Annotated in this window: 33 protein-coding genes and 1 pseudogene; 13 read left to right on the top strand and 21 right to left on the bottom strand. The window is 68.8% G+C overall.

All coding sequences use genetic code 11. The annotated features are described in order from the left end of the window. Window positions 1–529: pseudogene (locus tag A33M_RS06725) on the top strand (hypothetical protein); the annotation flags it as partial. Then, complete coding sequence (fliP, locus tag A33M_RS06720; RefSeq protein ID WP_008384998.1) at window positions 526–1,296, top strand: flagellar type III secretion system pore protein FliP; 771 nt, start codon at window positions 526–528, stop codon at window positions 1,294–1,296. The pseudogene A33M_RS06725 and the gene fliP, both read left to right, overlap by 4 nt. Window positions 1,297–1,426: 130 nt before the next feature. On the opposite strand, the gene A33M_RS06715 is transcribed toward fliP, so the two are convergent. The 9 genes from A33M_RS06715 to A33M_RS06675 all read right to left on the bottom strand — a co-directional run bounded on the left by A33M_RS06715 (window position 1,427) and on the right by A33M_RS06675 (window position 11,484). Continuing rightward, window positions 1,427–2,791 carry an L-serine ammonia-lyase gene (locus tag A33M_RS06715; RefSeq protein WP_008384997.1) on the bottom strand — a complete coding sequence of 455 codons (1,365 nt, stop codon included), beginning with the start codon at window positions 2,789–2,791 and terminating at the stop codon, window positions 1,427–1,429. A 47-nt stretch (window positions 2,792–2,838) separates the two neighbouring features. After that, window positions 2,839–3,786, bottom strand: a complete 948-nt coding sequence (locus tag A33M_RS06710) for an LLM class flavin-dependent oxidoreductase (protein WP_040619606.1) — start codon at window positions 3,784–3,786, stop codon at window positions 2,839–2,841. A gap of 30 nt (window positions 3,787–3,816) precedes the next feature. Then, a complete protein-coding gene (locus A33M_RS06705; protein WP_008384993.1) occupies window positions 3,817–4,620 on the bottom strand; it encodes a 3-oxoadipate--succinyl-CoA transferase subunit B in 804 nt (267 codons plus the stop codon). Continuing rightward, on the bottom strand, window positions 4,610–5,569 hold the full coding sequence (locus A33M_RS06700) for a CoA transferase subunit A (protein WP_008384991.1): 960 nt from the start codon (window positions 5,567–5,569) through the stop codon (window positions 4,610–4,612). The genes A33M_RS06705 and A33M_RS06700 overlap by 11 nt, the downstream gene beginning before the upstream one ends. Next, a complete protein-coding gene (locus tag A33M_RS06695) occupies window positions 5,566–7,056 on the bottom strand; it encodes a pyridoxal-phosphate dependent enzyme (RefSeq protein WP_008384989.1) in 1,491 nt (496 codons plus the stop codon). The genes A33M_RS06700 and A33M_RS06695 overlap by 4 nt, the downstream gene beginning before the upstream one ends. Window positions 7,057–7,239: 183 nt before the next feature. Continuing rightward, window positions 7,240–8,511, bottom strand: a complete 1,272-nt coding sequence (locus A33M_RS06690; RefSeq protein WP_008384987.1) for an ArgE/DapE family deacylase — start codon at window positions 8,509–8,511, stop codon at window positions 7,240–7,242. Between the two features lie 46 nt (window positions 8,512–8,557). Next, on the bottom strand, window positions 8,558–9,847 hold the full coding sequence (locus A33M_RS06685; RefSeq protein WP_008384985.1) for a TRAP transporter large permease: 1,290 nt from the start codon (window positions 9,845–9,847) through the stop codon (window positions 8,558–8,560). A 52-nt stretch (window positions 9,848–9,899) separates the two neighbouring features. After that, complete coding sequence (locus A33M_RS06680) at window positions 9,900–10,460, bottom strand: TRAP transporter small permease (protein ID WP_008384983.1); 561 nt, start codon at window positions 10,458–10,460, stop codon at window positions 9,900–9,902. 22 nt (window positions 10,461–10,482) lie between these two features. Beyond that, the gene (locus A33M_RS06675) at window positions 10,483–11,484 is read right to left on the bottom strand and encodes a TRAP transporter substrate-binding protein (RefSeq protein WP_008384981.1); all 1,002 of its coding nucleotides are present in this window, start codon (window positions 11,482–11,484) and stop codon (window positions 10,483–10,485) included. Between the two features lie 198 nt (window positions 11,485–11,682). Between A33M_RS06675 and cofH the strand changes: the two genes are divergently transcribed. From cofH to cofC, 3 genes are read left to right on the top strand one after another with little or no spacing between them, the layout of a single operon-like run. Continuing rightward, window positions 11,683–14,154 (top strand): 5-amino-6-(D-ribitylamino)uracil--L-tyrosine 4-hydroxyphenyl transferase CofH, encoded by a 2,472-nt coding sequence (cofH, locus tag A33M_RS06670; RefSeq protein ID WP_008384979.1) that lies wholly within the window; start codon window positions 11,683–11,685, stop codon window positions 14,152–14,154. Between the two features lie 37 nt (window positions 14,155–14,191). Beyond that, complete coding sequence (npdG, locus tag A33M_RS06665; RefSeq protein WP_008384977.1) at window positions 14,192–14,884, top strand: NADPH-dependent F420 reductase; 693 nt, start codon at window positions 14,192–14,194, stop codon at window positions 14,882–14,884. A 39-nt stretch (window positions 14,885–14,923) separates the two neighbouring features. Further along, on the top strand, window positions 14,924–15,637 hold the full coding sequence (cofC, locus tag A33M_RS22220; RefSeq protein ID WP_008384976.1) for a 2-phospho-L-lactate guanylyltransferase: 714 nt from the start codon (window positions 14,924–14,926) through the stop codon (window positions 15,635–15,637). Between the two features lie 71 nt (window positions 15,638–15,708). On the opposite strand, the gene A33M_RS06650 is transcribed toward cofC, so the two are convergent. The 3 genes from A33M_RS06650 to A33M_RS06640 form a co-directional block, all read right to left on the bottom strand. Next, a complete protein-coding gene (locus A33M_RS06650) occupies window positions 15,709–16,452 on the bottom strand; it encodes a GntR family transcriptional regulator (RefSeq protein ID WP_052026894.1) in 744 nt (247 codons plus the stop codon). Between the two features lie 160 nt (window positions 16,453–16,612). Next, window positions 16,613–17,371 (bottom strand): 5-oxoprolinase subunit PxpB, encoded by a 759-nt coding sequence (gene pxpB / locus A33M_RS06645; RefSeq protein WP_008384972.1) that lies wholly within the window; start codon window positions 17,369–17,371, stop codon window positions 16,613–16,615. Between the two features lie 137 nt (window positions 17,372–17,508). Then, window positions 17,509–18,456, bottom strand: coding sequence for a LysR substrate-binding domain-containing protein (locus A33M_RS06640; RefSeq protein ID WP_008384970.1), 948 nt, complete (start codon window positions 18,454–18,456; stop codon window positions 17,509–17,511). 327 nt (window positions 18,457–18,783) lie between these two features. Here A33M_RS06640 and A33M_RS06635 point away from each other — a divergent pair, with 327 nt between their 5' ends. The 6 genes from A33M_RS06635 (at window position 18,784) to A33M_RS06610 (ending at window position 26,305) form a co-directional block, all read left to right on the top strand. Then, window positions 18,784–20,202, top strand: coding sequence for a sodium:solute symporter family protein (locus A33M_RS06635; protein ID WP_008384968.1), 1,419 nt, complete (start codon window positions 18,784–18,786; stop codon window positions 20,200–20,202). A 487-nt stretch (window positions 20,203–20,689) separates the two neighbouring features. Then, entirely contained in the window at window positions 20,690–21,901 is a 1,212-nt protein-coding gene (locus tag A33M_RS06630; protein ID WP_008384964.1) for an ABC transporter substrate-binding protein, read from the top strand. 203 nt (window positions 21,902–22,104) lie between these two features. After that, window positions 22,105–24,111 carry an ABC transporter permease gene (locus A33M_RS06625; protein WP_008384961.1) on the top strand — a complete coding sequence of 669 codons (2,007 nt, stop codon included), beginning with the start codon at window positions 22,105–22,107 and terminating at the stop codon, window positions 24,109–24,111. After that, entirely contained in the window at window positions 24,108–24,914 is an 807-nt protein-coding gene (locus A33M_RS06620; RefSeq protein ID WP_008384958.1) for an ABC transporter ATP-binding protein, read from the top strand. Before A33M_RS06625 ends, A33M_RS06620 begins: the two co-directional genes overlap by 4 nt. Further along, window positions 24,914–25,660, top strand: a complete 747-nt coding sequence (locus A33M_RS06615) for an ABC transporter ATP-binding protein (RefSeq protein ID WP_008384957.1) — start codon at window positions 24,914–24,916, stop codon at window positions 25,658–25,660. Before A33M_RS06620 ends, A33M_RS06615 begins: the two co-directional genes overlap by 1 nt. A 75-nt stretch (window positions 25,661–25,735) precedes the next feature. Further along, window positions 25,736–26,305 carry a hypothetical protein gene (locus A33M_RS06610; protein ID WP_008384954.1) on the top strand — a complete coding sequence of 190 codons (570 nt, stop codon included), beginning with the start codon at window positions 25,736–25,738 and terminating at the stop codon, window positions 26,303–26,305. A 140-nt stretch (window positions 26,306–26,445) separates the two neighbouring features. Here A33M_RS06610 and A33M_RS06605 read toward each other — a convergent pair whose 3' ends face one another. Further along, window positions 26,446–27,219 carry a ferredoxin--NADP reductase gene (locus A33M_RS06605; protein WP_008384950.1) on the bottom strand — a complete coding sequence of 258 codons (774 nt, stop codon included), beginning with the start codon at window positions 27,217–27,219 and terminating at the stop codon, window positions 26,446–26,448. A 164-nt stretch (window positions 27,220–27,383) separates the two neighbouring features. Between A33M_RS06605 and A33M_RS06600 the strand changes: the two genes are divergently transcribed. Further along, window positions 27,384–28,580, top strand: coding sequence for an amidohydrolase family protein (locus A33M_RS06600; protein WP_008384949.1), 1,197 nt, complete (start codon window positions 27,384–27,386; stop codon window positions 28,578–28,580). A gap of 201 nt (window positions 28,581–28,781) precedes the next feature. Here the strand turns inward: A33M_RS06600 and A33M_RS06595 are convergent, their stop codons facing one another. The 8 genes from A33M_RS06595 to A33M_RS06560 all read right to left on the bottom strand — a co-directional run bounded on the left by A33M_RS06595 (window position 28,782) and on the right by A33M_RS06560 (window position 40,496). Continuing rightward, on the bottom strand, window positions 28,782–29,231 hold the full coding sequence (locus tag A33M_RS06595) for a MarR family winged helix-turn-helix transcriptional regulator (RefSeq protein ID WP_008384946.1): 450 nt from the start codon (window positions 29,229–29,231) through the stop codon (window positions 28,782–28,784). A 235-nt stretch (window positions 29,232–29,466) separates the two neighbouring features. Further along, entirely contained in the window at window positions 29,467–30,051 is a 585-nt protein-coding gene (locus tag A33M_RS06590) for an amino acid synthesis family protein (RefSeq protein ID WP_008384944.1), read from the bottom strand. After that, window positions 30,048–30,629: an amino acid synthesis family protein gene (locus tag A33M_RS06585; RefSeq protein ID WP_008384942.1), complete on the bottom strand. Its 582-nt coding sequence runs from the start codon at window positions 30,627–30,629 to the stop codon at window positions 30,048–30,050. Before A33M_RS06585 ends, A33M_RS06590 begins: the two co-directional genes overlap by 4 nt. A gap of 199 nt (window positions 30,630–30,828) precedes the next feature. Continuing rightward, window positions 30,829–31,728, bottom strand: a complete 900-nt coding sequence (locus A33M_RS06580) for a UPF0280 family protein (protein WP_008384940.1) — start codon at window positions 31,726–31,728, stop codon at window positions 30,829–30,831. Between the two features lie 31 nt (window positions 31,729–31,759). Beyond that, entirely contained in the window at window positions 31,760–33,244 is a 1,485-nt protein-coding gene (locus A33M_RS06575; protein WP_008384938.1) for a hypothetical protein, read from the bottom strand. A 142-nt stretch (window positions 33,245–33,386) separates the two neighbouring features. Beyond that, window positions 33,387–37,094, bottom strand: coding sequence for a molybdopterin cofactor-binding domain-containing protein (locus A33M_RS06570; RefSeq protein ID WP_008384935.1), 3,708 nt, complete (start codon window positions 37,092–37,094; stop codon window positions 33,387–33,389). Then, the gene (locus tag A33M_RS06565) at window positions 37,091–37,552 is read right to left on the bottom strand and encodes a (2Fe-2S)-binding protein (protein ID WP_008384933.1); all 462 of its coding nucleotides are present in this window, start codon (window positions 37,550–37,552) and stop codon (window positions 37,091–37,093) included. The genes A33M_RS06570 and A33M_RS06565 overlap by 4 nt, the downstream gene beginning before the upstream one ends. Window positions 37,553–37,901: 349 nt before the next feature. Continuing rightward, entirely contained in the window at window positions 37,902–40,496 is a 2,595-nt protein-coding gene (locus A33M_RS06560) for a PAS domain S-box protein (RefSeq protein ID WP_008384930.1), read from the bottom strand. 674 nt (window positions 40,497–41,170) lie between these two features. Here A33M_RS06560 and A33M_RS06555 point away from each other — a divergent pair. Next, on the top strand, window positions 41,171–42,280 hold the full coding sequence (locus A33M_RS06555) for an NAD-dependent epimerase/dehydratase family protein (protein ID WP_008384926.1): 1,110 nt from the start codon (window positions 41,171–41,173) through the stop codon (window positions 42,278–42,280). Window positions 42,281–42,364: the final 84 nt, after the last annotated feature.

Here is a 42,364-nt window from a genome sequence, read left to right as displayed (position 1 = left end):
CGGGGAGAACGCGGCCGCAGCGCCCGAACCCGCCCCTGCCCCGCCGGTGCCGCCGCCCGCCCCGCCGCGCCTGTCGCGCGGCCTGCGCACGCCCGGCGAGCGCTCGTCGCTGCTCGACCGCAACTTTCTGAGCCGCACCAGCCCGCGCACGACGCCGAGCGCCCGCCCCGAGCCGGCGACCGCCGAGGCGGCGCCGCAAGCGGCCACGCAACAAGCAGCCGCGCCGCAAGCGGCCGCCCACGCCGCCGAGACGCCCGCCCACGCCGCCGAGCCGGACGACGAAGCGTCGGCGTCGGCCTTCGCCTCGGCCCTGGCGTCGCTCGAGGCGCCGCCCGAGCGGCCGGCCGATGCGCCGTCGTCCGCGCCGGAGCCGACGGCGACCGTCGACGGCTCCGCGAGCGGGCCCGCCGCCGCGCCGCCCGCCGATCACGACCAGAAACCCGCGGAGGAGGCACCCGCCAAATCCCCCTACGAGAGTTTGGAGGAAGAGATGGCGAACCTGCTCGGCCGCGCGCCCGGAAAATCGTGACGCAAAAGGCGATCGGCCGCCGCGTTCGTCTCGCGACGGTGGCGGCCGGTGTCGTTCTCGCTCTGCTCGGCCTCGTTCAGGCCGGGCCTGCGCTCGCGCAGGACATCAGCATCAATTTCGGCCAGGGGGGCGACCTCACCGAGCGCGTGATCCAGCTGATCGCGCTTCTGACGGTGCTGTCGCTCGCGCCCTCGATCCTGATCATGGTGACCTCGTTCACCCGGATCGTGGTGGTGCTGTCGCTGCTGCGCACCGCGCTCGGCACCGCGACGGCGCCGCCCAACACCGTGATCATCTCGCTCGCGCTCTTCCTCACCGCCTTCGTGATGGGCCCCGCCTTCCAGCAGGCCTACGACGTCGGCGTGCGCCCGCTGATGAACAACGAGATCACCGCCGAGCAGGCGTTTCAGCGCTCCTCGGAGCCGTTCCGCGCCTTCATGCTGAAGAACGTGCGCGAGAAGGACTTGAAACTGTTCGTCGACATGGCGCGCGAGCCCGCGCCGCCGACGCCCGCCGACCTGTCGCTGCGCATCCTGGTGCCGGCCTTCATGATCTCGGAGCTGCGGCGGGCGTTCGAGATCGGCTTCCTGTTGTTCCTGCCGTTTCTCATCATCGACCTCGTCGTCGCCTCGGTGCTGATGTCGATGGGCATGATGATGCTGCCGCCGGCGGTGATCTCGCTGCCGTTCAAGCTGATCTTCTTCGTGCTGGTGGACGGCTGGAGCCTGGTCGCCGGCAGTCTGGTGCAGAGCTACGGCGGCGGGTGACTCTCACGCCGACACGGCAGGGGCCGACGACCTCGTCCCGAGCAGCGCTCCGCCCGCGTGCGTCTCGACGGACGAGGCCGGTGCGGCGCGCCGCTCGATCGGCCGTCGCGCTTTCCCGCGCTCCCTCGCCTCAGCAGTTGCGCACGTTGACGGCGAGGCCGCCGCGCGACGTTTCCTTGTATTTCGACTGCATGTCGACGCCGGTCTGGCGCATCGTCTCGATCGCCTCGTCGAGGGTGACGACGTGCTCGCCGTCGCCGCGCAGCGCCAGCGAGGCGGCGTTGATCGCCTTCACCGCGCCGAAGGCGTTTCGTTCGATGCACGGGATCTGAACGAGCCCGCCGACCGGGTCGCAGGTCATGCCGAGGTGATGCTCGATGCCGATCTCGGCGGCGTTCTCGACCTGCCGGTCGGAGCCGCCGAGCGCCGCGGTGAGCCCCGCCGCGGCCATCGCGCAGGCGACGCCGACCTCGCCCTGGCAGCCGATCTCGGCCCCCGAGATCGAGGCGTTGGTCTTGCACAGCGCGCCGATCGCCGCCGCCGTCAGCACGAAGGTGCGCAAGCCCTCCGCCGATCCGTCCGGACAGTGATCACGAAAGTACTTCATCACCGCCGGGACGACGCCCGCCGCCCCGTTGGTCGGCGCGGTGACGATGCGGCCGCCCGCGGCGTTCTCCTCGTTGACGGCGATCGCGTAGACATTGACGTACTCGAACACGTCGTGCGGCGCGCGCTTGTTGTCGAGCCGCGTGCGGTCGAGCCGCTCGAGCAGCACGCGGGCGCGCCGCTGCACGCCGAGGCTCCCGGGCAGCTTGCCGGTCGCCCGCATGCCGCGCTCGATCGATTCGAACATCACCGCGATCAGCCGATCGAGGCCTGCCTCCACCTCCTCGCGCGGCCGCAGCGCGCACTCGTCGGCGAAGACCAGCTCGGCGATGCTGCAGGAGTTCACCTCGCACAGCGCCAGAAGCTCGTTCGCGCTGCGCCAGCGCGGCATCAGCGCCGCCTTGGAGTGGACGTCCACCTCCTCGCCGTCGCGCACGACGAAGCCGCCGCCGATCGAGTACCAGGTCTCCTCGAGCAGAATCTCGTCACCGGCGAGCGCCGCGAAGGCCATCGCGTTGGGATGGCGCGGCAGCGTGTTCTCGAGGTCGAACACGATGTCGGTGTCGGGCGCGAAGGCGACCGTCCGCTCGCCTTCCAGGACGAGCCGCCCGGTGCGGGCGATCGCCGTTATCAGCTCGCCGACCGCGTCCGGGTCGACCGTCTCGGGCAGCCAGCCGGCGAGCCCGAGCGCCACCGCCTTGTCGGAGGCGTGGCCCTTGCCGGTCCAGGCGAGCGAGCCGAACAGCGTCGCCCGCACCCGCGTCACGGCGTCCTGCCGCGGATGATGCAGCAGCGCGCCGCGGAACGCGGCGGCCGCCCGCATCGGGCCGGTCGTGTGTGACGACGACGGCCCGATGCCGATCTTGAACAGATCGAACACGCTCACCATGGGGGTGCCTTGCGGCCTTTCTCGGCGGAGTGCCGGGAGCGTGCGCCTCACGCCTTGAGGCGCGGAATGATCTCGCGGGCGATGATCTCGATCTGCTCCATCTCGTAGCGATACGGCACGAAGATCAGCTTCTGCACACCGGCGGCGATGTGCTCCTTCAGCTGCGCGACGCACTCGTCGACATTGCCGAGAATGGCGCTGTCCTTGGTCGACTCGCTCCAGGAGGCGTAGTCCCACTCCTTGCCGAGCCACTCCATCATGCCGCTCTCGACCTCGGCGCGCGACTTGCCGATGCGGATCGGCAGCTGCGCGGCGTTGAGCAGCGTGTCCGGATCCTTGCCGCCTTCCTTGGCGAAATTGCGGATCTTTGCCCACGACGTCTTGAAGCTCTCGGGGCGATAGAAATAGGTCAGCCAGCCGTCGCCGTTGAGCGCCGCCCGCTTGAGCACGCGGTCGACATAGCCGCCGATCAGGATCGGCACCTTGCGGCTCGGCTTCGGATACATCACGCCGGCGGGGATCTTGTGATACATCCACTCGCCCTTGACCATGTCCTCGGTCCAGAACTTCTCGAGCAGCTCGAGGTTCTCGTCCATGATCTTGCCGCGCTTCTCGAACGGCACGCCGACCGCGTCGAACTCGCGCTTGTACCAGCCGGACGCCATGCCCATCACCAGGCGGCCGTCCGACAGCAGATCCATGCTGGAGAGCTGCTTCGCCAGCGTCACCGGGTTGCGCAGCGGCAGCACCAGGATGCCGGTGCCGAGCTTGATCTTCTTGGTGCGCGCGGCGATCGCGGTGAGCAGCGTCAGCGAGTCGATGATCGGGAAGTTGGGGTCGACGCCGAGCAGGATGTGATCCCACACCCACAGAGAGTCGAAGCCGAGCTCCTCCATCTTCACGCCGTAGTCGACCAGCTGGTGCACGTCCGGCATGTCGGGATAGGCGGTGAAGTTACGGGCGGCGATCCCGAAGGTTCCGCTCAACTGGGTCATCCAATGTCTCCTGTTGTGAGCGTCGCGCGATCAGGCGATGAACAGTCGCTCGGGATCGAGCATCCGCAACGTGGACAGCTCGCGCTCGCTGGGGGGGTCGGTGGTGCCGAGGTCGGGGTCGAAATCGAGGCGGAAGCCGGTGTTGTCCTGCAGCTCCTCGCGGGTGACGCCGGGATTGAGCGCGAGCGGCTTCATCCGGCGGGTCTTCTCGTCGAAGCCGAACACCGCGAGCTCCGTCACCACGCGGAACATGCCGCCGTGCGTGAGGCCCGCCTCGCGCCGTGACGTGCCGCCGGAGAGCCAGCCGGGGCTGGTGACGAAATCGACGTTCTCGACGAAGCGGCGCTTCTCGTGCTTCATCGCGACGATCATGTCGGTGAGGCTCGAGATGTCGTTGCCGCCGCCGGTGCCGGGCAGCCGCGTCTTCGGGTTCTTCGGATCGCCGATGAAGGACGAGTTCAGATTGCCGTACTGGTCGATCTGCGCGCCGCCCATGAAGCCGACATCGACGTAACCACGCTGCAGCAGCAAGAGCACGTCGGCGCTGCCGAGCACCATGTTGGCGCGGCGGGTGCAGCGCTGGTCGTTGGTGGAGGGCGGCAGCTTGCCGGGCTCGATGAAGGCGCCGACCACGCCGCCCTCGAACAGGATGGTGAGGCCCGGGCAGCCGAGCCGCTGGGCGAGCGTCGCGGCGAGCAGCGGAACGCCGACGCCGGCGAACACCACCTGCCCTTCCTTCAGCTGACGCGCGCTGAGGATCGCCAACAGCTCGTTGGCGGTGTAGCCCTTGGGATCGGTGGCGGGCTTTGCGGCGGTCTTGGTGTCAGGCGTCATAGATCGACTCCCCTGCGCGCGCGGCCGCGAGCACGTGATCGATGCCGATCAGGCCGAGATACTCGACCCACGATTTCGGCCCGTAGACGAAGCGGTCGAGATACTCCTTCATGCCGTTCACGGGGTCCTTGTTCACCAGACCCACGTAATAACGCATGTGATCGAGCATCGGCTCGTAGACGCCGTAGCACTCGTGCGGTGCGCAGCCGAACGGCAGCTCGACCACGGCATCGACCGTGAAGAACGGAATCTTGGTGTGGTCCGGCGCGCGGCGGATCTGATCGTTGGAGACGATCCGCTCGGTCGTGAGGATCACCCGGTCGGCGGCCATCGCGAGATCGATGTCCATGAACTGCAGTCCGTCGATCTGCGCGTTGCCGTAGGCGTCGCAGCGCTGCACGTGAATGAGCGCGACCTTCGGGTTGAGCGCCGGCACCAGCAAGAGCTTCTCGCCGGTGAACGGGCAGTCCATCTCCTTCACGGCGGCGAGCTCGCCGGCGACGCCGGAGCCGAGCATCGAGCGCACCGGCACGAACGGCACGCCCATCGCGCCGGCACGGAACCGCATGCCGACGCCCATGTGGCTCCACTCCTCGAAGCGCGCCGTGCCGTTCTCGACATTGTGGCGCATCACCTTGGAGATGCCGAACAGGATCGACTGGCTGAACCAGCTGGTGAGGACGTGATCACTCGCGCCCGAGCCGATCAGCCAGTCGCCGTCGCTCGACATGATGCTGCGCGAGCACGACAGCCGCTTGCGGCCGGCCCTGATCAGCGCCCAGATCATGCCCATCGGCGTGCGCGACATGGTGCAGCCGCCGATGCCGACGGTATCGCCGTCGTGAACCAGCGCGGCCGCCTCCTCGAGCGTCATCACCTTCTCGCGCAGGCTGCGATCGCGCTCGGCCAAATCCTTGCGCAACGTGTCGTAGGGTCGAACCACGGTCATTTGGATGTTCCGGAAACCTCGGCGTTGAAATCGTCGATCATGCGATCCCAGGTCGGGATGTCGTCGACCAGTGCGCGCCAGAACTCCTGGCTGCGGCGCCGCTCGAAATCGGCGAGCGACACGCCTTGTTGTTCGACCCAGGTGTAGTAGCCGAGATTGAAGATGCGCTTGCGGTCGACATGGGTGAGCTCGAGCAGATGGTCGGAGCCGAGCCCCTCGAGATGGCGGCCGAAAATCTCGCCGGCGTTCACCTCGTCGAAGCCGTCCGGATACCGCCGCGCCAAGAACGAGTCGCGCTCGCTGTGGTACAACGCGGCGCCGTCGGTCGCGACCGTGAGGATCACGTCGTTCGGCCCGTAGTCGAAATGCTTGGCGAGTTTTATCGAGGCGGCGATGTTGGCGAGCCCGGAGATGCCGACATGGGCGAACGCCGCGACGAGCGCCGGATCGATCTTGCGCCGCCCCGCGAGGTATTTTTGGCCGACGTCGGAGCCGAACAAGAGGTTCAGCGAGTCCGACACGAGGTCCGACACGCCGATCACCACGTCGGTGTTCATCACGTTGTGGATCAGCGGCACGTGCTTGTCGCCGATGCCCTGGATGTTGTGCTCGCCGAACCCGTTCTCGAGCAGCGTCGGGCACTCGGTCGCTTCCACCGCGACGATCTTGCTGCCGTGCCGGTCCTTCAGAAAATCACCGGCTGCGATCGTGCCGGCCGAACCGGTCGCCGACACGAATGCCGCGACCTTCAGGCTCGGCCGGGTCTTTGCGAGCGACGCGAACACCCGGTCGAGCGCCGTGCCGGTGCAATGGTGATGGATCACGTAGTTGGCGAACTCGGAGAACTGATTGAGGATCACGTTCTCGGGATCCTTCGAGAGCTCGCCGCACTTGTCGTAGATTTCCTTGACGTTGCTCTCGGTGCCCGGCGTCCTGATCACGTCGGCCGGATCGGTCACCCAATGCTGCAGCCAGTCGAAGCGCTCGCGGCTCATGCCGGCCGGCAGCACCGCGACACCGCGGCAGCCGAGGATGCGCGAGATCGCCACGCCGCCGCGGCAGTAGTTGCCGGTGGACGGCCAGATCGCGCGATCGGCGGCCGGATCGAACCGGCCGGTGACGAGCCGCGCCATCAGGCAGGCATAGGCCGGCAACACCTTGTGGGCGCCGATCATCGGGAAGCGGTCGCCGATCAGCACGACGATCGGCGCCTTCACCCCGGTCAGCTCGCTCGGCAGCACCAGATGCCCCGGCAGCTCGACGCGGCCCGTGCGACTCTCGTCGTTGAACCAGTTCACGCGCCACAGATTGGCGGCGTCCGGCGCGTCGGGATCGACGGTCTTCAGATCGGGGGCGCGGCCGCCGGCCGCGATCGGATCGGCGAGGTCGGAGAAGGTCGGCAGCCGGCGGCCGATCTGCCGCAGCCGGGCGACCGCGGCGCTGCGCCGTTTCGGGTCGACGATCTCGGGTTCGATGGTCGGGCTCATGTCGAGGGTTTTCCGTCTCGTTCCGCCTTCGGGGGTCGGAACCGATCATAGGGTGGTCCTATTTATAGGACAACTATATTCGTGCCGCTCCGCGCCCCGCCCTCCGCTGCAGCGCGGCACGGGCGAGGCGACGGTTTCGGCCTCCGGCCGCGGGCGTTTCCGCGGCCGGCACCGACGGCACGATCACTTCGGGGTGTTGCACCAGTCGTAGATGGAGAGCGCCATCACCTTGATGGCGGTGAGATAGTCGTCGATCGACACCCACTCGTCGTCGGAGTGCATCACCGCGGTCTGGCCGGGGCCGAAGATCACGGTCGGGGTCTCGCCGTAGAGATTGAGGAAGCGGGTGTCGGCGGCGCCCTGCCGGCCGCTGATCTCCGGCTTTTCGCCGGTGATCTCCTCGTAGTTCTTGCACAGCGTCGTCACGATCGGATGGTCGTGGGCGATCTCGGAGGCCTGCGCATCGTAGCCGACGAAGCGCACCACCGGCGGATGATCCTTCATCCACGGGTCTTCCGCCGCCGCCTTGGCGACCGCCTCGACGAGGCTCTTCTTGACGCCCTCGTGGTCCTCGGTCGGCACGGTGGCCATGCTGCCCTTCAGCAGGCAGGTCGCCGGGAACGACGAGGGGAAATTGCCCGAATGGAAGGCGCCGATCATGCACGGCAGCGCGTCGATCGGCTTCGGATAGAGCGGGTGCTTCACGGTGGCGACGCGATGCGCCTCCAGCGCCTCCACCGCCTTGACGATCTTGTAGCCGAGCTCGATGCCGGACACGCCCTGATAACGTCGCTGGATGCCGGCGGCCTTGCCCTGGATCTCGATCTCGAACCAGATGCGGCCGATGCAGGCCGGCTGCACCGCGAGGCTCGAGGTCTCGCCCGAAATGCCGGCGTCGGCCCGGTAGCCGCGCGCCACGGTATCGAGCGTGCCGTGCCCCGACACCTCCTCGTCGATCACGATGTCGATCAGCACGTCGCCCTTCAGTTTCACGCCCGCCGCCTTGAGGAACTGCACGGCGAGAATGTGGCTGGCGACGCCGCTCTTCATGTCGCACGAGCCGCGACCGTAGATCCGCCCGTCGATGATCTTTGCCGACCACGGGTCGTCGCTCCAGCCCTCGCCGTTGCCGACCGGAATCACGTCCGTGTGGCCGTTGAGCAGCAGCGATTTTCCGCCGCCGGTGCCCTTCCAGGTGGCAACGATGTTGGGCCGGCCCTCGTAGCCTTGGGTGACCGGGATGTAGCCGGGATGCTTCTGCAGCTCGTCCCAGTCGGTCTCCCACATGTCGACCTCGAGGCCGAGCTTCTTCAGATAGGCGCCGAGATGGGCCTGCACCTTGCCCTCGTCGCCGGTGACGCTCGGAATCGCGACGATCTCCTGCAGAAACTTCACCGCCTCGTCGCGGTGAGCATCGATCGTCTCGAGCACTTTCTTGCGGGCGTCGGTGGTCATTCTTCTTCCTTCCAGGGGTTTGGTGACGCGAGGAGCACGGACCGGATCAGTTCAGCTCGGGATAGAGCTGCCGCGGCAGCCACAGGCTGATGTCCGGCACGTAGGTGATGAGGGCGAGCGCGATCAGCGCGAGGCCGAGCCAGGGCAGCACGGCGAGCACGACGCTGACATAGGACTTGTTGAAGGTGCCGGAGGCGACGAACAGATTGAGCCCGAACGGCGGCGTGATGTTGCCCATGTCGACATTGACCGACATCACGATGCCGAGATGCGTGCCGGAGATGCCGGCGCCGGTCGCGACCGGCAGCAGGATCGGCACCAGGATCAGGAGGTTCGAAAAGACGTCGACGAACATGCCGGCGAACAGCGCGAGCGCGTTGATGAACAGGAGCACGAAGACGGGCGAGGCCTTCAGATCGGCGAACGGCGCGACGATCGACTGGGTGAGGCCGGTGATCGTCAGCATCCAGGAGAACAGGCTGGCGGCGCCGACCATCACCAGGATGCGGGCGCTGGCGAGCGCCGATTCGACGCACACTTCCCAAAGCCCCGGCAGATCGAGCTGGCGATAGATCACCACGCACACGACGGCCGCATAGACGACCGACACGGCGGCCGCCTCGGTCGCGGTGAAGACGCCGCCATAGAGCCCGCCGAGGATGATCACCGGCATGCCGAGGCCCCAGAAGACCTCGCGCGCGGCGGTGAGAATCTCGCGAAAAGTCGAGCGCCTGGCGCGTGGCACGTCGTGGACGATCGACCAGACCACGCAATAGATCATGTAGACCAGCGCGAAGGCGATGCCGGCGCCGATGCCCGACATGAACAGAGCGCCGATCGAGACGTTGGCGATCGAGCCGTAGACGATCATCGCGTTGGACGGCGGGATGATCATGCCGATCAGCGCCGAGGAGGTGACGATGCCGAGCGCGAACCGCTCGCCGTAGCCGGCCTTGACCAGCGCCGGATAGAGAATGCCGCCGATCGCGACGATGGTGGAAGCGGACGAGCCGGTGATCGCGCCGAACAGCACGCAGGTGATCACCACCGTCATGCCGAGGCCGCCCGGCAGATGACCGACGAGGCACTGGATGAAGCCGATCAGCCGCGCCGACAGGCCGCCCCGCCCCATGATGTTGGCGGCGAGAATGAAGAACGGGATGGCGAGCAGCGGAAAGCTCTCGAGCCCGGCGAACACCCGCTGCGGCAGGATCGACAGCGGGATCGAGGTGGTCGTCGCGAAGACGATGAAGGCCGTGCCGGTCAGCACGATGAACATGGGCACGGTCAGCAGCAAGCCGACCGACAACAGCCCGAAAGTCAAGAGCGCGACCACGACGTCCCCCGTGACGTTACCGACCACCCCGACGGGACGGCCCGATCGAAGACTAGTCCTGAAGGTCCATGGCGAAGTGCTCGCCCACGGCGGCCTCGCGCAGCGCGGCCCACAGCACCTGGCAGGTGCGCAGGAACATCAGCGCCGAGCCGAACGGCATGGCGAAATAGGTGAGCCACATCGGCGCCTGCATCACCGGCGTGACCTGGCCACTGTTGTAGACCCGCAGCGTGTGCAGGCCGGAGTAGTAGAAGAAGACCGCGAGGAAGCCGAGCGTGACGAAGCCGACGAAGATCATCAGCACCCGCCGCAGCGCGGCCGGCAGCACCATCGGCAACAGGTCGACGGCGATGTGCCCGCGGGTGCGGATCGCCACGCTCGCGCCGACGAACACTATCCACACCAGAAGATAGAGGCTGACCTCCTCGGCCCAGGAGATCGGCATCAGGAACACGTAACGCAGCACCACGTTGACGAACAGAAGCAGGCTCGAGAAGGCGAGCGCGCCGCCGACGAAGACGATCTCCGCCCGGCACAGCAGACGGTCGGCCCGGCCGAGCAGGCTCGGCGGGGCCACGGAGGGTTCGGGGGTCGGCGCGCTCGTCTCGCTCATCGTGATGTCCTCGGGCTCGGCCTCAGTTCGCCGACTGCTTCTTCACGTCGTCGCGAACCATGTCGAGGGTCTCGGTGCCGAACTTGGCGACGAACCAGTCGTACACCGGCTTGGAGGCCTCCTCGAACGCCTTGCGCTGGTCCGGTGTCAGGGTGATGATCTCCACACCGGCCTTCTTGAAGGTCTCGAGATACTCGGCCTCGGCCTTCTTGATGATGTCGCGCTGATACCGGCCGGCCTCGCGGGCCGCGTCCTTCACGATCTTCTGCTGGTCGGCCGGCAACTTGTCGAGGAACGGCTTGTTGATCATGAACACGTAGGCGAGGAAGCCGTGATCCGACATGGTGAGGTACTTCTGCACCTCGTAGAACTTCATCGCGGCGATCGTGGCAATCGGATTCTCCTGGCCGTCCACCACCTTCTGCTGCAGCGCACTGTACAGCTCGGCGAAGGCGATGGTGGTCGGCGTGGCGCCGAACGCCTTGAACTGCTCCTGGATCACCGGAGCCGGCATGGTGCGGATCTTGTGGCCCTGATAATCGGCCGGCTCACGGATCGGGAACGAGCCGGTGAACTGCTTGAAGCCCGACTCCCAGAACGCGACGCCCTCGATATTGACCTTCTCGAGCGGCTTCAGGATCGCCGCGCCGACCGGGCCGTCGACGACCTTGTAGGTGACGGCGCGATCGGGAAACAGGAACGGCAGGTCGAGCACCTGGATGCTGGGGGCGAGCGGCGCCACCCACGCGGTCGGCAGCACGGCGGCCTCCAGCGCGCCGGCCTGCACCTGCTCCACCTGCTGGGTGCCGCTACCGAGCATCGAGGCGGGGAAGATCTGCACCTTCACCTTGCCGCCGGTGCGGCTCTCGACCAACTCCTTGAACTTCACCGCCGCCTGATGGTGGGTCGAGGTCTCGGGCTGATCGTGCCCGAGCTTCATCACCGTCTGGGCGAGCACCGGGGACGTCAATAGTGCCGTCAGGCCGAACAGAGCGGCGGCGACGACGGGAGCACGGGACAACATCGCTGTCTCCTCATTTCGCATGTGCAGAAAAATGCGGCATCCTTTGCCGGGCGATTGGGCAGGGTTGGTCTTTGCAGTCGTACTATTTATAGTACGATACGACCTGAGGACGTTTCAGGCAATATCCGTGCCGGCGGCACGAACGTTGCCTCGCGCCCCACGCAGACGATCTCCAACGACGCACGGGACACGACTCCGATGATCGCAGACGACACTTCCGACGGCATCCGGAGCTCTGCGGGGACGACCGACGGGAGGTGCGCTGCGGGCGACGATCCGCGTGCCGACACGCTGCTCGCCACGCTCGACAGCCTGCCGCGCGAAACCCTGCTCGCGCAAGCCCGCGCGCTGCGTGATCAGGGTCACGGCCGGACGATCGGCTATTCACGAAAAGTGTTCGTGCCTCTCACGCGACTGTGCCGCGACGTGTGCGCCTACTGCACTTTTGCGGCGGTGCCGGGAGAGGTGCCCGCAGCTTATCTGACACCCGACCAGGTGCTGGAGATCGCGCGTGCGGGTGCAAAACTCGGCTGCAAGGAGGCGCTGTTCACGCTCGGCGACAAGCCGGAGCTGCGCTACCGCAGTGCACGCGAGGCGCTCGCCGCCCGCGGGCACGCGACCACGGTCGACTACGTGGAGGAGATGTGCCGGCTGGTGCTCGAGGAGACCGGCCTGCTTCCTCACGTCAATGCCGGCGTGATGACGGAAGACGAGATCGCGAGGCTGCGCCGCGTCTCGGTTTCGCAGGGCATCATGCTGGAGAGCGTGTCGCCGCGTCTCTTCGCACGCGGAGGACCGCATTACGGGTCGCCCGACAAGGATCCGGCGGTGCGGCTCGAGATGATCGCGGCGGCGGGACGGCAGCAGGTGCCGTTCACCAGCGGCATCCTGATCGGCATCGGCGAGACGCGGCGCGACCGCATCGCCTCGCTCGTCGCGCTGCGCGACCTGCACGAGCAGTACGGCCATCTGCAGGAAATCATCATCCAGAATTTTCGGGCGAAGCCCGACACCCGGATGGCGGCGGCGGACGAGCCGGATTTCGACGAGCTGATGTGGACGGCGGCCGCGGCGCGCATCGTGCTCGGCCCCGACATGCACATCCAGGTGCCGCCCAATCTCAGCTACGAGCGCTTCCCCGAGCTTCTGGACGCCGGCATCGACGATTGGGGCGGCGTGTCGCCGGTCACCCCCGATCACGTCAACCCGGAAGCCCCCTGGCCGCAGATCGAGCGCCTCGCCCGGAAAACCGAGGACAACGAGAAAATTCTGGTCGAGCGGCTCGCCGCCTATCCGTCCTATGTGGAGGACGCCGCGCGCTGGATCGATCCCGCATTGCACGGCGCCGTGATGCGGCACGCCGATTCGGAAGGCTTTGCCCGCTCCGACTTCTGGGTGGTCGGCGCCGACACCATCCCGCCGACGCTGTTTCGCGCCGCCCCGCCGGCGCATCACACGGTCGAGCTCGACCGCATTCTCGATCGCGCCGAGGTCGGCACCGAGCCGACGGAAGCGGAGATCGTGCGGCTGTTCGCGGCGCGCGGCGACGAGTTCGATCTGGTGTGCCGGCGCGCCGACGCGCTGCGTGAGAAAGTGTGCGGCGATCAGGTGTCGTGGGTCGTCACCCGCAACATCAACTACACCAACGTGTGCACCTATCGCTGCAAGTTCTGTGCGTTCTCCAAGGGCAAGACCAGCGAGAACCTGCGCGGCAAGCCGTACAATCTGGAGATCGCCGAGGTGCAGCGGCGGGTCGACGAGGCGTGGCACCGCGGCGGCACCGAGGTGTGCCTGCAGGGCGGCATTCATCCCGAGTATACGGGGCAGACCTATCTCGACATCTGCAAGGCGATCCGCGCGGTGGCGCCCGGCATGCACATCCATGCCTTCTCGCCGCTCGAGATCTTTCAGGGTGCCGCCACCCTCGGCCTGTCGCTGCGCGAATTTCTGATCGCGCTGAAGGAGGCGGGCCTCGGCTCGCTGCCCGGCACCGCGGCGGAAATCCTCGACGACGAGGTGCGGGCGATCATCTGCCCCGACAAGCTGACGACCGCGCAGTGGCTCGAGGTGGTCGGCACCGCCCACGAGGTCGGCCTGCGCACCACCGCGACCATCATGTTCGGCCATGTCGACCGGCCGGTGCACTGGGCGCGCCACATCCTGCACGTCCGCCGGCTGCAGGAGCGCACCGGCGGCTTCACCGAATGGGTGCCCCTGCCCTTCGTGCCGATGGAAGCCCCGATGTTCTTGCGCGCAAAGGCCCGCATGGGGCCGACATGGCGGGAGGCGGTGCTGATGCACGCGGTCGGCAGGCTCGCGCTCCATCCGCTGATCACCAACATCCAGGCGAGCTGGGTGAAACTCGGACCGCACGGCATCGCCGCGTGCCTCGACGCCGGCGTCAACGATCTCGGCGGTACGCTCATGGAAGAAACCATCAGCCGCGCCGCCGGCGCCATGCACGGCCAGGAGATGGCGCCCTATCAGTTCACCGACATCATCCGCGACGCCGGCCGGAAGCCGCGGCCGCGCACGACGCTGTACGGCACGCCGCCGGAGAGCCGCACCCGCGCCTCGTTCCAAGCGGCGCCGCTCGCCCCCTCGGTCAACACGCCCGCGAAGAAATTCGAGCGCGATCCCGAGCCGCCGGCCCGCGCCGCCGGACCGTGATCACGACCCCCGCAACCGATAAGAAAAGGACACTGCAATGACCTCCGAAACAAAACTTTCGATCTGCGTGGTCGGCGGCACCGGCGCCGAAGGCGGCGGGCTCGCGCTGCGCTGGGCCAAGGCCGGCCACCGCGTCACCATCGGCTCGCGTGATCCGGCAAAGGCCGAGGCGGCGGCGAAGGCGCTCAACGAATTGCTGGGCCGAGAGGCGCTGACCGGCGTCGCCAGCGCCGACGGGGCCGCGGAAGCCGAGGTGGTGGTGCTGACGGTGCCGTTCGCCGCGCAACGCTCCACCCTCGAAGGCCTGAAGGACACGCTCGCCGGCAAGATTCTGGTCGACGTCACGGTGCCGCTGGTGCCGCCGAAGGTCGCCCGCGTGCAGCTCCCCGAGACCGATTCCTGCGTGGTGGCCACCCAGGCCTTTCTCGGCGAGGGCGTGCGGGTCGTCTCGGCGTTCCAGAACGTGTCGGCGCACAAGCTGAAGGATCTCGGCCACGACGCGATCGATTGCGACGTGCTGATCGCCGGCGACGACAAGGAGGCGCGCAAGGTGGTGGCCGGGCTCGCGGCCGATGCCGGGCTGCGCGGCGTCGAGGTCGGCCCGCTCGCCAACTCCGTGGTGGCGGAGGCACTGACCTCCGTGCTCATCTGGATCAACCGCACCTACAAGGTGCCGGATTCCGGCATCCGCATCACCGGCCTGCCGGGCGGCACGCCCGCGGCCGAGTGACTGCGATCGCGTGACGGCACACGGAGCAACGACCCCCGCATGAGCCCGGCTGCCATCGTCGTTCCCTGCAAGGGCTTTCGCGAGGGCAAGTCGCGCCTCGCCGGCTGTCTCGACGGCGCGGCGCGGCGCGATCTGTGCCGGCGGCTTTTGGCGCGCACGCTAGGCTGCGCGGCGGAGGTGATGCCGGCGGCGCTGATCCGGGTGGTCACCGCCGATGCGGAGGCGGCCGCGCTCGCCGCCTCCTTCGCGGTCGGGCGGATCGCCGATCCGGGCGGCGGGCTCAATGCCGCGCTCGAGCACGCCCGGACGCAGCTACAGGAAGAGATGGGCACGGTCGATCTGGTGGTGCTGCCGATCGACCTGCCGCTCGCCGCCCCGCGCAGCATCGCCACCGCGCTGGAGCGCCCGGCGGACGTGGTGATCGCGCCCGATCGCGGCAGCGACGGCACCAATCTGATGATCTTACGCGGCGCCAGCCGGCACCGGCTGCCGTTCGCCTACGGGCCGGGCAGCTTCTCCACCCACCGCAAGACGGCAAAAACGCTCGGGCTGACGGTGGAGACGATCCTCGATCCGCGGCTCGCCTTCGATCTCGACGATCCGGACCACTATGCGAGCTGGCTCGCCTGGCGCGACGGCCCCGCCGGCGCTTTCACCGCCTCGCCGCGCGCCGCCGACGACGACGCCCTGCCCCCGCGAGCCGAGACACGGGACGGCGCACGCGTGCCCGGCCCCGACCGGTTTCCGGGCTGATTCTCGTCGACACCAACGCGTCGAACGGCTTTCGGAGACCGCTCGAAAGGCCCCTCGGCCGCGAGCGGGTCTCACCCCCGCAGCTCGATATTGATGCGCACGAGATCGCCGCGATAGGTGATCTCGCCCACATAGATCACCACGCCCTCCTCGTCGGTGACGACGCAGCGTGCCTCGGCGGTCGGCGCGTTCAGGCTCATCTCGAGCAGCTTCGCGGTCTCGATGTCGGCGGTGCCGATGGTGAACGTCTGATGCGCGCGCGAGATCGCAAGGTCCTTCATCTCGGCGAGAACCACCAGCGCCGCGCGCGAGGAGAACACCTTTGGCGACATCGTGTAGATGTGGCGCGCGAGATGGACGCGGGCATAGCCGAACGGCTCGCTGCCGCGGGTCTGCAGGCTGCGCAGATAGACATAGGAGGAGGCCGGCGTGCCCTCCCCCTCCTCGAGCCGCGGCGCGGCGGAGGGATAGGCCGGCAGCTTGTGGGCGACATTGTCCCGGATCATCGAGACGAGGCTTTCCCAGTCGGTCGCGAGCTGCAGCCAGCGCCGATGGTCGACCGACTTCGTCACGAACGTCCCGCGCCCCTGGTGGGAGCGCACCAGGCCCTCGTTCTGCAGGAGGTCGATCGCCTGCCGCACCGTCACCCGGGCAACGCCGAACTCGCGCTCCAGCTCCTCGAGCGTGGAGATGCGCTCGCCGAGCGCCCACACGCCGTCGCGCAGCCGGCGGCGCAGCACCGCGGCGACCTGGAGATAGCGGGGAACGCGACTGTCTGCGTCCTGGCTCGGCAGCTTCCGTGTTCTATTCACCATGGGACGCGGCAATCATCGGACGGTCGCCACTCTCCTGCGAGTGGTATTTCGTGTGAGCTCGATCTGTGCCCAAGCCGTGCAGCGCGGTCAAGCACGACGATTGCGCTTTTGGCCCGGCCGGGGCCGCCGCGTATGGCCATCGCATGTGAACGAGGGGACCTCATGCGCCGTCTCCCTCGCGCGCGGGCTCGGGCGCGAGCACCAGCGGGCCCTCGGCGGCGCGGCGCGCGAGCGCGTGATAGGTGTCGAGCGACACCGGTTCGAAGCGAACCTTATCACCTGGTGCAAAAAGCGCCGGAGGATCACGCCGCAGATCCCAGATCGCCACCGGCGAGCGGCCGATCAGATTCCAGCCGCCCGGGCTCTCCACCGGATAGACCGCGGTGAGCGCGCCGGCGAGCGCGATGCCGCCGACCGGCACCTTCACCCGCGGGCTGTCGAGTTTTGGCACCTTCAGGGCGTCCGGCACGTCGCCCATATAGGGAAAGCCCGGCAGGTAGCCGAGCATGTAGACGTGATAAATCTCGGCGCTGTGGCACTCGACGACGCCCTCGGGCGTCAGGCCGGTGCGCGCGGCGACCGTGTCGAGGTCGGGGGCGAGGGCCGGGTCGTAGCAGGCGGGCAGCCGGAACGTCTTGCCGGACGATGCGATTGCGCCCGTCCGCTCCGCCGCCAACAGATCCGCCACGAGATCGGAGAGGGTTTTTTCGAGCACCGCGGCGTCGAGCACCAGCGGCTCGAAATGCACCATCAGCGAGCGGAAGGTCGGCACCTGCTCGATCACCCCCGGCAGACCGGTCGCCTCGAGCCGCTCGGCGAGCGCCAGCACCAGCGCGCTGAGATGGCGGTCGACCGTGTCGCCGAACTCGATCACCAGCGCGGTGTCGCCGGCCGGCAGGAATTTGGGAGAGGCGTACACGTCGAAAGAACCTCGCTACCCGGCACGCGCGGACAAGGCCCGAAGCACCGCCGCCACCGAGCCGCCATAGCAGCCGATCCCGACCGTCTCCACAAGCACGCTCGCGCGGGCACTGTGCATAGAAAGTGCCGCGCGTTTCATCGCGCCGGCGGCGTGCCGGACGAAGCGGCAGAAAAGTCGCGCGCCGCGCCGGCGCGCGCCTGCCGGCGCAGCAGTGCGACGAAGGTTTGCACCACCGGCGCATTGCCGCTCCGGCGGAACGCCGCCACCAGCTCGGCATGCGGCACCGGATCGGCGAGCGGCCGGTAGACGATGTCGGGAAGCCGCACCCGCTCGAGCGAGGCCGGCACCGCCGCCACCCCGAAGCCGACCGCGACGAAGTTCAGCACGGTGATGAAGTCGCGCACGTGGTGGGTGAGCCGCGGCACGAACCCGCCCTGCCGGCCGATCGCCAGGGTCAGCTCGCCGAAGCCCGCCCGCTCGTGCGCCTGCGGCACCACGAAATCCTCGTCGGCGAGCGCCTTTGCCGGGATCGGCCCGCCCGCCGCGGCGAGCGGGTGGTCGGCCCGCAGCGCCACCAGGATCGGCTCGCGCAGCTGCGGCAGCGCGACGATGCCCGGCGGATAGTCCGGCCGCGGCCGGATGAAGCCGACATCGATCCGCCCGTCTTCGAGCGCCTCGACCTGGTGGGCGGTGTCCATCTCGACGAGGCCGATCGCCACCGCCGGGCAGTCGCGGTGAAACGCCGAGACCACCGACGGCAGCAGGCCGGAAAAGGTCGCCGAGGCCACGTAGCCGATCTCGAGCCGGCCGAGCTGGCCGCGCCCCGCCTTCCGGGCGACCGCCTCGGCCCGCTCGAACTGAGCGAGCGCCGCCCGCGCCTCGGCGAGAAACAGCCCGCCGGCATCGGTGAGCCGCATCGGCGCGCGCTTGTTGCGCTCCAGCAGCCGCACGCCGAGCGAGGCCTCGAGCAGCTGGATCTGCCGCGACAGCGCCGACTGGGCGATGCCGAGCGCCTCCGCCGCCCGGCCGAAATGCAGCCGCTCGGCGACCTCGACGAAGCAGCGCATCTGCCGGACGTCCATGTGTTCCTCTCGACCTCCCTGGCGTCCCCCCGGCGCCCGGCCCTGCCTTCCGGTGCCGAAAGTGACAGAGCTCGACCTCGTCCAGAGGAGCACTCCGCAGGAGTGCGTCTCGAAGGACGAGGGCACGGACGACGACGAGGCTCGGGTCTCATTGTTCGAGACGACCGCTTCGCGGCCCCTCGGGACGAAATCGACGTGTCCCTTCCGCGACGTTACTTTAATCCATATCCGAGATCAAACATTGCGCTCTCGACACTGGACCGGATTATATCGCCCTGGCATGTTGCGCCGCAAAATCGCCAAAACACGCCAGAACCAAGAAGAAACATGATCTCCCTCACTCTCGTGCAGGCCTCGAGCCTGATCCTCACCGTCGCCCTCATTTTGTTCATCGGCACCCGCTCCGCCGGCAACGTGAAGTCCGCCGAAGGCTACAGCCTGAACGGCCGTTCGGCCGGCGCCGTGCTGATCGCCGGCAGCATCTCCGGCACCATCGTCGGCGGCGCCGCCACCGTCGGCACCGCGCAGATGGCCGCCGCCCTCGGCCTGTCGGCCTGGTGGTTCACGCTCGGCAGCGGCATCGCGCTCACCATCATGGCGGTGTTCTACGCGAACCCCCTGCGCAGCAGCGGGCTCGAGACGATCCCGCAATATCTGACGCTGCATTACGGCCGCGGCGCCGGGCCGCTCACCAGCCTGGTCTCCTCGCTCGGCATCCTGTTCAGCGCGGTGGCGAGCGCGCTCGCCGGCATCCATTTGATCGGCACCATGTTCGGCGTGCCGCCGCTGGCGGCAGCCGCGATCATCGTCGTGCTGGTGGCGGCCTATGTGGTGTTCGGCGGCATGCGGGGCGCCGGCGTCTCGGGCATCCTCAAGATGGTGACGTTGGCGCTGGCGCTGTGCGTCGCCGGCGTCGGCGCGGTGCTGTCGCTGCGCGCGATGCCCGACTTCGAGGCGACCTTCCCGGCCTTCCCGTGGTTCAGCCTGTGGGGCCGCGGGGTGGGCGAAAGCCTCGGCAATCTCGGCGCGCTGATCGTCGGCGTGATCTGCACCCAGACCTATGTGCAGGCGATCTACTCGGCCTCCGACCGCAAGGTGGCGGCGGTCGGCACCTCGCTCGCGGCGCTGATCACCATTCCGGTCGGCCTGCCCTCGATCGCCATCGGCATGTACATGCACGCCGCCCATCCGGAGCTGTCGCCGGTGCTGGCGCTGCCGGTCTATCTGGTCCGCTACACCCCCGAATGGGTCGGCGGCATCGGGCTCGCCGGCATTCTCCTCTCCGTGGTCGGCTCGATCGCCGGGCTCGCGCTCGGCATCGGCACGATGGTGGCGAACGACATCGGCCGCGGCGTGTTCGGCCTCCGCGACGACCGCCACATTCTGTGGCTCAACCGGGCGAGCGTGCTCGCGGTGACGTGCCTCGCAATGGCGATCGCGCTGTCGGCGCTCGATTCCTACGTGCTCGACTGGAACTACATGTCGATGGCGCTGCGGGGCGCTGCGGTGTTCCTGCCGCTGACGCTGGCGATCTTCTGGCCGCGCCACCTCGCCCCGAGCTGGGCGGTGTTCTCGATGGCGGCGAGCATCGCGGTGGCGGTCGGTTGCCGGCTGGCGCTGCCGCTGCCGGTCAATCCACTGTTCACCGGGCTCGCGGCCTCGGCCGCGGTGATCGTCGCCGGCCTCCTGTTGTCGGCCACCACCGGAGACGCCGATCTCGACGGCAGCATGCAGCCGCGTGCCTGAGCGATCGGCGCAGCGGCGGCATGCCGGCTGCGCAGCTGTCCTATTATTAGGCAGACGAGCACCCCTGTCCGCTCCCTGAGCAGCACGCGCCGCACCCGCCCCTGCCCCTCCTCGACGCCCGCCGCCTCCCCGCGGCGGGCGTCGGCTTTTTGGAATCCTTCGATCCGCCAACGCCCTGACGGAACCCGGCCCTCCGCCGCGCCGGGCTGGCATCGATCTGGCATCGGCCCGCCGATGGCGACGGCAGCGCTGCCGCCGCCCTCGGGCACCCCGCGGTTCGGGCCATCCGGCCAAACAATCGGCAGTTTGCCTTCCCGCTTGCCTCCGTTTCGTTCTTGCACCCCAACGGCGAGTTGATACCGTTAGTGTGCAAATGAAAATTGGACGACCGCGAACGTCGAAAAAATTCGCGTCGCGGCCGCACGGTTCCCGAGCCCAGTGCCGACCGACCCGACCGGAATCCACGGCGGGTGGCGTTGAAGAAGGAATGCGAGCCTTGTCGAAAATCCTGACGCGAACTTGCCTGGCGGCTGCCGTGCTGACGCTCGCCGCGCCGAACGCGCTGCGGGCGGCGGACATCAAGATCGGCGAGATCAACAGCTATTCGGGCCTGCCCGCCTTCACCGAGCCGTACCGCAAGGGCTGGCAGCTCGCGGTGGAGGAGATCAACGCCAATGGCGGCATCAACGGCAACAAGCTGGTGGTGATCTCCAAGGACGACGCCGGCAAGCCGGGCGAGGCGGTGACCGCCGCCAACGAGCTGGTGTCGCGTGAAGGCGTGGTGATGCTCACCGGCGCGTTCTTCTCGCACATCGGCCTCGCGCTGTCGGACTTCGCCGCGCAGAAGAAGGTGTTCTATCTCGCCGGCGAGCCGCTCACCGACGCGATGGTGTGGGCCAAGGGCAACCGCTACACCTTCCGCCTGCGGCCCTCCAACTACATGCAGGCGGCGATGCTGGCGGAGGAAGCCGCAAAACTGCCGGCCAAGCGCTGGGCGACCATCGCGCCGAACTACGAGTACGGCCAGTCGGCCATCGCGGTGTTCAAGGAGCTGCTCTCCAAGAAGCGCCCGGACATCGAGTGGGTCGGCGAGCAGTGGCCGCCGATGGGCAAGATCGACGCCGGCGCGGTGGTCGAGGCGATCGCCGCCACCAACCCCGACGCCATCGTCAATGTCGAGTTCGGCCCCGACCTCGTGAAGCTCGTGCGCGAGGGCAACACCCGCGGCCTGTTCAAGGGCAAGACCGTGGTGAGCTTCCTCACCGGCGAGCCCGAATATCTCGATCCGCTGAAGTCCGAGACCCCGGAAGGCTGGCTCACCACCGGCTATCCCTGGTACTCGCTCGACACCCCGGCGCACGCCAAGTTCCTGAAGGCCTATCAGGCGAAGTACGACGATTATCCGCGCCTCGGCTCGGTGGTCGGCTACACGCTGATGTACTCGGTCGCCGCGGTCTTGAAGAAGAGCGAGAAGACCGACGCCGACAGCCTGATCGAAGCGGCAGAAGGGTTGAAGGTCGACACCGTGTTCGGCCCGATCACCTTCCGCGAGATCGACCACCAGTCGACCCTCGGCGCCTTCGTCGGCAAGACCGCCGTCAAGGACGGCAAGGGCGTGATGGTCGACACCTCCTATCGCGACGGCGCCAACTACCTGCCGAGCGACGCCGAGGTGAAGACGATGCGTCCGCAGAACTGAGCGGGCTCCACTCGGTCCTCCCCGCGAGGGGGGGACCGGCGCGCGAGGCGCTTCGGGACGGACCGGTCGACCCTCCTGTCGTTCGCTCCCGGACCGCCTCGCGATCCGACCACCCCTCGCGGGACCCACGACACAGGCGGCCGGTCGCACCCCCTTCGCCGGCAATGCCGATATTCCTCGGCCCCCAATCGATCGTGACGCCGATGCAACTCGTCTTCGTTCAATTCATGACCGGCCTGGCGAGCGCAGCCTCGCTGTTCCTCGTCGCCTCCGGCCTCTCCATCATCTTCGGCGTCACGAGGATCGTGAACTTCGCGCACGGCGCCTTCTACATGCTCGGCGCCTACGTGGCCTACACGCTGACCGAGCAGCTCTCCGGCGCGATCGGCTTCTGGTTCGCGCTCCTCGCCGCCGCGGTGATCGTCGCCGCCCTCGGCTGCCTGCTCGAGATGGTGCTGCTGCGCCGCATCTATCACGCGCCCGAGCTGTTTCAGCTGCTCGCCACCTTCGGCGTCACGCTGATGGTCGAGGATCTGGTGCTGCTGATCTGGGGCCCGGAGGATCTGGTCGGTCCCCGCGCGCCCGGCATGAGCGGCGCGGTGGTGATGTTCGGCAAGTACATCCCGACCTACGACCTGTTCCTGATCGCGCTCGGCCCGATCGTGCTGGTCGCGCTCTGGCTCCTGTTTCACCGCACCCGCTGGGGCGTGCTGGTGCGGGCGGCGACCCACGATCGCGGCATGGTGGCGGCGCTCGGCATCAATCAGAAATGGCTCTTTACCGGCGTGTTCGCGCTCGGCGTCTTCCTCGCCGCGATCGGCGGCGCGCTGCAGATCCCGCGTGACGCCGTCAACCACTCGATGGACCTCTCGATCATCGTCGAGGCCTTCGTGGTGGTGGTGATCGGCGGGCTCGGCTCGACCACCGGCGCCTTCCTCGCGGCGATCCTGGTGTCCGAGCTGAACGCCTTCGGCATCCTGGTGTTTCCGAAGATCTCGCTGGTGCTGGTCTTTCTGGTGATGGCGGTGGTGCTGGTGGTGCGGCCGTGGGGCTTCTTCGGCAAGCCGCAGCCGCCGCAGGCGACCGCCGTCGGCAACACGGTGCGCCCGTGGCGCCCGCTGAACCGCACCGAGCTGACGATCGCCGGCGGCGTCGTTCTGGTGATCGCGCTGCTGCCGTTCGTGCTCGGCAACTACGCGCTGACGATCGGCTCGGAGATCCTGATCTTCACGCTGTTCGCCGCGAGCCTGCATCTCCTGATGACGGTCGGCGGCCTCGCCTCTTTCGGCCACGCCGCCTATTTCGGCCTCGGCGCCTATGGTGCGGCGTTCGCCGCCACCGCCTTCGGCATGCCGATGGTGGTGGCGATCCTCGCCGGCCCGGTGCTCGCCGCGTTCGGCGCGGCGATCGTCGGCTGGTTCGCGGTGTCGCTGTCGGGCGTCTATTTCGCGATGCTCACCCTCGCCTTCGCGCAGATCGTCTGGTCGATCGCCTTCCAGTGGGTCGACGTGACCGGCGGCGACAACGGCATTCTCGGCATCTGGCCGGACGCCTTCGCCTCCTCGCCGTCCGGCTTCTTCTGGATGACGCTCGCCTTCGCGGTGCCGGCGCTGGCGCTTCTGCAGATGGTGATCTTCTCGCCGTTCGGCTTTGCGCTCCGCGCCACCCGCGACTCCGAGCTGCGCTCGGAATCGATCGGCATCGACCGCAAGCGCACGCAGTGGGTCGCCTTCGTGGTGGCGGGCGCGGTCGCTGGGCTCGGCGGCGCGCTGTTCGCCTTCCTCAAGGGCAGCGTGTTTCCCGACTTCATGTCGATCTCGGTATCGATCGACGGCCTGGTGATGGTGCTGCTCGGCGGCATCGAGACGGTGCTCGGCCCGATCGTCGGCGCGATCGTCTTCAAGGCGCTGTCGATCTGGTTGATCAGCCAGACCGATTATTCCAAGCTCGTGCTCGGCCTCGCCATCATCGCCATGGTGGTCGCCTTCCCCAAGGGCATCGTCGGCACGCTGGCCGACTGGCGGGCGAAATTCGACGCACGGCGGGCGCGGAAGCTCGCCGGCGGCGTGGCGACGGCGGCGGTCGCCGCCACCGTGCTCGGCGGCGTGGTCGGCACCGCGACCGGAACGCTCACCGATGCGGCCGCAACAGACACGTCGCACCGGAACGTGGCGCATCGGAACGCGTCGCATCAGGAGATCGACCGATGACCCGGCTTCTCGAGGTGGAGAATCTCTCGAAATCCTATGCCGGCGTGCAGGCGGTGAAGGGCGTCTCGTTCGGCCTCGACCGCGGCGAGATTCTGGCCCTGATCGGCCCGAACGGCGCGGGAAAAAGCACCTGCTTCAACATGCTCAACGGCCAGATCCGGCCGGACTCCGGCGCCATCCGCATCGACGGTGACCCGACGCTCGGCCTGCCGCCGCGCGCGGTGTGGCGCAAGGGCGTCGGCCGCACCTTTCAGATCACCGCCACCTTCGGCTCGATGACGGTGCGCGAGAACGTGCAGGTCGCGCTCCTCTCGCACACCAAGGCGCTGCGCCGCTTCTGGGGTTATGGCGGCGCCGCCGACATCGCCGAGGCCGATCGCCTGCTCGCGCTGGTCGGCATGGAGATCCACGCCGATCGCGCCGCCGCCGAGCTCGCTTATGGCGATCTCAAGCGGCTCGAGCTGGCGATCGCGCTCGCCAACGAGCCGAAGCTCCTCTTGATGGACGAGCCGACCGCCGGCATGGCGCCGAAGGAGCGCATCGAGCTGATGCGGCTCACCGCCGAGATCGCCCGCCGCGAGGGCATCGGTGTGCTTTTCACCGAGCACGACATGGACGTGGTGTTCGAGCATGCCGACCGCATGATGGTGCTCTCGCGCGGCGTGCTGATCGCCGAGGGGCCGCCGACAGAAGTGCGGCGCGACCCGCAGGTGCAGGCGATCTATCTCGGCGAAGGCCTCGTCTACGATTCCCGCCACCAGGATGCGCCCGCATCGGGCTCGACCGCTCAGGAGGCCCACTGATGGCCGCCCCCGCTCTCGCCGCCGTGGCGCCGCCCGCCACCTCGCAGCTCGACGTCGTCAAGCTCAACGCCTTCTACGGCGCCGCCCACATCCTGTTCGACGTCGACTTCACCGTGCATTCGGGCGAGGTCGTCGCCCTGCTCGGCCGCAACGGCGCCGGCAAGTCGACCACCTTCCTGTCGATCATGGGCATGGTCGCGCGCCGCACCGGCACGGTGTGGTTCGATGCGGACGAGATCACCGCACTGCCGACCTACGAGATCGCCCGCCGCGGCCTCGGCTTCGTCCCGGAGAACCGCCGCATCTTCACCGACCTCACGGTGGAGGAAAATCTCCTGGTCGGCCGCCAGGCGCCGCGCGAGGGCGCGCCGACCTGGGAGCCCGAGCGGCTCTACGAGCTGTTTCCGAACCTCGCCGACATGCGCAAGCGCCCCGGCGGCCGGATGTCCGGCGGCGAGCAGCAGATGCTGACGATCGCCCGCACGCTGATGGGCAATCCCTCGCTCGTGCTGCTCGACGAGCCCTCCGAGGGCCTCGCGCCAAAAATCGTCGAGCAGATGGCCGGCGCCATCCTGGCGATGAAGCGCGAGGGCTTGTCCATCCTGCTCTCCGAGCAGAACCTCCACTTCGCCCGCCTGATCTCGGATCGCGCGGTGATCATCGAGAAGGGCCGCGTGCAGTTCACCGGCACGCTGGCGGAGCTCGAGGCACGACCGGACGTGCGCGATGCGTATCTCGCCGTGTGAGGCGGCGACACCGTTCCGGTCGCGATCGCCGCGGCTGCGGCACTGTCTCGGGGCCGCGAAAGGGAAGTCGGTTTCATGACGCCGACGATGGATCTCCTGCGCGACGTGCTCGCGAAGGTGCTCGATCTTTTGGAGAACGAGGGGCCGTTCCGCTATCGCCTGATCGGCACCGCAGCCGGCCTGCTGCGTGGCGTGCCGCTGGTGCCGGGCGACGTGGATCTGCTGGTGACCGAGCGCAGCCACGTCGACACTTTCGCGCGCGCGCTCGCCTCCCATCGATGCCTGACGCCTCCGACCTGGATGGAGTCCGCCGGGCAGTATTACGCGGCCTTCGATGTGGACGGCGTCGAGGTCGAGGCCAGCACCGTCGAGTGGCCGTCGGACTCGCCGTATCTCGAGACCATCGGCAGTGGCCCATGGACCCATTTTTCGGAGATCGCGGTCGGCAACGAGCGCGTCCCGGTGGTGGCCATCGAGCTACGGCTCGCGACCGAGCTGCGCCGCGGCCGCAACGATCGCGCGGACGTCATCGTCCGCTGGATGCGCGATCACGGGTGTGATCTGCACCTGCTGAACAGCGCAATGGACGCACAAGGGATCGATACGGACCGTCGACACGCGGTGACGGCCGCCATCGTCGGCTGATGCGGACCGGGCGCAGCCTCGCTGCGACCCGGCTCGCGCCGGCCGATCTCGTCCTCCCTCCCCTGGTGGGGAGGGTCGGGACGCGGGGACGAGCCCCGGTGTGACACGCCTGTTGGACGACACGCATGGAAAGCGTCGCCTCACTTCTCCGCAAACGCCTTCTCGATCACGTAGTCGCCGGGCTCGCCGGTGTTGCCCTCGAGGAAGCCGAGACGCTCCAGCATCGGCGGCACGTCGGCCAGCATGCCGGGATTGCCGCACAGCATCACCCGGTCGCGGTTCATGTCGAAGCGCGGCAGGCCGATGTCGTCGAACAGCTTGCCGCTCTCGATCAGCGTGGAGATACGGCCCTGATGATGGAACGCCTCGCGCGTCACGGTCGGGTAGTAGACGAGCTTCGGCGCGATCATCTCGCCCAACAATTCGTCCTGCGGGAGCTGATTCTCGATCAGATCACGATAGGCGAGCTCGGCGACGTGCCGCACGCCGTGAACCAGCACGACCTTGTCGAACCGCTCGTAGACCTCGGGGTCGCGGATGGTGGCGAGGAAGGGCGCGAGCCCGGTGCCGGTGGCGAGCAGATAGAGGTTCTCGCCGTCGCGCAGATTGTCGAGCACCAGCGTGCCGGTCGGCTTGCGGCCGACCATCACCGTGTCGCCCTCCTTCAGATGCTGGAGGCGCGAGGTGAGCGGGCCGTTCGGCACCTTGATCGAGAAGAAGTCGAGCGAATCGGCCCAGTTCGGCGAGGCGATCGAGTAGGCGCGCAGAAGCGGCCGCTCGTTCACCGGCAGGCCGACCATCACGAACTGGCCGTTCTTGAAGCGGCAGCCGGGATCGCGGGTGGTGGAGAAGCTGAACAGCGTGTCCGTCCAGTGATGGACCTCGGTGACCTGCTCTTCGAAGAACATCTTCATGGGGGTGGGCCTTCGCTGCCGCGACGAGCGGCTTGTGGGGGTCTTTTCGTTAGTGTACTAACAAATATGCGGAGCCCGGGCGGCCTTGTCAATGCCCGCTCGACCATCGAACGGACCGTCGAGGCATCGCCGCGCGGACCCCGCTGAGCACGAGGAGAGAAGAGATGGCTCACGATGCGCCGGCCGCGACCGGCCCGACCAAACTGGTGATCCGCAATATCGGCCTTCTGCTGTCGGGGGCGCTCGAGAACCCGGTGCTCGACGCCGACACGATCGTCGCCGAGAACGGCCGGATCACCGCGATCGGCAAGCTGAAGGACGTCGACGTCGAGGGCGCCAGCACGGTGGTGGACGCCAACGGCACGGTGGTCGCGCCCGGCCTGATCGACAGTCACGTCCACCCGGTCGCCGGCGACTGGACGCCGCGCCAGAGCCAGCTCAACTGGATCGAGTCGAGCCTGCACGGCGGCGTCACCACGATGATCTCGGCCGGCGAGGTGCACACGCCCGGCCGCCCGCGCGACATCGTCGGCCTGAAGGCGATGGCGATCACCGCGCAGCGCTGCTTCGACGCGTTCCGCGTCGCCGGCGTCAAGCTGCATGCGGGTGCCCCCGTGCTCGAGCACGGCATGGTGGAGGAGGATTTCAAGGAGCTCGCCGCCGCCGGCGTGAAGCTGTTGGGCGAGGTCGGCCTCGGCGGCGTCAAGGACGGCGCCAACGCCAAGCAGATGGTGAGCTGGGCGCGCAAATACGGCATCCAGTCGACCATCCACACCGGCGGCCCGTCGATCCCGGGCTCCGGCCTGATCGGCGCCGACATGGTGCTCGAGGCCGACACCGACGTGGTCGGCCACATCAATGGCGGCCACACCGCGCTGCCGGACGGCGAGATCCGCTGCATCTGCGAGAGCTGCCGGCGCGGCCTCGAGCTGGTCCACAACGGCAACGAGCGCGCCGCGCTCTACACGCTGCGCACCGCCCGCGAGCTGAATCAGCTCGAGCGGGTGATCCTCGGCACCGACGGCCCGGCCGGCTCCGGCGTGCAGCCGCTCGGCATCGTGCGGATGGTGGCGATGCTCGCCTCGCTCGGCGAGGTGGCGCCGGAGATCGCCTTCTGCTTCGCCACCGGCAACACGGCCCGCATGCGTGCGCTCGACTGCGGCATCGTCGAGATCGGCCGCGCGGCGGACTTCGTGATCATGGACAAGGCGCAGCACTCGGCCGGCAAGCACTTCCTCGAGTCGATCGCGCTCGGCGACCTGCCCGGCATCGGCATGACGATCATCGACGGCCAGGTGCGCACCGCCCGCAGCCGCAACACCCCGCCGGCGACCAAGCTGCCGTCGGTGGTGGGGCACTGAAGCCGAAGGGCCGGGACCGACGGCGAGGTCGAACTCCGTCGCCGTCGGTATCGGTTCTCGGTCGTTCCGGGGCGCGGGCTGCAGGCCCGCGAGCCCGGAATCCATACTCACGGACAGGGGATATGGGTTCCGGGCCCGCGCCTTCGGCGCGTCCCGGAACGACGGACGTGAGCGGATCACCCGAATCTCGCAGGAGCCGCCTCACCGCAGCTTTGCGAGCAGCTCCAAAAACACCTTGCGCTCCTTGGCCGAGAGCGGCGCGAGCGTCTCGTCGGTGATGGTGTGCGCGACCTCGGCATGGGTGGCGACCAGCGCCCTGCCCTCTGCGGTGAGGTCGACCACCCGGCGGCGGGCGTCGTCGGGATCGGCGGCGATCGCGGTGAGGCCGCGCTTGGTGAGCCGGTCGACCACACCCTTGATGGTGGCGACGTCCATCGCGGTCGCCCGGCCGAGCTGATTCTGCGAGGTCGCGCCGATCTCGGCGAGCTTCGACAGCGCGGCCCATTGCATCGCGGTGAGGTCGCAACCGATGCGCGCCGCAAAGATCGCGGTGTGACGCTGGTTGACCTGGCGCAGCATGAAGCCGACCTGCGCGTCGAGCACGTAGTCGGCGGCGGGCAGCGATGTTTTCCGGGCAGTCTCGATGGTCATTGCAAAAGCCTCCGAGCCGAACCCGGCGTCGGCGCAAGACGATTATCGGCTTGCCGAGGACCGTGGTCGAGGGGATGTTCGGGGAACGACGCGCCATCGGCGCGCAGGGGAACCGGCACCGCCGCACGGTGCCGCCGACAATGGCGTTCCGGCACCGGCGCGCCGGAGACGGCGACGGCCGGGGCATACCCGGCCGCCGTGGCGACAACCGATGTCGGTGGTGCGCCGAGCATGATCAGCGCAGGCCGTCCTCGCCCTTGATCTGATCCGTGGTCAGCCCGCCGACGCGCGGCAGCGGCCGCCCGCCGGTGGTGATCGCCACCGCCACCATGATCTCGTTCGCGCGTGGCGCGTCGACGATCGACACCTGCATGCCGTCGAAATGACTGCGCACGAAGGCCGCGTCCTTGTGGCCGAGCGGAATGTCCAGCTCGGCGCCCGGACCGCCGCGCTTCTTCGACGACGGGATCAGCGCCGCGCCCTTGATCAGCGTCTTGCGGATCGGCGCGCCCATCTTCGGATGCAGGAGTGCCGCGGCGTGCTCCATCTCGCCGTTCTCGCCGACCAGCGCCGCCTTGCCGTAGCTCTCGCATCTGTCGGCCGGCACGCCGAGCGCCGCCACCGCCTTCTCGCTCAGGATCTGGCCGAGCTCGACGCTCATGTCGATCAGCGGCGACAAGTCCTCGACATACTGCCCGGCGAACGGGTTCTCGATCACCGCGATCGCAGCGGCGCGCTTCACCGGTGGGTCGACCTTCTGGCCCATCTCCGTCAGGGTCTCGTCGACCACGGTCACGATCTTGCGAATCTTCGGGGTCATCGCAGCCCATCCCCTTTGCTGATCTCACTGGCCTTCAATCCGCCGACGCGCGCATGGATGCGTCCGCCGGTGGTCATCACGAGCGCGAGGACGATCTCGTCGGCCCGCGGGCCGTCGGGAAGGCCGACCTCGAGCGCGTCGAAGTGGCTTCGCACGTACGACGCATTGATGTGGGTGATCGGCACGTCGAGCCTCGTGCCGGGTGCGCCGACCTTTTTTGTCGACGGCACGATCGCCTTGGCGTCGCCGAGAATCTCACGCATCGCATAGCCGCCCGGCACGTGCCACAGCGCACCGTGCTCGATCTCACCGGCGGTGCCGACGATCGCGCCCTTGCCGTAGCCCTCGATTTTTTCCACGCCGCCCAGCGCCGCCACCAGCGCCTTCGCCAGCTCGAGGCCGAGCGGCTCGAGATCCTTCATGAAGGGCGCGATGTCCTCCACATAGGACCATGCAAAGGGATTCTCGATCACCGCGAGCGCGACGCCCCGCTTCAGCGGGGTGGCTGCGACCGGACCGCCCTCGTGAAAAATCTCCTCGACGAGGACGAGACGCTTGCGAACTTGAACTTGCGGCATGGGCGAGAGCCTTGCTGGATTTTCGAGAGATCGAACGAAAGTGATTCACGCAGTTTTCGGCAGGATCGGGCCGCAACGTGCTCCCGCTCGTCCCCGCGAAAGCGGGGACCTGGAGCCCCACGGAACGGCCGACTGGATTCCCGCTTGCGCGGGAACGAGCGGAGTGCGGGGCGAGGTCGGCGAAAACCAATTTTTGCCGTCATCGAAAGAAGGCGTCCCTAGCGCCGCCATGCGCCGCGAGCGATGGCATCCCGACCGCGCCGCCGGACCGGCCGACGATGCGGGTGACGCCTTGCAGATGCAGCGCGGCAGCAGAAATCCGGCCGTCACGCACCAGCCGCCCGGCGACGTTTTCGCCGTGATCGAGCGCAAGCTCGATCTCGGCCGCCGTCAGCGCGGGAACATTCGTCGTGACGAGACGGTCGCCTAGATCGCTGTCGGGCGCGAGCTCACGGGCCGGCACGCGGACGATGCCCGGGTGCTCGAGATCGACCGCATTGGCGACCACCGTCGCCGCCGCGTCGGCCTCCGCCGCGGTTTTCGCGAGGATGGTCACCGCGTCCGCAATGCCGAGCGAGAAGCTGCGGCCGCGCGCCCCCGAGGTCGCGATGCCGCCGACGCCGTCCTCCGCCGTGATGTCCGCAGTGGCAAACAGGCTCGGCCGGTCCGGGCGATCGACCAGCCCCGTGGTGAAGCGCGTGCCGGGCGAAAGATGAAGCGCGATGTCGCCGCCATTGTTGACATAGGCGCGCACCAGCCGATCGCCGGCCGCCTCGCGCATCGCGCAGAGAATCTCGTCGGCGACGCTGCCGGCGACCGCCGCCATCGGCGTGATGAAGACCGTTTCGCCATATGGTGCGACCGCCGCCGCCATCCGCTTCGCGACCGGCCCGGAAACGCCCGGCGCCATCGGCGAGACGGGTGCGCGCAGTGCCGTCAGCTCACCGCACAATTCGTCGAGCAAGCCGTCCAAACGGGCGACGGCGGCGCGGTACGCCGCCTCCACCGCGTCGCGATCACCGAACGCCTCGACGATCAGGTCGATCGGCCCGTCCTGGAGATGCAGGCGACGGCCGTCCGGCAGCAGCCCGGCCTGCAATCGCCTCCCTGGTCCGGACGAGCCCATCGCCTCAGTCGTGCTCCCAGCGCACGCCGTCGCGTGCGAACGGCCAGACATTGCCCTCGATCTGCGGCACCAGCTTGCGGTCGCGGCTCTCGTCGAGCGTGGCGAGCGGGCGCACCCGGTCCATGTGGCCGCCGAGCGCGGCATAGTCCGAGAGCCTCAGCGTGAACTCGATCGGCGCCACCATGGCGGGCGTCGGCACGTAGCCGAAGGCGTTCTTCGGCAGCCGCGTCACGTCGACCATGAAGGTGATGCCGCCGCCCGGCCACACGTAAGTCGGCGCGCCGCCGCAGGTGACACGGGTCAGCGTGTCCTTGACCGAGCGGGTGAGCCGCACCGGATTTTCCGTCACGCCCGCGCGCAGCGATCCGCCCGCCCCGGCGATGAACAGCACCGTGCACAGCGCCGGCTCGCAGTTCTCCTTGATCAGCTCGGCGGAGGCCCGCAGCTCCGCCGGCATCTCCGCCTCGCGCGGCACCAGATTTTCGTCGAGCCGGAAGAAGGCCGCGTGCTCGCCGGTGGTCGAGACCATGAACAGGCTGGCGCCGGGCTTTGCCACCGCCTTGTCGAACGTGTCGAGAATGGCGAGCGGATCGGTGATCGAGGTGCCGCCCCAGCCGGTGCCGGGCTCGGCGACCTGAAAGTAGCGGCCGGGCGTCGAGCGCCGGCCCTTCATGCGGATGCCGGAGGGCTGCATGCCCAACAGCTTGCCGGACTGGTGCTCCGACAAAACGCCGGTGATGTGGTCGTCGACCACCACCACCTCGTCGACCTTGCCGTACCACTGCTTGGCGAAGATGCCGATGGTGGCCGAGCCGCAGCCGACCCGCATGCGCTCCTCGAGCGCACCGTTGATGATCGGCGGCTTGCCGGCCTCGACGATCACGCTGGCGCCGTCGTCGATCGTCAGCTCCACCGCCTTGCCGTTGGAGAGATCGAGCAAGGTCTCGCAGGTGATGCGGCCTTCCTTCTTCGAGCCGCCGGTGAGGTGATGCACGCCGCCGAGCGAGATCATCTGCGAGCCGTACTCGCCGGTCGTCACGTGGCCGACCGCCTCGCCCTGCGCACGCACCGTCGCCTGCTCGGGGCCGAGGAAGCGGTCGGTGTCGATCTTCACCTTCACGCCGCAATAGCTGAAGATGCCCTCGGTCACCACCGTGACCATGTCGACGCCGTCGATCTCGGAGGAGACGATGAAGGGCGCCGGCTTGTAGTCGGGATAGGTGGTGCCGGCGCCGATCGCGGTGACGAAGTGCGTCTGCTCGGGCAGCAGCGTGCCGTCCCAGTCGCGTTCCTTGAGGTCGAACGGCACCACGCGGCCGCCCTCCTCCAGCGTGCGCTCGAGAATCACGTGCGGATCGACCCGGATCAGCTCGCCCTGGTGATTGGCATAGCGGTCGCAGGCGCCCGTCATGCCGGGGCGGATCCAGCAGGCGACCGGGCAGGCGTCGCAGCGCACCTTGTCGGCGACAGTGGTGGCTTCCATCGTCATTGCATCGTCTCTCGTGCGATCCGGGTCTGCTCGTGCACCGCGATCGGAAGGGCCGGAGAAGCGGTCGAAAAGGCCCGGAGGATCGTTCGCCGGATCGCAGACTTTGTTAGTGTACTAATGATCTCTCGAGACCCGTTCCATGTCAAGGTTCTGTCGAAGCGGTCACCGCCTCCGCAGGGCGGCCCTGCGGCACGGCATGGGCACGGATTGTTGCGGCGGTCGCCTCCAGGCCGGTCCAGGCCGGCAGGTCGGGGGCGAAGCGGGCGCGGACATAGCGGGCGAGCGCGGCGAGCTGGCCGTCGTCGAGATGGTGCAGGAAGGACGGCATGGCGCCGAGCGCGTCGAGATCCGGTACCGAGATGCCTTCCAGCATCACCCGCAGGAGCGTGTCGGGCGTCTCGGCATGCACGGCGGTGGCGAGCGCGAGCGACGGTTTTACGCCGAACAGCGCCGGTCCCCGCCCCTGCTCGTGGCAGACCGCGCAGGCGCCGGCGAACAAACGGCCACCCGCGGTCTCTGTGGTGATGTGCAGCCGCGCGGCCGCCTTCTCCTCGAGCGTTTTCGCCTGCGCCGCGATGGTTTCGCGGGGCGGCGCGTCCGTGTAGGAGGCGATGTAGTGCGCCATGGCGCGGATGTCGGCGTCCGGAAAAACTTTCAGCTCGGCGACGATCGGCGCCATCGGCCCGGCGGCGACGCCGTGCTCGCTCGACCAGCCGGTGCGGAGATAATCGTAGAGCGCGGTCTCGTCCCACGCGAGCGGCGCCGGGTTCTTGCTCGTGAGCGCAGGCGCATGCCAGCCCTCCGCCTCGCCGCCGGAAAAATGCGCGGCGCCGGTCTCCTCGGCACCCATCGCGTTGCGCGGCGTGTGGCAGGCCGAGCAGTGGCCGAGCCCTTCGGCGAGATACGCGCCGCGGTTCCACGTCTCGCTCTTCGTCGGATCGGGCGCGAACGGCGTCGCGTCGTGGAACATGGTGTTCCACACCGCCATCAGCGGCCGCAGCTTGAAGGGGAAGCCGAAGGCCGGCTCCGGCACGCTGTTGCGCACCGGCGGCACCGACATCAGGAAGGCGTAGAGCGCCTGCAGGTCGGCATCCGAGCTCTTGGCATACGAGGTATACGGAAACGCCGGATAGAGGTGGCGGCCGTCGCGGTGCAGCCCCTCGCGCATCGCCCGCACGAAGGCCGGATACGACCAGCGGCCGAGCCCGGTGTCTGGATCGGGCGTGATGTTGGTCGACCAGATGGTGCCGAACGGCGTGTCGATGGCGAGCCCGCCGGCGAGCGGCGCGCCGTCCTTCGCCGTGTGGCAGACGAAGCAGGCGCCGAGTTTTGCCAACTGCTCCCCGCGAGCAATGGTCGCTGCGGAGAAGACGCTCGGGTCGGGCGGCGCGATCGGCGGAATGGCGCTCCGCCATGGCAGCGTGGTCACGCCGAGCGAGCCGATCGCACCGAGCGCCGCCGCGATCAGCGGCATCAGCACCTTTTTCCGCGATTTCGTCGTCGTGACGGCGGGCGGCGGCGCCAGAGCCGGCGCGTCTGCCTGCGGCGACACACCGGCGGCGCGCAGGGCGGCGAGAACACGATCTGGGGTGAAGGGCGGCTCGCGGAAGCGCACGCCGGTGGCGTCGTAAATGGCGTTGGCGATCGCCGCGGCGCTCGGCACCGAGGCGGATTCACCGACCCCGAGCGGCGGCTCGTTCGGCCGCGGCACCATCATCACGTCGATCGGCGGCAGCTCGGGAAAGGTCAGCAGCGGATAGGAGCCCCATTCGCGGCTCGCCACCGCGATGTCGGAGAAGGTCACCTCCTCCTTCAGCACCCGGCTGGTCGACTGGATGACGTTGCCCTGGATCTGATGCCGCACCCCGTCGGGATTGATCATCAGGCCGGAGTCCTGGCCGACGCTGACTTTTGTCAGCGACACCTCGCCGGTATGCTTGTTCACCGCGACGTCGGCGACCCAGGCGGCCCAGGCCGAGCCGTATCCCGGAAACTTCGAATGAACGTAGAGCGCGTAGGCAAAACCGCGTCCGCGCAAGATGCCCGCCTCGTCCTCGCGCTTGCGCGGGCCGACATGCGGCTCCCATTCGGCGCGCTCGGCGAGCTGGTTCACCAGGTCGATCGCGCGCGAGTCTTTCAGATAGCGCAGGCGGTATTCGACCGGGTCGACACCGGCCTCCTCCGCCATCTCGTCGATCCAGCACTCGTGCGCAAAGCTGTTCGGCAGCGCCGAGACGCCGCGCAGCCACGAGGCTCGCACGATCGGCGCCATGTCGTGACAGACGACGCGCTTGTTCTCGTAGTCGTACGGGCCGATCGCGGTGCGGTCGCCCATCTGCGCCACCACCGGCGTCGGCGGCACCTTGCCGGTGAGCAAGAGCGGCAGCGTGTGGCAGACGTTCGAGGGATAGCGGGTCTGGAAGTCGTAGGCGACGATGCGACCGTCGGCGTCGAGGCCGCCGTCGACGGTCATCACCTGGCCCGCGCCCTTGGGCTCCCACAGATGCTCCTGATCACGGGTGAGCTGCACCCGCACCGGCCGCCCGACCGCCTTGGAGAGCAGCGCGGCGTCGGCGGTCACGTCGTCGGCGCAGTTGCGGCCATAGCAGCCGGACGCCTCCATGCGGACGATCTCGACCGCCTCCACCGGCATGTCGAGCAGTCTTGCGAGATCGTTGCGCAAGGGGATCGGGTTCTGGGTGCCCGACCACGCGGTGACGCGGCCGTCCGACACGTCGGCGAGCGCGCAGGACGGCCCGATCGAGCCGTGCATGTGATAAGGCCAGGTGTAAGTGCGCGGCGCCCGCACCGCGACGTTTTCCAGCGCGGAATCGACGTCGCCCTGATCGAGCAGCACGCGCGGCGTCGAGGGGTTTTTGGTGATCGCCGAGGCGAGGTCGCTCAGATCGGGCAGCGTCGGCGTCGGCTTCCATTTCACGGCGAGCGCGCGCAGCGCAGCGTCCGCCTGCTCCTCGCGCTCGGCGACGATGCCGATGAAATCACCCTGCACCACCACCGCGACGATGCCGGGAATGTGGGCGATCGAGCGTTCGTTCACGCCGATCAGGCTCGAGCCGACGAAATCGCCGGCATCGACCCCGGCATAAGGCGGGCGCACCACCCGGCCGTGCAGCATGCCGGGCACGCGCATGTCGTGAACATAGACGAGGCCGCCGGTCGCCTTGTGCGGCAGGTCGACGCGCGGCTGCGAGCGGCCGACGATTCTGTGCTGCTCGACCGGCTTGACCGGAACGTTCTCGGCGAGCGCGAGGCGGATCACGTCGTCGCCGATCAGATCGCCGTAAGTGAGATAGCGATTGTCGCCGCGACTCTGCGCGCCCGCCTGCCCCGCTGAATCGCCCGTCGTGGCCGGCCGCCGCGACACCACGCCGTCGTCGACGCAAAGCTCCGAGACGTCGGCGCCGAGGCGCTCCGCCGCGCGGGCGAGCAGAAAGTGCCGCGCCTGGGCGGCGGCGCTGCGCAAGGCAGGCGCGGTGATCTGGATCGTCTCGCTGGCGATCGTCGGGCCCTGATCGGGCGTCAGTGCGGTGTCCCCCAGCACCATCGCGACGCGCGCAAAACCGAGGTCGAGCTCTTCGGCGACGATCTGGGCGAGCGCGGTGCGGATGCCGGTGCCGAGATCGACATGGCCGTTGAAGGCGGTGACGGTGCCGTCCGCCTCGACCACCACGAACGGCTCGAGCGTTTCGGGATCCGCCGCCGCGACGTCGACATCGGCGCCGCCCGCCGGCCGCACGATCGCCAAGGTGCCGGGTTTCGTCAGATAGTCGGTGCGGCTGCGCCCGCGCGCCTGGAGATCGGATCGGAGAGCGGGCGACGGCGTGCTCACCGGTGGCTCCATTCGATCGCGAGGCGAACCGCCGCCAGGATCTCCACGTGCGAGCCGCAGCGGCACAGATTGTAGCGCAGCGTCTCGCGCACCTCGTCCTCGGTCGGGTTCGGGTTGGCGGCGATCAGCGCCGCGGTCGTCATGATCATGCCGTTGAGGCAGTAGCCGCACTGCGCGCCGGCGGTGGCGATGAACGCCGCCTGCACCGGGTGCGGCTTTTCCGGCGTGCCGAGCCCTTCCAGCGTCACGACGCTGTGGTTCTCGACGTCGGCGAGCGTCAGCACGCAGGCGCGCGCCGCCACCCCGTCGACCAGCACGGTGCAGGAGCCGCACTCGCCGAGCCCGCAGCCGAATTTCGGGCCGTTGAGCCCGAGATCGTTGCGCAGCACCGAGAGGAGCGGCGTCGCGCGTGGCAACGCCAGCTCGTGCACCTCGCCATTGACGGTCGTTCGCGGCATCGGGCCGGCCCGTTTTTCGTTAGCCTACTAACAAAAAAAGAGCATCGGCCCGAAGCGCTGTCGAGATCGATCTTTCGGCAGCTCGAGCGAGATCTTGGCACGAATTTCGGCAGCTCCGGCGGGGCCGGAGCCTGCGGCGTCGCGGTGGTGATCGTCCGCCCCGCCGGGCGGGTTCCGCGGCGCGGCGGTTTCCCCTGCGGGAGAAAGCGCTTCGCCGCAGGAAAGGGCGTCACCGCGGCGGCGGCCGCCGGCGCGGCCGGCCCGGCGCGCGGGTGGCCGATCGGGCCGCGGCGCCCCCGCGGCTGCCCATCATCCGATCACCGGGTGGTCGCGAGCGGCGGAGAAACGATCACGACACCAGCCGGAGCCGCGGCTTGGCGTCGGGCAGCGACAGCGCGATCGTCACCCGCAAGCCCTCGGCGCCGAACTCGCGCGAGATGTGGGAGTCGGGCTGGCTGGTGACGATGCGGTCGATCAGCGTCGAGCCGAAGCCGGGCGACCCGGCATCGGCCGCCGACGGCCCGCCCCGCTCGACCCATTCGACCGACAGGCAGCGCGAGCCGTCCGGCCCCGGCCGCGCCAGCGACCAGCGCACGGCGAGCCGCCCCTCCGGCACCGACAGCGAGCCGTATTTGGCGGCATTGACCGCGAGCTCGTGCAGCGCGAGGCCGAGCGCCAGCGCCATCGACGACGGCAGCAGCACGTGCGGCCCTTCGAGCGCGATCCGCTTGCGGGCGGGGTCCTCGTGCGTGTCCAGCTCGAGGTGCAGGAGATCGGTCAGCGCGATGCCGCCGCTCGGGTTGGTGAGCAGCGTGTGGGTCTTTGCCAGCGAGCCGATGCGGTGGACGATCGACTCGCGGAACGACTTGATGTCGGTCGCCGCGCGCGCGGTCGCCACCACGATCGACTGCACCGTCGCCAGCGTGTTGCGCACCCGGTGGTCGAGCTCGCGCGACATCTGGCGCTGCTGCTCCTCGGCCTCCTTGCGCACCGAGATGTCGAGATCGACGCCGGTCAGGCGCAGCGGCTGGCCCGCCTCGTTCATGAAGATTTTCGCCCGCGTCGCCAGCCAGCGGATGGAGCCGTCGGACAGCACCACGCGATACTCGGCCTCCAGCGCGCCGCCGCTCGTCACCGCCTCCATCACCGCCGCGTCGAGCTGGTCGCGGTCCTCCGGATGCACCGTCTGGCGCCAGTCGTCGTAGGTCAGCGTCTCGCGCGGCTCGAGCCCGTGCAGGCGCCATTGCGGCAGCGTCCAGGTGAGGATGCCGGTGGCGATGTCCCAGTCCCACACGCCGACGTTTCCGGCCTCGCCGGCGAGCCGCAGCCGCTCCTCGCTGCGCAGCAGCGCCTTCTCGATCTGCTTGCGCTCGGTGATGTCGTTCACCACCGTGACGAAGCGGCCCTCCACGCCGTTGCCGGGCCGCACGCAGCCGACGCTGAGATCGACCCACACGCGCGAGCCGTTCTTGCGCAGATAGCGCTTCTCCATCCGGTAATTGGAGATCACGCCGGACAGCACGCGCCGCTTCTGGGCGAGATCCTCCTTGATATCGGCCGGATGGGTGATGTCCTGGAAGCTGGTGGTGCGCAGCTCCTCGGCGGTGTAGCCGACGATGTCGCAGAAGCGGTCGTTGACGCTGAGGAAGAGGCCGTCGGCGGACACCTGGGCGATGCCGACCGCGGCGTTCTCGAACAGCGCGCGGTACTGCTGCTCGCTGTCGCGCAGCGCCAGCTCGGCCGCCTTGCGCGCGGTGATGTCCTCGACCACCGTGATGTTGTAGGAGCGCCCGCCGGCCACCAGCCGCGAGACGTTGAGGTCCACCCACACCGCCGAGCCGTCCCGGCGGACGTAGCGCTTCTCGCGGCGGAACGCGCTGACGTCGCCGGCCCGCAGCCGCCACACCTGGACGAGATCGGAATCGAGATCGTCCGGGTGGGTGATCTCCATGAAGGTCTTGCCGTTCAGCTCCTCCGCGGTGTAGCCGACGATGGCGCACAGCCGCTCGTTGACCACCAGGAAGCGGCCCTCCGGCGAGAGCTGCGCGATGCCGACCGCGGCGTTGTGGAACACCGCCCGGAACCGCTCCTCGCTCTCGACGAGGCTCCTGGTTTCGCGCATCTCGCGACTCGCCGCCCGGCCGGCGACGATGCCGAACACGCCGATCACCGCGAGCGCGACCAGCAGCAGCGAACCGTTGGAGGCGAGCCGGCCGTAGAACGGCTCGAGCACGTCGGCGCACGGGATGGTGACGACCGCGAGCAGGCCGTAGCGGGGCGTGGTGCGAAACACCTGGAGGAACTCGCGGCCGTTCGGCGCGCTGATCTCGGCCCGGCCGTCCTGGTGCGGCAGCGTGCCGGCGAGGAAGCGCGGCACCTCCGCGTCCTCGCTCTCGCCGCTCTCCGCCGTCGGCAGCGGCCAGCGCACCACCATGGTGCCGTCAGGCTTGTAGACGCCGATCTGCGATTTCGGACCGAGATCGAGCTCCAGCGTGTCGTAGACGCGCCGAAAATTCTCGATGTGCATGGTCACCTGGACCAGACCGCGAAACACGCCGTCGACCCGGATCGCCTGCGAGTAGCCGAAGAACCAGCGGCCGGTGACGCGGCCGCGCATCAGGCCGGAGAGGTGATCGGCGGCGCCCGCCTTGAGCGCGCGGAAATAGGGGCGGTCGGCGACGTTGGAGGCCGGCGGCACCTTGCTGGTGGTGGTGGCGACCACGTCGCCGTTGGCGTCCAGCACCCAGATCGTGCCGACCATCGGCGAGGATGCGCCGAGCGCCTGCAGATCCTCCCAGCGATCACCGCGGTAGCGATCGAAGCCGCCGGCCGTCACCTGCTCGGCGATCCGGCCGGCGATGATCCGGCTGGTGTCGATCGCCCGCTCGGCGTGGTCGGCCAACAGCTCGGCCGCGGTCTCGACCGTCTCCCAGCCGTGCTCCACCGAGACGACGTAATCCTCGCGCGCCTGCAGGGCGAACAGCGCCCCGAGCGCGAGGGCGGCGCAGGCGGCGACCAGGACGGACCACCGGGCCGGTGCGAGCCGACGGTGATCGGCTCTCCCGGACCAATCGACTTTCTCGGGTCGACCACCATTCCGGCCCCGATCGCCGGTCGCCGAGTGTTTCGCTTTCCCGGAGTGTTTCGCTTTCCCGGAGTGTTTCGCTTTCCCGGAGTGTTCGGCTTTCCCGGAGTGTTCGGACGTGCCCGAATGTTCGGACGTGCCCGAGTGTTCGGACGTGCCCGAGTGTTCGAACTTCCCGGAATGTTCGGCTTTTCCAGAACTCACTGGCGGACTCCGACGCTGTCCAGTTTCGGCGAGCCGGCGACAGTTTGCTCGGCGCCCGTCGTCGGCACCGGTGTCGCCGGAGGAAGCGACCCTCGACGGTACGGGAGATTCGGCTCCGCCCCGGCATGATGATGGTGTTCGCGCCGGCTGTCACCCGAGGTTGTTTCCGATCAGTATTTCGCCGCGTCGGATGGCGGACAGATCGTGCGGGCGCCACCACCGCGCGCCAACCGCAGGGCGGGCTCCCGTGAACCGACGGAGCCTCGTCGTGTTGTCGTACCGCCGGGGCGCGCACGGCTCCCGGTCGGCCGACGAGACACGAGGACAGGATGAAGCGGGTACTGATCACCGGGGGCGCGGGCTTCATCGGCTGCAACGCCGCGCGGTTCTTCGGCGAGCGCAACTGGCGCGTGACGGTGCTCGACACACTCTCCCGCGACGGGAGCGACCGCAATCTCGACTGGCTGCGCGATCGTCTCGCCTTCGATTTCGCCCGCGTCGACGTGCGCGAGCGCGCGGCGGTCGACCGGGTGGTCGCCGAGACGCGGCCGGACGCCGTGCTCCATCTCGCCGCCCAGGTGGCGGTGACGACCTCGGTCGCCGATCCGCGCGCCGATTTTTCCGTCAACGCGCTCGGCACCTTCAACATGCTCGACGCCGTGCGGCGCTTCTGCCCGGACGCGGTGTTCGTGTTCGCCTCCACCAACAAGGTGTACGGCAAGGTGGCGGGCGCCCGCGCCGAGCTGCACGGCGAGCGCTGGACGCTGCCGGACCGCCCGCACGGCATCGGCGAAGGCGAGCCGCTCGACTTTCTGTCGCCCTATGGCTGCTCGAAGGGCGCGGCCGACCAGTACGTCACCGACTTCGCCCGCATCTACGGCATCCCCGCCACCTCGTTCCGCCAGTCCTGCATCTACGGGCCGCGCCAGCTCGGCATCGAGGATCAGGGCTGGGTCGCCTGGTTCGCGATCGCCGGCGTGCTCGGCCGCGGCATCACCCTGTTCGGCGACGGCCGCCAGGTGCGCGACGTGCTGCACGTCGACGACCTCCTGCGCGCCTACGAGGCGGCGATCCTGGCGCCCGACGCGGTGGCCGGCCAGGCGTTCAACGTCGGCGGCGGGCCGGGCAACGCGGTGTCGCTGCGCGAGGTGATCGCGATGCTGGAGACGCGGCTTTCCCGCCGCATCCCGGTGCGGGTCGCCGACTGGCGGCCGGGTGATCAACGCGCCTATGTGAGCGACGTGGAGAAGCTGCGCCGGGTGCTCGGCTGGGCGCCGGAGATCGGTGCCGCCGACGGCGTGTCGCGCCTCGTGCAGTGGGTTTTGGAGGATCGCGCGGCGGCGGATCGCGCGGGGGTGGCGCCGGCGCATGCCGACGGCGGAGCGAGCACCGCCGCGGACCAGGCCGCGATCGGCGGCGCGCTGCCGGCCGGCGCCTGATACCAACGGCGACAGAGTCCGACCTCGTCCCGAGGAGCACTCCGCAGGAGTGCGTCTCGAAGGGCGAGGCCACGGTGCGGGCCT

Source organism: Rhodovulum sp. PH10, from assembly GCF_000293785.1.
Lineage (GTDB): Bacteria > Pseudomonadota > Alphaproteobacteria > Rhizobiales > Xanthobacteraceae > Rhodoplanes.
The sequence above is the reverse complement of the archived record's forward strand: the minus strand, read 5'-3'. Positions and strand labels throughout refer to the sequence as shown.

Excerpts from the sequence above, each read along its gene's own strand:
- A33M_RS06585 (WP_008384942.1), bottom strand. The coding sequence starts at position 30,629 with ATGCCGCAAGTTCAAGTTCGCAAGCGTCTCGTCCTCGTCGAGGAGATT.
- A33M_RS06715 (WP_008384997.1), bottom strand. The coding sequence starts at position 2,791 with ATGGTGAGCGTGTTCGATCTGTTCAAGATCGGCATCGGGCCGTCGTCG.
- A33M_RS06635 (WP_008384968.1), top strand. The coding sequence starts at position 18,784 with ATGATCTCCCTCACTCTCGTGCAGGCCTCGAGCCTGATCCTCACCGTC.
- A33M_RS06650 (WP_052026894.1), bottom strand. The coding sequence starts at position 16,452 with ATGGTGAATAGAACACGGAAGCTGCCGAGCCAGGACGCAGACAGTCGC.
- A33M_RS06630 (WP_008384964.1), top strand. The coding sequence starts at position 20,690 with ATGCGAGCCTTGTCGAAAATCCTGACGCGAACTTGCCTGGCGGCTGCC.
- A33M_RS06710 (WP_040619606.1), bottom strand. The coding sequence starts at position 3,786 with ATGACCCAGTTGAGCGGAACCTTCGGGATCGCCGCCCGTAACTTCACC.
- A33M_RS06620 (WP_008384958.1), top strand. The coding sequence starts at position 24,108 with ATGACCCGGCTTCTCGAGGTGGAGAATCTCTCGAAATCCTATGCCGGC.
- A33M_RS06575 (WP_008384938.1), bottom strand. The coding sequence starts at position 33,244 with ATGACGATGGAAGCCACCACTGTCGCCGACAAGGTGCGCTGCGACGCC.
- A33M_RS06590 (WP_008384944.1), bottom strand. The coding sequence starts at position 30,051 with ATGACCCCGAAGATTCGCAAGATCGTGACCGTGGTCGACGAGACCCTG.
- cofH (WP_008384979.1), top strand. The coding sequence starts at position 11,683 with ATGATCGCAGACGACACTTCCGACGGCATCCGGAGCTCTGCGGGGACG.
- A33M_RS06610 (WP_008384954.1), top strand. The coding sequence starts at position 25,736 with ATGACGCCGACGATGGATCTCCTGCGCGACGTGCTCGCGAAGGTGCTC.
- A33M_RS06605 (WP_008384950.1), bottom strand. The coding sequence starts at position 27,219 with ATGAAGATGTTCTTCGAAGAGCAGGTCACCGAGGTCCATCACTGGACG.
- A33M_RS06565 (WP_008384933.1), bottom strand. The coding sequence starts at position 37,552 with ATGCCGCGAACGACCGTCAATGGCGAGGTGCACGAGCTGGCGTTGCCA.
- A33M_RS06555 (WP_008384926.1), top strand. The coding sequence starts at position 41,171 with ATGAAGCGGGTACTGATCACCGGGGGCGCGGGCTTCATCGGCTGCAAC.
- A33M_RS06625 (WP_008384961.1), top strand. The coding sequence starts at position 22,105 with ATGCAACTCGTCTTCGTTCAATTCATGACCGGCCTGGCGAGCGCAGCC.
- A33M_RS06600 (WP_008384949.1), top strand. The coding sequence starts at position 27,384 with ATGGCTCACGATGCGCCGGCCGCGACCGGCCCGACCAAACTGGTGATC.
- A33M_RS06615 (WP_008384957.1), top strand. The coding sequence starts at position 24,914 with ATGGCCGCCCCCGCTCTCGCCGCCGTGGCGCCGCCCGCCACCTCGCAG.
- cofC (WP_008384976.1), top strand. The coding sequence starts at position 14,924 with ATGAGCCCGGCTGCCATCGTCGTTCCCTGCAAGGGCTTTCGCGAGGGC.
- A33M_RS06695 (WP_008384989.1), bottom strand. The coding sequence starts at position 7,056 with ATGAGCCCGACCATCGAACCCGAGATCGTCGACCCGAAACGGCGCAGC.
- A33M_RS06700 (WP_008384991.1), bottom strand. The coding sequence starts at position 5,569 with ATGACCGTGGTTCGACCCTACGACACGTTGCGCAAGGATTTGGCCGAG.
- A33M_RS06640 (WP_008384970.1), bottom strand. The coding sequence starts at position 18,456 with ATGGACGTCCGGCAGATGCGCTGCTTCGTCGAGGTCGCCGAGCGGCTG.
- A33M_RS06675 (WP_008384981.1), bottom strand. The coding sequence starts at position 11,484 with ATGTTGTCCCGTGCTCCCGTCGTCGCCGCCGCTCTGTTCGGCCTGACG.
- npdG (WP_008384977.1), top strand. The coding sequence starts at position 14,192 with ATGACCTCCGAAACAAAACTTTCGATCTGCGTGGTCGGCGGCACCGGC.
- A33M_RS06680 (WP_008384983.1), bottom strand. The coding sequence starts at position 10,460 with ATGAGCGAGACGAGCGCGCCGACCCCCGAACCCTCCGTGGCCCCGCCG.
- A33M_RS06705 (WP_008384993.1), bottom strand. The coding sequence starts at position 4,620 with ATGACGCCTGACACCAAGACCGCCGCAAAGCCCGCCACCGATCCCAAG.
- A33M_RS06595 (WP_008384946.1), bottom strand. The coding sequence starts at position 29,231 with ATGACCATCGAGACTGCCCGGAAAACATCGCTGCCCGCCGCCGACTAC.
- A33M_RS06690 (WP_008384987.1), bottom strand. The coding sequence starts at position 8,511 with ATGACCACCGACGCCCGCAAGAAAGTGCTCGAGACGATCGATGCTCAC.